51 protein-coding genes and 2 riboswitches (1 of these 53 cut by a window edge) are annotated in these 56,380 nt (G+C 71.8%); of the genes, 18 read left to right on the top strand and 33 right to left on the bottom strand.

The features are described from left to right. Positions 1–11: 11 nt before the first annotated feature. Complete coding sequence (locus HHX41_RS36160; protein ID WP_169988982.1) at positions 12–563, bottom strand: amino-acid N-acetyltransferase; 552 nt, start codon at positions 561–563, stop codon at positions 12–14. Positions 564–953: 390 nt separating this feature from the next. Next, positions 954–1,107, top strand: a riboswitch (cyclic di-AMP (ydaO/yuaA leader). A gap of 148 nt (positions 1,108–1,255) precedes the next feature. Between HHX41_RS36160 and HHX41_RS36155 the strand changes: the two genes are divergently transcribed. Further along, a complete protein-coding gene (locus tag HHX41_RS36155) occupies positions 1,256–2,215 on the top strand; it encodes a C40 family peptidase (RefSeq protein WP_259401574.1) in 960 nt (319 codons plus the stop codon). Between the two features lie 171 nt (positions 2,216–2,386). Here HHX41_RS36155 and HHX41_RS36150 read toward each other — a convergent pair whose 3' ends face one another. Then, the gene (locus tag HHX41_RS36150; protein ID WP_249350970.1) at positions 2,387–2,635 is read right to left on the bottom strand and encodes a LuxR C-terminal-related transcriptional regulator; all 249 of its coding nucleotides are present in this window, start codon (positions 2,633–2,635) and stop codon (positions 2,387–2,389) included. A 323-nt stretch (positions 2,636–2,958) separates the two neighbouring features. Here HHX41_RS36150 and HHX41_RS36145 point away from each other — a divergent pair, with 323 nt between their 5' ends. Further along, entirely contained in the window at positions 2,959–3,882 is a 924-nt protein-coding gene (locus tag HHX41_RS36145; protein ID WP_182909545.1) for an NADP-dependent oxidoreductase, read from the top strand. Positions 3,883–4,060: 178 nt separating this feature from the next. Here the strand turns inward: HHX41_RS36145 and lysS are convergent, their stop codons facing one another. The 4 genes from lysS to HHX41_RS36125 all read right to left on the bottom strand — a co-directional run bounded on the left by lysS (position 4,061) and on the right by HHX41_RS36125 (position 9,832). Next, entirely contained in the window at positions 4,061–5,746 is a 1,686-nt protein-coding gene (gene lysS, locus HHX41_RS36140; protein ID WP_182909544.1) for a lysine--tRNA ligase, read from the bottom strand. Positions 5,747–5,805: 59 nt separating this feature from the next. Beyond that, positions 5,806–6,588 (bottom strand): type III pantothenate kinase, encoded by a 783-nt coding sequence (locus tag HHX41_RS36135; RefSeq protein WP_169988986.1) that lies wholly within the window; start codon positions 6,586–6,588, stop codon positions 5,806–5,808. 7 nt (positions 6,589–6,595) lie between these two features. Then, complete coding sequence (locus HHX41_RS36130) at positions 6,596–9,097, bottom strand: L-aspartate oxidase (protein WP_182909543.1); 2,502 nt, start codon at positions 9,095–9,097, stop codon at positions 6,596–6,598. A 66-nt stretch (positions 9,098–9,163) separates the two neighbouring features. Next, the gene (locus HHX41_RS36125) at positions 9,164–9,832 is read right to left on the bottom strand and encodes a TetR/AcrR family transcriptional regulator (RefSeq protein WP_182909542.1); all 669 of its coding nucleotides are present in this window, start codon (positions 9,830–9,832) and stop codon (positions 9,164–9,166) included. Between the two features lie 60 nt (positions 9,833–9,892). Here HHX41_RS36125 and HHX41_RS36120 point away from each other — a divergent pair, with 60 nt between their 5' ends. Continuing rightward, the gene (locus HHX41_RS36120) at positions 9,893–10,531 is read left to right on the top strand and encodes a cyclopropane-fatty-acyl-phospholipid synthase family protein (protein ID WP_182909541.1); all 639 of its coding nucleotides are present in this window, start codon (positions 9,893–9,895) and stop codon (positions 10,529–10,531) included. Positions 10,532–10,541: 10 nt separating this feature from the next. Here HHX41_RS36120 and panC read toward each other — a convergent pair whose 3' ends face one another. Both panC and HHX41_RS36110 read right to left on the bottom strand, forming a co-directional pair. Beyond that, positions 10,542–11,396: a pantoate--beta-alanine ligase gene (panC, locus tag HHX41_RS36115; RefSeq protein WP_182909540.1), complete on the bottom strand. Its 855-nt coding sequence runs from the start codon at positions 11,394–11,396 to the stop codon at positions 10,542–10,544. Further along, the gene (locus HHX41_RS36110; RefSeq protein WP_182909539.1) at positions 11,387–12,277 is read right to left on the bottom strand and encodes a Rossmann-like and DUF2520 domain-containing protein; all 891 of its coding nucleotides are present in this window, start codon (positions 12,275–12,277) and stop codon (positions 11,387–11,389) included. Before HHX41_RS36110 ends, panC begins: the two co-directional genes overlap by 10 nt. 229 nt (positions 12,278–12,506) lie before the next feature. Here HHX41_RS36110 and HHX41_RS36105 point away from each other — a divergent pair, with 229 nt between their 5' ends. Both HHX41_RS36105 and HHX41_RS36100 read left to right on the top strand, forming a co-directional pair. Continuing rightward, positions 12,507–13,487 carry an SAM-dependent methyltransferase gene (locus tag HHX41_RS36105; RefSeq protein WP_182909538.1) on the top strand — a complete coding sequence of 327 codons (981 nt, stop codon included), beginning with the start codon at positions 12,507–12,509 and terminating at the stop codon, positions 13,485–13,487. Beyond that, complete coding sequence (locus HHX41_RS36100; protein WP_169988992.1) at positions 13,484–13,801, top strand: antibiotic biosynthesis monooxygenase; 318 nt, start codon at positions 13,484–13,486, stop codon at positions 13,799–13,801. The genes HHX41_RS36105 and HHX41_RS36100 overlap by 4 nt, the downstream gene beginning before the upstream one ends. On the opposite strand, the gene HHX41_RS36095 is transcribed toward HHX41_RS36100, so the two are convergent. Then, the gene (locus tag HHX41_RS36095) at positions 13,781–14,980 is read right to left on the bottom strand and encodes a cytochrome P450 (RefSeq protein WP_310742335.1); all 1,200 of its coding nucleotides are present in this window, start codon (positions 14,978–14,980) and stop codon (positions 13,781–13,783) included. The two genes, HHX41_RS36100 and HHX41_RS36095, sit on opposite strands and share 21 nt — an antisense overlap. 79 nt (positions 14,981–15,059) lie before the next feature. After that, positions 15,060–15,175: riboswitch (SAM riboswitch) on the top strand. Positions 15,176–15,224: 49 nt separating this feature from the next. Between HHX41_RS36095 and HHX41_RS36090 the strand changes: the two genes are divergently transcribed. Both HHX41_RS36090 and HHX41_RS36085 read left to right on the top strand, forming a co-directional pair. Further along, a complete protein-coding gene (locus HHX41_RS36090) occupies positions 15,225–16,505 on the top strand; it encodes an aminotransferase class V-fold PLP-dependent enzyme (RefSeq protein WP_220504736.1) in 1,281 nt (426 codons plus the stop codon). Positions 16,506–16,881: 376 nt separating this feature from the next. Continuing rightward, a complete protein-coding gene (locus tag HHX41_RS36085) occupies positions 16,882–18,075 on the top strand; it encodes an NADH-quinone oxidoreductase subunit D (RefSeq protein WP_396706876.1) in 1,194 nt (397 codons plus the stop codon). Between the two features lie 4 nt (positions 18,076–18,079). On the opposite strand, the gene HHX41_RS36080 is transcribed toward HHX41_RS36085, so the two are convergent. From HHX41_RS36080 to dacB, 11 genes are all read right to left on the bottom strand, one after another. After that, positions 18,080–18,529, bottom strand: a complete 450-nt coding sequence (locus HHX41_RS36080) for a DUF3180 domain-containing protein (RefSeq protein WP_182909535.1) — start codon at positions 18,527–18,529, stop codon at positions 18,080–18,082. A gap of 19 nt (positions 18,530–18,548) precedes the next feature. Beyond that, a complete protein-coding gene (gene folK, locus HHX41_RS36075; RefSeq protein ID WP_169988996.1) occupies positions 18,549–19,049 on the bottom strand; it encodes a 2-amino-4-hydroxy-6-hydroxymethyldihydropteridine diphosphokinase in 501 nt (166 codons plus the stop codon). After that, on the bottom strand, positions 19,046–19,429 hold the full coding sequence (folB, locus tag HHX41_RS36070) for a dihydroneopterin aldolase (RefSeq protein WP_182909534.1): 384 nt from the start codon (positions 19,427–19,429) through the stop codon (positions 19,046–19,048). The genes folK and folB overlap by 4 nt, the downstream gene beginning before the upstream one ends. Then, positions 19,426–19,854, bottom strand: a complete 429-nt coding sequence (locus HHX41_RS36065; RefSeq protein ID WP_169988998.1) for a nuclear transport factor 2 family protein — start codon at positions 19,852–19,854, stop codon at positions 19,426–19,428. The genes folB and HHX41_RS36065 overlap by 4 nt, the downstream gene beginning before the upstream one ends. A 22-nt stretch (positions 19,855–19,876) precedes the next feature. After that, positions 19,877–20,749 (bottom strand): dihydropteroate synthase, encoded by an 873-nt coding sequence (folP, locus tag HHX41_RS36060; RefSeq protein ID WP_259401573.1) that lies wholly within the window; start codon positions 20,747–20,749, stop codon positions 19,877–19,879. A 74-nt stretch (positions 20,750–20,823) separates the two neighbouring features. After that, a complete protein-coding gene (folE, locus tag HHX41_RS36055) occupies positions 20,824–21,420 on the bottom strand; it encodes a GTP cyclohydrolase I FolE (protein WP_259401572.1) in 597 nt (198 codons plus the stop codon). Positions 21,421–21,422: 2 nt separating this feature from the next. Further along, positions 21,423–23,429, bottom strand: coding sequence for an ATP-dependent zinc metalloprotease FtsH (gene ftsH, locus HHX41_RS36050; protein ID WP_169988999.1), 2,007 nt, complete (start codon positions 23,427–23,429; stop codon positions 21,423–21,425). A 268-nt stretch (positions 23,430–23,697) separates the two neighbouring features. Continuing rightward, complete coding sequence (gene hpt / locus HHX41_RS36045) at positions 23,698–24,255, bottom strand: hypoxanthine phosphoribosyltransferase (protein WP_310742334.1); 558 nt, start codon at positions 24,253–24,255, stop codon at positions 23,698–23,700. A gap of 12 nt (positions 24,256–24,267) precedes the next feature. Continuing rightward, complete coding sequence (tilS, locus tag HHX41_RS36040; protein WP_182909533.1) at positions 24,268–25,272, bottom strand: tRNA lysidine(34) synthetase TilS; 1,005 nt, start codon at positions 25,270–25,272, stop codon at positions 24,268–24,270. Positions 25,273–25,457: 185 nt separating this feature from the next. Then, entirely contained in the window at positions 25,458–26,507 is a 1,050-nt protein-coding gene (locus HHX41_RS36035; protein ID WP_169989001.1) for a zinc-dependent metalloprotease, read from the bottom strand. A 57-nt stretch (positions 26,508–26,564) separates the two neighbouring features. Then, positions 26,565–27,950 carry a D-alanyl-D-alanine carboxypeptidase/D-alanyl-D-alanine-endopeptidase gene (gene dacB, locus HHX41_RS36030; protein ID WP_310742333.1) on the bottom strand — a complete coding sequence of 462 codons (1,386 nt, stop codon included), beginning with the start codon at positions 27,948–27,950 and terminating at the stop codon, positions 26,565–26,567. Positions 27,951–28,036: 86 nt separating this feature from the next. On the opposite strand from dacB, the gene HHX41_RS36025 reads away from it, so the two are divergent. Next, positions 28,037–28,534: an inorganic diphosphatase gene (locus HHX41_RS36025; protein ID WP_169989002.1), complete on the top strand. Its 498-nt coding sequence runs from the start codon at positions 28,037–28,039 to the stop codon at positions 28,532–28,534. Here HHX41_RS36025 and HHX41_RS36020 read toward each other — a convergent pair whose 3' ends face one another. The 5 genes from HHX41_RS36020 to HHX41_RS36000 form a co-directional block, all read right to left on the bottom strand. Further along, the gene (locus tag HHX41_RS36020) at positions 28,535–29,701 is read right to left on the bottom strand and encodes a C40 family peptidase (RefSeq protein WP_169989003.1); all 1,167 of its coding nucleotides are present in this window, start codon (positions 29,699–29,701) and stop codon (positions 28,535–28,537) included. 143 nt (positions 29,702–29,844) lie between these two features. Continuing rightward, positions 29,845–31,824 (bottom strand): RNA polymerase sigma factor, encoded by a 1,980-nt coding sequence (locus HHX41_RS36015; RefSeq protein WP_182909532.1) that lies wholly within the window; start codon positions 31,822–31,824, stop codon positions 29,845–29,847. 164 nt (positions 31,825–31,988) lie between these two features. Beyond that, the gene (locus tag HHX41_RS36010) at positions 31,989–33,086 is read right to left on the bottom strand and encodes a saccharopine dehydrogenase NADP-binding domain-containing protein (RefSeq protein WP_182909531.1); all 1,098 of its coding nucleotides are present in this window, start codon (positions 33,084–33,086) and stop codon (positions 31,989–31,991) included. A gap of 47 nt (positions 33,087–33,133) precedes the next feature. After that, on the bottom strand, positions 33,134–33,907 hold the full coding sequence (locus HHX41_RS36005; protein ID WP_182909530.1) for an FxLYD domain-containing protein: 774 nt from the start codon (positions 33,905–33,907) through the stop codon (positions 33,134–33,136). 92 nt (positions 33,908–33,999) lie between these two features. Beyond that, positions 34,000–35,610, bottom strand: a complete 1,611-nt coding sequence (locus HHX41_RS36000) for an ABC-F family ATP-binding cassette domain-containing protein (protein ID WP_182909529.1) — start codon at positions 35,608–35,610, stop codon at positions 34,000–34,002. A 193-nt stretch (positions 35,611–35,803) separates the two neighbouring features. Here HHX41_RS36000 and HHX41_RS35995 point away from each other — a divergent pair, with 193 nt between their 5' ends. The 4 genes from HHX41_RS35995 to HHX41_RS35980 all read left to right on the top strand — a co-directional run bounded on the left by HHX41_RS35995 (position 35,804) and on the right by HHX41_RS35980 (position 40,902). Continuing rightward, positions 35,804–37,120 carry an NAD(P)/FAD-dependent oxidoreductase gene (locus HHX41_RS35995; RefSeq protein WP_182909528.1) on the top strand — a complete coding sequence of 439 codons (1,317 nt, stop codon included), beginning with the start codon at positions 35,804–35,806 and terminating at the stop codon, positions 37,118–37,120. Between the two features lie 162 nt (positions 37,121–37,282). Beyond that, positions 37,283–38,377 (top strand): phenazine antibiotic biosynthesis protein, encoded by a 1,095-nt coding sequence (locus tag HHX41_RS35990; protein WP_182909527.1) that lies wholly within the window; start codon positions 37,283–37,285, stop codon positions 38,375–38,377. Continuing rightward, the gene (locus HHX41_RS35985) at positions 38,378–39,748 is read left to right on the top strand and encodes an aldehyde dehydrogenase family protein (RefSeq protein ID WP_182909526.1); all 1,371 of its coding nucleotides are present in this window, start codon (positions 38,378–38,380) and stop codon (positions 39,746–39,748) included. 32 nt (positions 39,749–39,780) lie between these two features. Continuing rightward, entirely contained in the window at positions 39,781–40,902 is a 1,122-nt protein-coding gene (locus HHX41_RS35980; RefSeq protein WP_182909525.1) for a S9 family peptidase, read from the top strand. Here the strand turns inward: HHX41_RS35980 and HHX41_RS35975 are convergent. Further along, positions 40,889–41,611 (bottom strand): N-acetyltransferase, encoded by a 723-nt coding sequence (locus HHX41_RS35975; protein WP_182909524.1) that lies wholly within the window; start codon positions 41,609–41,611, stop codon positions 40,889–40,891. The genes HHX41_RS35980 and HHX41_RS35975 overlap by 14 nt on opposite strands. A gap of 134 nt (positions 41,612–41,745) precedes the next feature. On the opposite strand from HHX41_RS35975, the gene HHX41_RS35970 reads away from it, so the two are divergent. The 3 genes from HHX41_RS35970 (at position 41,746) to HHX41_RS35960 (ending at position 45,628) form a co-directional block, all read left to right on the top strand. Further along, positions 41,746–43,302 carry a hypothetical protein gene (locus HHX41_RS35970; protein ID WP_182909523.1) on the top strand — a complete coding sequence of 519 codons (1,557 nt, stop codon included), beginning with the start codon at positions 41,746–41,748 and terminating at the stop codon, positions 43,300–43,302. Positions 43,303–43,657: 355 nt separating this feature from the next. Then, complete coding sequence (locus tag HHX41_RS35965; RefSeq protein WP_310742332.1) at positions 43,658–44,314, top strand: class I SAM-dependent methyltransferase; 657 nt, start codon at positions 43,658–43,660, stop codon at positions 44,312–44,314. Between the two features lie 252 nt (positions 44,315–44,566). After that, on the top strand, positions 44,567–45,628 hold the full coding sequence (locus HHX41_RS35960) for a hypothetical protein (protein ID WP_182909522.1): 1,062 nt from the start codon (positions 44,567–44,569) through the stop codon (positions 45,626–45,628). Between the two features lie 133 nt (positions 45,629–45,761). Here HHX41_RS35960 and HHX41_RS35955 read toward each other — a convergent pair whose 3' ends face one another. From HHX41_RS35955 to HHX41_RS35930, 6 genes are all read right to left on the bottom strand, one after another. Further along, positions 45,762–46,148, bottom strand: a complete 387-nt coding sequence (locus tag HHX41_RS35955; protein ID WP_182909521.1) for a nuclear transport factor 2 family protein — start codon at positions 46,146–46,148, stop codon at positions 45,762–45,764. Positions 46,149–46,259: 111 nt separating this feature from the next. Beyond that, the gene (locus tag HHX41_RS35950) at positions 46,260–47,798 is read right to left on the bottom strand and encodes a CARDB domain-containing protein (protein WP_220504735.1); all 1,539 of its coding nucleotides are present in this window, start codon (positions 47,796–47,798) and stop codon (positions 46,260–46,262) included. Between the two features lie 304 nt (positions 47,799–48,102). After that, positions 48,103–49,167 (bottom strand): RDD family protein, encoded by a 1,065-nt coding sequence (locus tag HHX41_RS35945; protein WP_182909520.1) that lies wholly within the window; start codon positions 49,165–49,167, stop codon positions 48,103–48,105. An 81-nt stretch (positions 49,168–49,248) separates the two neighbouring features. Next, positions 49,249–49,689, bottom strand: coding sequence for a hypothetical protein (locus HHX41_RS35940; protein ID WP_182909519.1), 441 nt, complete (start codon positions 49,687–49,689; stop codon positions 49,249–49,251). Positions 49,690–49,757: 68 nt separating this feature from the next. After that, positions 49,758–50,456 carry a TOPRIM nucleotidyl transferase/hydrolase domain-containing protein gene (locus HHX41_RS35935; protein WP_259401571.1) on the bottom strand — a complete coding sequence of 233 codons (699 nt, stop codon included), beginning with the start codon at positions 50,454–50,456 and terminating at the stop codon, positions 49,758–49,760. A 101-nt stretch (positions 50,457–50,557) separates the two neighbouring features. Beyond that, positions 50,558–52,807: a tetratricopeptide repeat protein gene (locus HHX41_RS35930; protein ID WP_220504734.1), complete on the bottom strand. Its 2,250-nt coding sequence runs from the start codon at positions 52,805–52,807 to the stop codon at positions 50,558–50,560. 164 nt (positions 52,808–52,971) lie between these two features. Between HHX41_RS35930 and HHX41_RS35925 the strand changes: the two genes are divergently transcribed. Next, positions 52,972–53,427 (top strand): carboxymuconolactone decarboxylase family protein, encoded by a 456-nt coding sequence (locus HHX41_RS35925; RefSeq protein WP_182909517.1) that lies wholly within the window; start codon positions 52,972–52,974, stop codon positions 53,425–53,427. Between the two features lie 56 nt (positions 53,428–53,483). After that, positions 53,484–53,924: an iron chaperone gene (locus HHX41_RS35920; RefSeq protein ID WP_182909516.1), complete on the top strand. Its 441-nt coding sequence runs from the start codon at positions 53,484–53,486 to the stop codon at positions 53,922–53,924. 72 nt (positions 53,925–53,996) lie between these two features. Here HHX41_RS35920 and HHX41_RS35915 read toward each other — a convergent pair whose 3' ends face one another. Next, a complete protein-coding gene (locus tag HHX41_RS35915; RefSeq protein WP_220504733.1) occupies positions 53,997–55,049 on the bottom strand; it encodes a serine hydrolase domain-containing protein in 1,053 nt (350 codons plus the stop codon). A 351-nt stretch (positions 55,050–55,400) separates the two neighbouring features. On the opposite strand from HHX41_RS35915, the gene HHX41_RS35910 reads away from it, so the two are divergent. Next, positions 55,401–56,380 carry the 5' portion of an ABC transporter ATP-binding protein gene (locus tag HHX41_RS35910; RefSeq protein WP_182909514.1) on the top strand. Its footprint extends 817 nt past the window's final position, so 980 of the gene's 1,797 nt are visible here — the first part of the coding sequence; it begins with the start codon at positions 55,401–55,403; the stop codon falls past the right edge of the window.

Raw genomic sequence — 56,380 nt, 5'->3', positions numbered from 1 at the left:
GTGAACGGCGGTCAACGGCGGTCGAGGTGCAGCAACATCCGGGTGTTCCCCAGAGTGTTCGGCTTGACGTGCTCCAAATCGAGGAACTCGGCAACACCCTCGTCGTACGACGCGAGCAGTTCCGCGTACACCTCGGGAGAGACCGGCGTGCCCTGAATGGGCCGGAAGCCGTGCCGGGCGAAGAACTCGACCGCGAACGTGAGGCAGAAGACCCTCCGCACGCCGAGGTCCCGGGCGGTCTCGATGAGCGCGGCGACGATCCGGTGGCCGATGCCCCCACCGCGCACCGTGGGGTCCACGGCGACGGTCCTGATCTCGGCGAGGTCCTCCCACAGCACGTGCAGCGCGCCGCAGCCGACGATTTGCCCGTCCACCACCGCGACCCAGAACTCCTGCACGTCCTCGTACAGCGTCACCGTGCTCTTCTTGAGCAGGCGGGGCCCGACGCCCGAGTACGCGTCGACGAGACGCCGGATCGCCCGGACGTCCGGCGTCCTGGCCCGGCGCACCGTCACGGCCGTGGCACCCGAACCACTGGATGTCTGCGCGGCGACCTGCTCCATGAGCGGCCAGCCTAGCCGGACGGCGTCCGATCCCTCGCAGTCGGCACGAACGACCTCTGCGGATAACGGTCATTCCCAAACGCCGTACCCGACATGAGATCTGACCCTCTGTAGCCGCCAGGATACGGAAGAACGCCCGGCCGTCCGTTAGGACCACGATCCGGTTCGTCCCACTTTTTCCGGCAGCCCGCGCAGCACGTCCAACACCTCAGATCGCTCCAAACGCACGTGAACGCGGACGTACCACCATTGAGTCCGTGACCCAGCTGTGATCATTTGGTTGTCAAACGTAGACGGGTTTCGGAGTTCTGGTTGAGCAAGAACTCGCCGTGCACTATCGTCCAGCGACGATGCCGGTCATCGTGAGCGCTCACGGCGACCGGGCGCCGAATCTTCGAAGCACCGAGTGCGGAGGGGAGCCGGGGACCCAACTGCAGGATCAGGATCGGTTCGGTCTCAGATCGTCAAGGGGTGAATCCACCAAGGTAGGGCTACTCCGGCCCGAACCCGTCAGCTAACCCGGTAGGCGCTCAGTAGTGCCCCGCCACATGGCCGTGCTCCACCACGGCCTGCCGGGGGGCACATGTGGGAGAGGAGCTCGGTTGCGCACGCGTGGAGGACGGCCGGCGGGCAGGCACGCCCGCCGCCGACGGTCCGGATCCGGCACGGCCGGTCCGGGTGCCATCCGCCGATTGGCGTTCGTCGGCGTCGCGCTCACCGCGATCACGTTCGGCGCCCCGGTGGTCCGCGCCACCGCCGACCCCAAGCCGAGCCTCAAAGAGCTCACGGAACAGGTCGAGAGCCTCTACACCGAGATCGAGAGCCTCACCGAGCAGTACAACGGCGAGCGCGTGCGCCTGAAGGCGGCCGAGCGGTCCGCCGAGCTCGCCAAGAAGAACCTCGCCAAGAGCGAGGCCGAGCTGGAGGTCCGCCGGCAGAAGGCCAGCGCCCTCGCGCAGCACTCCTACATGACCAACGGGCTCGGCAACGCGCTCGTGCTCATCGACAGCAACGTCGACCCGCGGAAGTACCTGAGCCAGGCCTCCACGACGTACGCGCTGGAGCTGCAGGAGAGCCAGGAGGTCGCCGAGGTCACCAAGGCCATGGACGCCGCCGCGCGGGCCAGAGAGAGCGCGTCGGCCCGGCAGGCCGAGGTCAAGAAACTGCTCGCCGGCCTCGACTCCCGCCGCGACAAGATCACCAAGCTGATCAAGAAGACCGAGAGCAGCCTCTACCGGCAGGTCTCCCGCACGGTCGGCAGCGAGACGCGCAGCCGGATGGCGTTCCCCATCGTGGGCGACGGCAAGGCCGCCCAGGCGGCGCGCTGGGCCCTCAGGCAGCAGCTCAAGCCGTACGTGTGGGGCGCCGAGGGCCCGGGCTCCTTCGACTGCTCGGGCCTGGTCATGGCGGCCTACCAGTCCGTCGGCATCAGCCTGCCCCACTACACGGGCGACCAGTGGACGGCCGGCACGCACATCTCCCGCGACCAGCTCCGCCCGGGAGACCTGGTGTTCTTCTACTCCGACCTGCACCACGTGGGCCTTTACATCGGCGGTGGCTACATGATCCACGCGCCGCGCACGGGAGACGTCATCCACATCGCCAAGATCGCCGGACGGCCGTTCGCGGGAGCGGTGCGCGTCGCCGACTGAGCCGCGACGCCGGCACCCCGCGACCCGGAGCGCACCCCGGCCGAGCCGCGCCGCCGAGATCGCGCGACGCGGAGCGCATGCCGGTTGAGCCGCCCTCGCCGGCGGCGCCGCTCCTCGACATCGCCGCCTTCTCCGGCGTCTTTCCGCGACGTCGTGCGATCCGGAGCGCGGTCAGATGAGGCGGCGGCGCGCCGCCCAGGCGACGGCCTCGATCGCCGTCGCGACGCCGATGCGGTCGCAGATGCACCGCAGCCGGCGCCGCACCGTGCGCCCGCTGACGTCGAGACTGCGGCCCACACGGTCGGCGGTCACGCCCTTGGCCAGCTCCGCGAGAAGAAGCAAGTCCTCTTCGGTGAGACCGGCACGATCAAAATCCGAGGTGAGACTGTCACCTCGGTAGACGACCTCGGGAACACCCATCGTCCGCCCTCCCCCACGACGATGATTCGTCGGCCCACCCTCCAGGGACGGTAAACGCCTGCCGCGAAGGTCGTCAAGGTTGGGAGTCGACCCGCCGGTCGTACGTCTCCCGGGCCCGCCTCGGCATCCTCCGTGTGGACCCCGGCCCACCGCCCGATCGCTTCCAGCGGCGGCGTGAGGTTTTCATCCAGGCGCGTGAGCCGGCAGCCGGCCCGTACCGGCACCGCGGGGGTTCCCTCTGTCTCCCTTACACACTTCCAGGTGCCTACTTACCAAAAGAGAGCAGCTCTTCCTACGCTCACTTCCGCGTGGAAGGAGGACACATGAGAACACTGGTGGCACAGGGCGGTGCCCTACGGCTGGTCGAGACGCCCGATCCCGAGCCGGGGCCGGGACAGGTGCGGATCAGGGTGGAGGCGGCCGCCGTCAACCCGATCGATCTCTTCACCGCCTCGGGCGCACTGCCCGATTACGGGCTCGCGCCCCGGCTGGAGACGTACGCACTGGGCTGGGACGTGGCGGGCGTGGTCGACCTGGCCGGTCCGGGAGTGACGACCGTACGCCCCGGTGCGCGCGTCATCGGTCTGTCCGACCGGCTGACCGACCGGTTCAAGGCCCAGGGGGACCTGGTGGTGCTGGACGAGGCGGCCATCGCACCGGCACCCGCGGGGGTGGCCGCACCCGAGGCGTCGACACTGCCGCTGAACGCGCTCACCGCCATGCAGGCGCTCGACCTCGCCGGGCTCGCCGCGGGCGAGACCCTGCTCGTCACGGGCGCGGCCGGGGGCCTCGGCGGCTACCTCGTGGAACTGGCCGTGGCACGGGGGATCAGGGTCGCCGCGGTCGCCGCGCCCGGCGACGAGTCGCTGGTGCGAGGCTTCGGCGCGGAGTGGTTCATCCCGAGGGGCGCCGACCTGGCCGCGACCGTCAGGGCCGTCGTTCCCGGCGGCGTGGACGGCCTGGTGGACGCGGCGGTCGCCGGCCTGCCCGCGCTGGACGCCGTACGCAACGGGGGCGCGTTCGTCGCCGTCGGCGCCGGGCAGGCCCCGCTCCCGTTGCGCGGCATCCGGGTCTCGACGGTGTTCGTCCGCGCCGACACGGCCCAGCTCCGCGACGTGGCGAAGCTGGCCGAGGCCGGACGGCTGACCATGCGAGTCGCCGGCACCTATCCGCTGGAGCGGGCGGCCGAGGCACACGAACGCCTGCGCAGGGGCGGCCTGCGCGGCCGGCTGGTCCTGTTGCCCTGACATTCCGGTGGGCATTCCGGTGGGGCATTCCGGTGCCTTGGCGTGCCGGGTGCCCTGACGCCGCCGGACCGGCGTGCGAACGGGAGCGGCTCCGGTACGACCGCGGGCCGGACGGCGATGCCGTCCGGCCCGCGGCGCCGGCTAATCGGCGGTGCGGCCCGCCCCCGGGACATGAGACTCAGGCACGACCGAGCAGCTCACGCACCCGGTCGCGGCCCACGGCCAGCAGCAGCGTGGGCAGGCGCGGGCCGGTGTCGCGGCCGACGAGCAGGCGGTAGAGCAGGGCGAAGAAGGCCCGCTGGGCCGCCTTCAGCTCGGGCGTGGCCGCCTTGGCGTCCATGTCGAGCCCCGCCTGCACCTTCGGCACGCCGTACACGAGCGTGGTCAGCCCGTCGAGCGACCAGTGCGCGTCGAGGCCCTCCGCCAGCAGGCGCAGCGACTCGCGGTCCTGCTCGCCGAGCGTGTCGAGCAGTTCCTTGTCGGGCGTCTCGCGCACCTGCGTGCGCTCCTCCGCGGCCAGGTAGGTGTTCACCCAGTGCCGGGCGCGGTCGAACCGCGGCCGCAGCTCGTCCAGCCCGGTGATCTCCGGGTCGAACGCGCGCAGGATGCGCAGCGTCTGCTCCTCGTGCCCGGTGGCGATGTCCACGACCGAGGCGAGCGTCCGGTACGGCAGCCGCCGCGGCGTCTCCGGCAGCGTCCTGGACGCCGTGCTCGACGCGCGGCGGTAGGCCGCCTGGTCGGCCGGCAGCGCCGTGCCGTCCTGCACCTTCCTGGTCAGCGTGTCCCACTCGTCGTACATCCGCTGGATCTCCTGGTCGAAGGAGACCTTGAACGACTGGTTGGGACGGCGGCGGGCGTACAGCCAGCGCAGCAACGCGGGCTCCATGATCGACAAGGCGTCGGCCGGGGTCGGCACGCCGCCCTTGGAGCTGCTCATCTTGGCCATGCCGCTGATGCCGACGAAGGCGTACATCGGCCCGATCGGCTGCGGCGCGTCGAACACCTCGCGGACGATCTGGCCGCCGACGACGAACGACGAGCCCGGCGAGCTGTGGTCCACGCCCGACGGCTCGAAGACCACGCCCTCGTACGCCCAGCGCATCGGCCAGTCGACCTTCCACACCAGCTTGCCGCGGGTGTGCTCGGACAACAGGACCGTCTCGCCGTGGCCGCACACGCAGGTGTACGACATCGCGGTCGTCTCGTCGTCGTAGGAGGTGACCGTGGTCAGGTCGCGGTCGCAGGCCGAGCAGTAGGGCTTGTAGGGGTAGTAGCCCCCGGCGCCGGAGCCGTCGTCCTCGCTCGCGGCCCCCGAGCCCTCGATCGCGGCGGCCTCGTCGGCGTCCACGACCTCCTTGGCCTTCGCCTTCTTGGTGCGGTACTGGTCGAGGATCGCGTCGATCCGCCGCCGCTCGCGCATGGCGAGCAGCACCTGCTCCCGGTAGGCCCCGGAGGTGTACATCTGCGTCTGGCTGATGCCGTGGTACTCCACGCCGAGCTCGTCGAGCGCCGCGATCATCGGCGCCTTGAAGTGCTCGGCCCAGTTCGGGTACTCACTGCCGGGCGGGGCCGGGACGGTGGTCAGCGGCTTGCCGATGTGCTCGTTCCACGCGGGGTCGATGCCGACCGGCACCTTGCGGAAGCGGTCGAAGTCGTCCCACGAGATGATGTGCACGCACTCGTGGCCGCGCCGCCTGATCTCGTCGGCCACCAGGTGCGGGGTCATGACCTCGCGCAGGTTGCCCAGGTGGATCGGGCCCGAGGGGCTGAGGCCGGACGCGCAGACGATGGGTTTGCCCGGTGCGCGCCGTTCAGCCTCGGCGATGACCTCATCGGCGAAACGCGCCACCCAGTCGGCGTCCATCACGTCAGTCCTCTCTGAACGGGATCCTGCCTTCTATGGTCCCGTACGCGAGGGAGTCGTCAGGACGCGTTACGGGCGTAGACCAGCCGCAGGCCGATCAGCGTGAGCCAGGGCTCGTGCACGTCGATGGTACGGGCCTCGCCGATGATCAGCGGCGCACCGGTGCCCGTGGCGACCACGGTGACGTCGTCGGGGTCGGAGGCCAGCTCGGCCGTCATGCGGTCCACGATGCCGTCCACCAGGCCCGCGAAGCCGTAGATGATGCCCGACTGGAGCGCCTCCACGGTGTTCTTGGCGATCACCGACCTCGGCCGGACCAGCTCGACCTTGTGGAGCTGGGCCCCGGCGGTGGCCAGCGCGTCCACCGAGATCTCCAGGCCGGGAGCGGTCACCGCGCCGACGTACTCGCCCCGGGCCGAGACGGCGTCGAACGACGTGGCCGTGCCGAAGTCCACGATCACGCACGGCCCGCCGTACAGGGCGGTGGCGGCGAGCGCGTTCACGATGCGGTCGCTGCCGACCTCCTTGGGGTTGTCCATCCGGACCGGAACGCCGGTGCGGACGCCGGGCTCGACGACCACGGCCGTGACGTCGCCGTAGTAACGCCGGGACATCTCCCGCATCTCGTTGAGCACCGACGGGACCGTTGAACAGATCGCGATGCCGCTGATGTCGGCGTCCTTGAGCAGCGGCGACTGCCCGAGGAGGCCCTGGAGCACCACCGCGATCTCGTCCGCCGTGCGGCGCGGATCGGTGGCGATCCGCCAGTGCTCGATCACCTCTTCACCCTCGAACAGGCCCAGCACAGTGTGGGTGTTGCTGACGTCGATGGTGAGCAGCATTCCCCGATTATGCCTCACGAAGATCCAGGCCCAGGTCGAGTGCCGGGGCCGAGTGCGTGAGCGCGCCGACGGCCAGGTAGTCGACCCCCGTCTCGGCGACGGCGCGGGCCACGTCCAGGGTCAGCCCGCCGCTCGACTCCAGCCGCGCCCGCCCGGCCACCAGCCGTACGGCCTCGGCGAGCTGGTCCACGGTGAAGTTGTCGAGCAGGATCTCGTCGGCTCCCTCGGCGAGGACCGGCTCGATCTGGTCGATCCGGTCCACCTCGACCTCGATCGGCAGTCCGGGGAAGGCCTGCCGTACGGCGCGGAACGCCTCGGCGACGCCTCCGGCGGCGACGACGTGGTTGTCCTTGATCAGGGCGGCGTCGTGCAGGCCCATCCGGTGGTTGACCCCGCCGCCGGCCCGGACGGCGTACTTCTCCAGCGCGCGCAGCCCGGGGAGGGTCTTGCGGCTGTCGCGGATCCGGGCGCCGGTGCCCTCGACGGCGTCCACCCAGCGGCGGGTCTGGGTGGCGATGCCGGACAGGTGGGTGAGGAAGTTGAGCGCGGTGCGCTCCAGCGTGAGCAGGTCCCTGGTCGTGCCCCGCACGGTCATCACCACGTCGCCGGGGCACACCCGGTCGCCGTCGCCGGCGTGCCGCTCGATCTCGACCTGCCCGGCGGCCTGGCGGAAGACGGTCTCGGCCACGGCGAGGCCGGCGACCACGCCCTCCTTGCGGGCCACCACGTCGGCGACGGCCCGCTGTCCGGCCGGGATCGTGGCGACCGAGGTCACGTCCTGTCCCCCGGCCAGGTCCTCCTCCAGGGCGGCCCGGACGAGACCGAGCACGGCGTCCGGGTCGAGGCCGGCCTTGTCCAGCTCGGTCCGCGGTTCCTCGTGAGGTGTGTACGTCAAGGTCAGTCCCTCCGCCGTCAGGGCGATGTCGATGTGCGCCCGCCAGCGGGCGTCGTCGCGGTCGGGGTGGTCCTCCCGCCAGTGCGAGCCGCGGGTCTCCTCGCGCACGGCCGCCGCGGCGACCAGCGCGGAGGCCACCGTGAGGAGGTTGGTCGCCTCCCACGACTCGGTGCAGGGCTCGACCGCGACCGGCGTCCAGCGGGCGTCCGACAGCGCGCGGGCGACCTGCGCGAGGCTCCGGTCGCTGCGCAGCACCCCGGCGCCCCGGCTCATGTGGCTCTGGACCCTCGGCCGCGTACGCGGGTCGACGAGGCCCTCGGGCCGATCGTCTCGCGCGGGCTCGCGCGGGGTGAGCTTCTTCGCGGCCAGATCGGCGGCGATCCGCTCACCGTAGACGAGCCCTTCCAGAAGGGAGTTGGAGGCCAGCCGGTTGGCGCCGTGCACGCCCGTGCAGGCCACCTCCCCGCAGGCGTACAGACCGGGCACGCTGGTCTTGCCGTACAGGTCGGTGCCTACGCCGCCGCTCGCGTAGTGGGCGGCCGGGGCCACGGGGATGGGCTCGGTGACGGGGTCGATGCCGTGCTCGCGGCAGACGGCGAGGATCGTGGGGAACCTGGTCCGCCACTTGTCCTCGCCGAAGTGGGTGGCGTCGAGGTAGACGTGGTCGGCGCCGGTCCGCGCCATCTGGCGCATGATCGCCTTGGCGACCACGTCGCGGGGCGCGAGGTCGGCCAGCTCGTGCACGCCCCGCATGAAACGCTCGCCGTTCGAGTCGATCAGCACGGCGCCCTCGCCGCGCACGGCCTCGGAGACGAGGGGCTGCTGGCCGGTCGAGCCCTCCCCCAGCCACAGGACCGTGGGGTGGAACTGCACGAACTCGATGTCCCTGACCACCGCGCCGGCCCGCAGGGCCAGCGCCACACCGTCTCCGGTGGACACGACGGGGTTGGTGGTGGCCGCGTAGATCTGGCCCATGCCGCCGCTGGCCAGCACCACGGCCCCGGCCCGTACGGCGCCGACGCCGTCGCGGGCGCCCTCTCCCATCACGTGGAGCGTGACCCCGCAGGCGTGGCCCTCGGCGTCGAGGAGGAGGTCGAGGGCGAGGGCGTGCTCGATGACCTCGATGCGGGACTCGGCCAGCACGGCCTCGACCAGAGCGCGCTGCACCTCGGCGCCGGTCGCGTCGCCGCCCGCGTGCACGATCCGGTTGCGGCGGTGGCCGCCCTCGCGGGTGAGCTGGAGCTCGCCGTCGGTGCCGCGGTCGAACTCGGCGCCGTGGCTCATCAGCCGCTTCAGCGCGTCGGGGCCCTCGGTGACGAGGACGCGTACGGCCTCCTCGTCGCACAGGCCGACCCCGGCGACGAGCGTGTCCCTCAGGTGCTCGTCGGGGGTGTCCTCGGGGTCGAGGACGGCGGCGATGCCGCCCTGTGCCCAGCGGGTGGACCCGGCCGACAGCACGTCCTTGGTGACCACGAGCACCCGCGCCCGGGGGTCGAGTTCGACGTGGCGCAGCGCCACGGTGAGGCCGGCGATGCCGGACCCGATCACGACGGCGTCGGCCTCGACGGTCCAGCCGGGTGCGGGGGCGGTGAGTCTGCGTGCGAGCGCCACCATGAGGGGATCCCCTTTCGTCATAATGACGATAACGCCCCCCGTGCGATGGTGCCGCCCCGGCCCCTCCTACAGGGGACTCGCCGCGGGGCCCGTGCTTGTCGCAGGACCCGTGCAGATCTGGGCGGCCAGAGTGGCGTAGGCCCATTCCTCCCACCGGTCCGGCGACCAGCCGCGGTCCTGGACGAAGAGCAGGTACAGCTGCGGGCTCAGCAGGCAGAACAGCAGATCCGCCGCCATCGCGACGGAGACGTCGGGGCGGGCGCCGGGCTTGCCCGCCAGCGCCTGGGCCGCGGCGTGCTGCACCGTGTAGCGCGGATCGGGGCCGTCGGGCCATTGCGCGGCGATCTGCGGGTCGGCGGCCCCGGCGGACGCGATCATCGGCATGATCGGGGCGACCCGGGCGAGGATCTCACTCGTGCCGCGCACGTGGGCGCGCAACTGGCCGGCCGCGGTGGGCTCGGCGCACGCGGCGCGGAACCATTCACGGTCCATGACGGCCACCGGCTCGGTGTCACCGGCGATGGACGTGTCGACGACGTCCTTGAACAGCGTGCGCTTGTTGCCGAAGACGAAATAGACCGTCTGAACCGCCACGCCCGCCCGGTCGGCGACCTCCTGCAGGCTCGTCGCCCCGTAGCCCTGCGTGACGAACAGCTCCCGCGCCGCCTGGATGACCTTCTCCCGGGTGCGGCGTGAGCGCTCGGCTCGTTTGTCCGGCCGCTTGACGGTGTCCACGGCGCGAGTATATCTCTAGAGTCAGTCACTAGAGTTGAACTCTAAAAATCCGGAGGGGCCATGAGCAGGCCGAACGCGGGCGCGGACGTCGACCAGGAGGAGGCCGTGCGCCGAGCGCTGGAGGAGTACTACCGGGCCGGCAAGCCGCCGTGGGACACCGGCGTGACGCCGCCCGAGCTGGTCGCCCTGATAGAAGGGCGTGGGGAAGGGGAAGGGGACGGTGTGCTGCCGCCCGGCCGCGCCCTGGAGCTCGGCTGCGGCACCGGAACCAACGCCGTATATCTGGCCCGGCACGGCTGGGAGGTCGTGGCCGTCGACCTCGTCGAGCGGGCGGTCGAGCAGGCTCGGGAGAAGGCCGACGCGGCGGGAGTGGCCGTACGGCTGCTGCACGGAGACGCCACCCGGCTCGACGAGCTGGACGCGCCCGGCCCCTTCGATCTGTTCTTCGACCTGAGCTGCTACTGCGGCATCCCGCCGCACCGCCGCGACGCCTACGCCGCCGGGCTCACCCGCCGCGCCGCTCCCGGCGCGCGGCTGCTGATGTTCGGGTACGGCCCCGGGGCGTTCGACGACACGTTCTCCGGAGTCACCGCCGACGAGCTGCGTGCCAGGTTCGGCGGCTGGGAGCTGGTCGACATCACACCCGGGACGAACCCGGTGCCCACCTTCTGGTTCACACTGCGCGCCGGGGAGGCATGAGCCGCCGCCCCTACAGGGTCAGGACCATGTTGTCGATGAGACGGGTGGTGCCGACCTTGGCGGCGACGGCCAGGATGGCCTCACCCCGGTGGTCGTCGCCGACCGGCCCGAACGTCGCGGGGTCGGCCAGGATCAGGTAGTCGAGCAGCAGCGGCGGGTCGAAACGGGCGGCCTCCTCCAGCACGGCCCGCGCGGCGTCGAGGATCCCGGCCGGCCCCGCCGTTCCGGCCCGTGCCGCGCCGGCCCGCAGCGCCCGCGACAGCGCGAGCGCGGTGCGGCGGTCGGCCTCGGACAGATACCTGTTGCGGCTCGACAGCGCGAGGCCGTCGGGCTCCCGCACGGTCGGCGCGCCGACGACCGACACGGGGACGTCGAGGTCGGCCACCATCCGCCGGATCAGCGCAAGCTGCTGGGCGTCCTTCTGCCCGAAGACCGCGAGGTCCGGCCGCACCAGGTTGAACAGCTTGAGCACGACGGTCAGCACGCCGTCGAAGTGGCCGGGCCGGAAGGCGCCCTCGACCACTCCGCCCATGCCGCCCGCCGAGACCTCCACCTGGCGGTCCGGCAGGTACATGTCGTCGGCCGAGGGCGCGAAGACCACGCCCACGCCCTCCTCCTCGCACGTCCGGAGGTCGGCGTCGAACGTACGGGGGTAGCGGGAGAAGTCCTCGCCGGGGCCGAACTGCAGGGGGTTGACGAACACGCTCACCACCACGTGGTCGGCGTGCTCGCGCGCCAGCCGGATGAGCGACCGGTGGCCCTCGTGGAGCGCCCCCATCGTGGGGACCAGGGCGATCCTCCCGGGGCCGAGCGCGTCCCTCGCCTTGACGAGGCCGGCCCGGTCGGCGGCGACAATCAGGTCCATATGTTCCCCCCCAGGGCGTCCAGCAGGCGTTCGGCCGTCTCCGGCTTGAGCAGCCCCGCCGCGAGCGCCCGGTCGGCGGTGAGTCTGGCGAGGGCGACGTACGCGTCCGCGGCCTCGGGGGCGGCCAGGATGAGCGCGTCGACGTGCTTGCGCACGGTGCCCGCGTCGCCGCGCACCACGGGCCCGGTGAGCCCGCTGATGCCCAGGCGCAGCACGTTGTCGAGGGCGGCGCTCAGCAGCGGGGCGAGCATCCGGCCCGGATGCTCCACGCCGATCTTCGCGAGCAGCTCCTGCGACTCGGCCACGAGCGTCACCATGTGGTTCGCGGCGCCGGCCAGGGCGGCGTGGTAGAGCGGCCGGTCCTGGTCGGCGATCCACACCGGCTCGCCGCCCATCTCGATCACCAGTGCCTCGGCCACCGGCCGCAGCAGGTCGGGCGAGGTGACGCCGAACGAGCAGCCGTTGAGCCGGGTCAGGTCGTCGCTCCTGCCGGTGAACGTCATCACGGGATGCAGCGCGAGGGGCAGCGCGCCCATCTCGGCCGCGGGGTCCAGCACGCCCAGGCCGTACGCGCCGCTCGCGTGCACGAGGAGCTTGCCGCGCAGGTCGGCGCCGGTGGCGGCGAGGCCGGACACGAGGCCGGGCAGCACGTCGTCCGGCACGGTGAGCAGCACGAGCTCGGATTCGGCGATCACCTCTTCCGGCCTGCTGAGCTTCAGGCCGAGGCGGTCGGCGGCCCGTCGCGCCGACGCGTCGGACACACCGCTGGCCGCCACCACCCGATGACCCGCGAGCATGAGCGCGGCTCCGAGCACGGAACCGACCCGTCCCGCGCCGAGCACTCCCACGGCGAGCCGCGCCGGGCGGTCACTTGTGTCCATGACGCCTCCCCTCGGTTCAGCGTAGCGGCGGCGCTCCCGCCGACCCGGCTCCAGGTCATGTCTGGCAGATCAGGCCCTGCTGGGCGTTGCCCAGGCGGGCAGGCACTCCTCGGTCGCCCCAACCCGACGGTCCGATTTTGTCCCATTTCTCACAGGCCTATGTTGAGCCATAAGTACGAAAGTGACTACTTTTCGTCACGGCCCCGGCGTGTCGGTACCGTGAAGCGCTGTGGAAGTCACCTGGCGGGAGGCCATGCGGCGGGCGCTCTACGGCGAGCGGGGCTTCTACCTGCGAGAGCGCCCCGACCGGCATTTCCGGACATCGGTGCACGCCTCGCCGGTCTTCGCCGAGGCCGTGCTGCGCCTGCTCCGGCAGGTCGACACCGCCCTCGGCCGGCCCCGCCCGGTCGACCTCGTGGACATGGGCAGCGGCAACGGCCTCCTCGCCGCCCGGGTGCTCGCCGCCGCGCCGCCGGACCTCGCGGAGCGGCTGCGGGTCACCGCCGTCGACCTGTCCCCCCGGCCCGGCGATCTCGATCCCCGCGTCGCCTGGGAGCCGCAGGTCCCGTACGGCGTCAGCGGCCTGGTGGTGGCCAACGAGTGGCTGGACAACGTGCCGCTCGACATCGCCGAGATGACGCCCGGCGGCCCACGTCTGGTGCTCGTGGATCCGGCGACCGGCGAGGAGCGGCCGGGGCCCGCTCCCGGCCCCGAGGATCTGGCCTGGCTGGAGCGCTGGTGGCCGCTGCGCTCCGCCGGGGAGCGCGCCGAGATCGGCCGTCCCCGGGACGAGGCGTGGGCCTCGTTGATCGCGCGGCTGGCGCACGGCACCGCGGTCGCCGTGGACTACGCCCATCTGGCCGGACGGCGGCCCCCGCTCGGCACGCTCACCGGATATCGCGACGGCTCGCTGGTGCCCGCTGTGCCGGACGGGTCGTGCGACATCACCGCCCACGTCGCGCTGGACGCCTGCGCGGCGGCGGGCGAGCGCGCGGGGGCTGAGACCACCACGCTCACCACGCAGCGGGAGGCGCTGCGCGAGCTGGGGGTCACCGGCGCCCGGCCGCCGCTCGCGCTCGCGTCCACCGATCCCCCGGGTTACGTACGCGCGCTCGGCCGGGCCTCCCAGGAGGCCGAGCTGATCGACCCGGCCGGCCTCGGCGGCTTCGGCTGGCTCAGTCAGTCACGACATCGAGAGGAGCGACCATGATCGCGAGGATCTGGCGCGCGAGCGCCACCCGGGAGGGCGCGGACCGCTACGAGCGGCATTTCACCGCGTCGGTCCTGCCCTCCCTGCGCGACGTGGACGGGCACCGCGGCGCGTACCTGCTGCGGCGGGACGCCGACGGCCGGGTGGACATCCAGGTCATGACGCTGTGGGAGTCGATGGACGCGATCCGCCGCTTCGCCGGCGACGATCCCGCCACCGCCGTCGTCGAGCCCGCCGCCCGGGCCGTCCTGCTCGGCTACGACACGACGGTCACCCACCACACGGTCAGCGTGTCAGACGGCGACCTTCAGTGATTCCAGGCCGCGCATGATGTAGCTGGGCTTCCAGGCCGGCTCCTCGGCGAGCTCCAGGCCGGGGGCGAGGCGCAGCAGCGCGCCGAAGGACTCCGCCATCTCGACCCGCGCGAGCGGCGCGCCGAGGCAGAAGTGGATGCCGGCACCGAACGAGATGTGCGGGTTGTCCGCCCGGCCGATGTCCAGGCGGTCCGGGTCGGCGAAGACCTCGGGGTCCCGGTTCGCCGAGCCGAACAGCAGCGCGATCTCCACACCCCGGGGGATCGTCACCCCGCCGACCTCGATGTCCTCGAGCACCCACCGCTCGAACATCTGCGCCGGGGTGTCGTAGCGCAGCAGCTCCTCGACCGCCGTCGGCATCAGGCCGGGGTCGGCGCGCAGCCTCTCCAGCTCGCCGGGGTTGCGGAACAGCGCCCACCACCCGCTGCCGGTGGCGTTGACCGTGGCTTCGTGCCCGGCGTTGAGCAGCAGCACGCAGGTGCCGATCAGCTCGTCCTCGGTCAGCCGGTCGCCGTCGTCCACCACCTGCGCGAGCGCGGAGATCATGTCGTCGCCCGGCCGATCCCTGCGCGCCCTGGCCAGCCCGCGCAGGTACTCGGCGAACTCCGTCGCGGCGCGTACGGCCGTGTGCTGGACCTCCGGGGCCGGGTTCAGCTCGTACATCCCGCAGATGTCGGCCGACCAGGGGCGCAGGAGGTGGCGGTCGGCCTCGGGCACGCCCAGCATCTCGGCGATCACGGTGACCGGCAGCGGCTCGGCGACCTCGGCCAGCAGGTCGCCGCCGCCGCGCTCGACCAGTCCCTCGGTCAGCTCGGTCGCGATCCTGCGTACGCGCGGGCGCAGCGACTCGACCATCCGGGGCGTGAAGGCCTTGGACACCAGGCGGCGCAGCCGCGTGTGCACCGGGGGCTCCACGTCGAGCATGCCGGCCCGGATCACCCGCCAGAACGGCTCCTGGAAGTCCGGCTCGGGCTCCCGGCCGAACTCCTCGTGGGTGGCCACGTGCAGGTAGGACCGGCCCAGCCGGCGGTCGCGCAGCAGCGCGTTCACGTCGGCGTGCCGGGCGACCAGCCACTGCCCGGTCGGCTCGAAGAAGCTGACCGGCTCGTTGTCCCGCAGATCGCGGTAGGCGTCGTACGGGTGAGCCACGAACTCGGGATTCCAAGGATCAAACTTCACAATGCACACCATAACGGCAAATCCGCCTCTCACCAGCGGGCTTGCCTTCGAGCCCGGATGCCGGGTTATAGTGCGCTCAGGTCATGAGTGCCAGCGTCAAGCCCCGGCTTGCTGGCCGGCAACCCTCGCGCTCGCGGCGGGGTGCCCCGGGTGAGGACCGGGTCCGGCACGAGGTGTGCCGGGCAAGCGCGGGCTCCGCCGTACGACGCCATGGCCGGGGTCCCAGACCCGAGGAGGCTTGGCGTTGTCCGCACTCACCTTCGTCCAGCAGGCCGTCACCCGCATCTCCGAGCCCGTACGCCTACCGGCTGTCGTGGGCGCCGGCCTGGAGGTGCCCGTCAGGGGCGGCAGGCTCGTGCCGTACGCGAACCTCGACTACGCGGCGAGCGCGCCCTGTCTCGAGCCGGTGAACGCCACCGTCGCGGCGGCGTTGCCGGCCTACTCCAGCGTCCACCGGGGCGCGGGCTACGCCTCACAGCTCACCACCGCGCGGTACGAGCAGGCCAGGCACACCGTGCGGGCCTTCGTCGGGGCCCGTCCCGGCGACGCCCTGATCTTCGTGCGCAACACGACCGACGCGATGAACCTGCTGGCCCGCAGCCTCCCCGAGGGCACCACCGTCGTCGTGTTCGACACCGAGCACCACGCCTCGCTGCTGCCCTGGCCCGACGTCGTACGGCTCGCGCCGCCCGCCTTCCCCGGCGAGGCGATCCGGGCGGCCGACGAGGCGCTGGCCGCGATCGAGGGCCCGGCCCTGCTCGTCGTGACCGCCGCCTCCAACGTCACGGGCGAGCTGTGGCCGATCGCCGGGCTGGCCCACGTCGCCCACCGGCACGGCGCGCGGATCGCCGTGGACGCCGCCCAGTTCGTCCCCCATCGCGGGCTCAACCTCGCCGCGCTCGACCTCGACTACGTGGCGTTCTCCGGGCACAAGCTCTACGCCCCCTTCGGCGCCGGGGTGCTCGTGGGCCGCCCCGACTGGCTCGCCGACGCCGATCCGTACCTGCGCGGCGGCGGAGCCGTACGGTCCGTGGGCGAGACGGTGGACTGGAGCGACGACCCCGAGAGCCGGCACGAGGCCGGCACCCCCAACGTGCTCGGCGCCATCGCGCTCGCCGCCGCCTGCGACGCGCTGACCACGACCGGCTGGATCGCGCTGGTCCACGAGGAGGAGCGGCTGCTCGCCCGCCTGCGCGCCGGGCTCGCCACGATCCCCGGCGTACGCGAGCTGTCCCTGTGGGGTCCCGACCACCCGCGCGTCGCCATCGTGTCGTTCGCCGTGGAGGGCCGCACGGCCAGAGAGGTCGCCGAGACGCTGTCGGCCGACCACGGCATCGGCGTCAGGGACGGCAAGTTCTGCGCCCACCCGTTCGTCCGCCACCTCCTCGGCGGGGACGACGCCGGCTGCGCCGACGGCACGGTGAGCGCCGTACGCGCCTCGATCGGCATCGGCACGACCGAGGAGCACGTCGACCGCCTCGTCGACGCCCTGCGTCAAATCGCCGCCGCCGAAGACGGGAAATGAGCTCGGGGGTCTCGCCCAAGAGGCCCCCTGTCAAGCGGCATCCGTCGACCTCTCGCTGACGGGCAGGCGCAGCGTCCGATCACCGAAGTCGACGACCAGGTCCAAGCGGGCCCCGAGCGCCTCTACATAGCGAGCGATGACCTCGATGGACGTGACCTCTCCATGCTCGATCTGTGAGACCCGGGCAACGCTCAGACAAGGCGAAAATGATCCTGATTTCCGATCGCCCGCGTGATCCTGGACGCAGTTCCTTGAGATCGCAGGGAGCTGCCCTTGAGCCGGTCGACGAGGGGTCTGCCCAACGTTGGCATGCGACGGTGGTCGAGTTCGGCTGATGCCTTCGCCGTCTTCGCTCCCGCGTGATGAGCGTGAAAGCATGGACGGCATGACGACCGAGCAGGAGGGCGGGCGCACCGAACGCATCGTGGGGCTCGGCGCGGGAGCCGACGCCGTGCAGGCGAGGGAGCTGGCCACCGAGGACATGATCCTCAACATCGGCCCGCAGCACCCGTCCACCCACGGCGTGCTGCGGCTGCGGCTCGTCCTCGACGGCGAGCGCATCACGGCCGCCGAGCCGATCGTCGGCTACATGCACCGCGGCGCGGAGAAGCTGTTCGAGGTGCGCGACTACCGGCAGATCATCGTGCTGGCCAACCGGCACGACTGGCTGTCGGCGTTCGCCAACGAACTGGGCGTGGTGCTCGCGGTCGAGCGTATGCTGGGCATGCAGCCGCCGCCCAGGGCGGTGTGGGCCAGGACGCTGCTGGCCGAGCTCAACCGCGTGCTCAGCCACCTGATGTTCCTCGGCAGCTATCCCCTGGAGCTCGGCGCGATCACCCCGGTCTTCTACGCCTTCCGCGAGCGGGAGACCCTGCAGCACGTCATGGAGGAGATCTCCGGCGGCCGCATGCACTACATGTTCAACCGGGTGGGCGGCCTGAAGGAGGAGCTGCCCCTGGGCTGGCTCGACCGCGTCACCGCCGCCGTCGCGGCCGTGCGCCGGAGGCTGCCCGACATCGAGGAACTGATCGCCGGCAACGAGATCTTCCTGGCCCGCACCCGCGGCGTCGGCGTGCTCGACCGCGAGACGATCATGCAGTACGGCGTGAGCGGCCCGATCGCGCGAGCCTCGGGCGTCGACTTCGACCTGCGGCGCGACGAGCCCTACCTCGCGTACGGCGAGCTGCCCGTGAAGGTCGTGACCCGGTCGGCCGGGGACTGCCAGGCCCGGTTCCAGGTGCTGCTCGAACAGGTCAAGGTCTCCCTCGACCTGGCCGACGCCTGTGCCGAGCGCCTGCGGCACCTGCCGCCCGGGCCGATCAACCAGCGGCTGCCGAAGGTGCTGAAGGCGCCCGAAGGTCACACGTACGCCTGGACGGAGAACCCGCTCGGCCTGAACGGCTACTACCTCGTGTCACGCGGCGAGAAGACGCCGTGGCGGCTCAAGCTGCGCAGCGCCTCCTACAACAACATCCAGGTGCTGCGGGAGATCCTGCCGGGCAACCTGGTCGCCGACATGATCGCGATCCTCGGCTCGATGTTCTTCGTGGTGGGAGACATCGACAAGTAGCCGATCAGGCCTCCCCGGAGGGCTTGCCGGGCACCCGGCAGCAGTGTTCGAGGAACAGCGCCGCACAGACCAGGATCACGCAGGCCACGAACGACCCGCCTCCGACGAACGCGTCCTGCCGGGGCTTGTCCAGGTCGAGCAGGTCCAGCACACGCAGCACGAACCCGGCGAAGACGCCGCCGAACGCCGCCCCCGCGTACGCCGTGGCCTTGGCCAGCGCCGCCAGACGGGCGACGGCGAGCGGCTCGACGGGCTTGGTGCCGGGGTGGCGCAGGATCCTCGCCCGGGTCAGCCAGCCCGTGTACACCTCGCCGACGGCCAGCAGCAGCGTGGTGGGGATCGCGGTCCACGGCAGGGTCGGCAACATGGAGTAGAACTGCCGCAGCAGCCCCCAGGTGAGCAGGGCGAACACGACCACCAGACCGACGAGCACGCCGGGATTGCTGGGCTTCACGCGGGAGACTCCTCGTCGATCAGACCGGGGGTTCGAGCACGAGGTCGGTGCGCAGCCGTACCCCGCTCTGGTCCGTGTCGGCCAGCAGGGCCGCGACCGAGCCGCGCCCGGGCAGCACCGCCCCCGGATCGGCCTGCGCCCACGGGACCAGGACGAACGCCCGCTCGTGCGCCCGGGGGTGCGGGAGCGTGAGCTCGGGGTCGTCGGACATCAGGTTGCCGACCGCGATGAGGTCCACGTCGAGCGTCCTCGGGCCCCACCGCTCCTTGCGCTCGCGGCCGAAGGCGGTCTCGACGCTCTGCGCGCGGTCGAGCAGCGTGCGGGGGTCGAGCATGCTCTCGGCGACCACCACCGCGTTCAGGTACGGGCCCTGCTCGGGGCCGCCGACCGGATCGGTCTCGTAAACCGGCGACACCGCCACGAACGTGAGCCCAGGGGCGTCGAACAGCGAGTCGAGGGCCCCCTGGAGGTTGTCGATACGGCGGCCGAGATTGCTGCCGAGCGCGATCACGACCCTCATGCGCGCCCCCTTCTGATCGTCACCACCACGTCGTCGAACGGCAGCGGGATGGGCGCCGCCGGTTTGTGCACGCTGACCTCCACCTCCTCGACCAGCTGGTGGGCCAGGCAGGCCGCCGCCAGCCGCTCGGCGAGCGTCTCGATGAGGTTGACCGGCTCGCCCTCCACGATGCGGACGAGCTCCCCCGCCAGCGCCCCGTAGTCGACCGTGAGGGTCAGGTCGTCGGCCGCCGCCGCCGGGGCGGTGTCGAAGCGCAGGGCCACGTCGACCACGAACTCCTGGCCCAGCTCTCGTTCAGCGGGCAGGCAGCCGTGCCTGCCGCGGGCCCGCAGGCCCGTCAACCGAACCGTGTCACGACTGGTCGTCGGCCGTGCCGTCAAGGCTCCTGCTCCTCCTCGTCCTCGTCGTCGCTCTGCAGGACCGGTGAGCCGTGGTAGAGCCACAGCCGCCACCCGGTCCCGGTGCGCACGTAGGTGCTGGACGCGACGACCCGGCCGGCCGCGAAGCCCGGCTCGTCGGTGTCGGCGGCCGTCAGGATGTTCTCCGCGCAGGTGACCACGGCGACGTCGCCGAGCACGGTCGTCTGCACGTCGGTCAGCACGAACTGGATGTACGGCGTGTTGGCCATGATGAGCGCCCACGAGCGGAGCACCTCCGACCGCCCGGTCAGCATCGGCCAGCCGGGATGGACGCACATGGCCGGACGTCCCGGGACGTCCTCGATCCAGATCTCCGACATCGTGTCGAGGTCGCCGCTCTCGATGGCGTTGTAGAACGCCTGGTTGAGCTCCTCGATGTCCTTCATCGGCGTCCCTGTCGGCATCTCGTCACCGGCCCTCGTCAGCGTGTCGTACGCCTGCTGCCCGCCAGACCGCGGCCACACGCACCGCATCCGCGTTCGCCCGCACCCGGTGCACCCGCACGCACCAGGCACCGGCCCGCGCCGCGAGCGCGGTGACGGCGAGCGTGGCGTCGTCGCTGCCGTCGAAGGGCCTGGGCTCGCCGTCCGGCCCCGCCAGGAGGCGGCCGAGGAAGCGTTTGCGCGACGCTCCGATCAGCAACGGACGGCCGAGGCGGTTCAGCTCGCCGATGCCGGCCAGCAGGGCCCAGTTGTGCTCGGCGTTCTTGGAGAACCCGAGGCCGGGGTCGAGCACGATCTGCTCCTCCCGCACACCCTCGGCCAGCACGGAGTCGACCCGCTTGCGCAGTTCCTCCGCCACCTCGGTCACGACGTCGCCGTAGATGGCCCGGCTCTCCATGTCGCGGCTGTGCCCGCGCCAGTGCATCACGACGTACGGCACACCGGTCGCGGCCACCACCCGCGGCATGGCGGGGTCGGCCAGCCCGCCGCTCACGTCGTTGACGAGCTTCGCCCCGGCCTCGACGGCCGCCTCGGCCACCTCCGCGCGCATGGTGTCGACGCTGACGGTCACGCCTTCCTGGCTGAGCGCGCGGATCACCGGCTCGACGCGGCGGAGCTCCTCCTCCAGGGAGACGCGGGCCGCGCCCGGACGGGTGGACTCACCGCCCACGTCCACGATGTCGGCGCCCTCGGCCACCAGCTCGAGGCCGTGCCGGATCGCGACGTCGGCGTCGAACCACTGCCCGCCGTCGGAGAACGAGTCGGGGGTCACGTTGACCACGCCCATGACCAGACAGCGCCCAGACTCGGGCATACCGGGCACACTCGCTGCGGTCATGGGGTCAAGACTAGTGCCATGAGGCATGGTGCCCGTCGGGCAGGAGCGCCGTCCCAACCGGCCCTCGCCCGCGCTCAGCCGCGCAGGATCAGCGACATGGCCTCGGCCCGGGTCGCCTCGCAGGTGCGGAAGTCGCCGCGAACGGCCGAGGTGAGCGTCTTGGCGCCGGGTTTGCGCACACCGCGCATGGTCATGCACATGTGCTCGGCCTCGATCACCACGATCACTCCCCGAGGTTCGAGGACCTTCATCAGGCCGTCGGCGATCTGGGAGGTCATCCGCTCCTGGACCTGCGGCCGGCGGGCGTAGACGTCCACCAGCCTGGCCAGCTTGGACAGGCCGGTGATGCGCCCCTTCTCGTTCGGGGTGTAGCCGATGTGGGCCACGCCGTGGAACGGGAGCAGATGGTGCTCGCAGGTGGACATCACCTCGATGTCCTTGACGAGCACCATCTCGTCGTGGTCCGCGTCGAACATCGTGGTCAGCGCGTCCTCGGGGCGCTGACCGAGCCCGGCGAACTGCTCGGCGAACGCCCTGGCCACCCGGGCGGGGGTGTCCCGGAGCCCGTCGCGATCGGGGTCCTCCCCGATCGCGAACAGGATCTCCCGGACCGCCTTCTCGATCCGGTCGTGGTCGAAGCCGGGGGGCGGCCCCACCATGGGTTCGGCCATGCTCAGGCCTCGTCCCGCTGCGCCGACTGGTCGTTGGCCCACGGCGTCGAGCCGGAGCCGCCGGCGGGCAGCGCCTGGCCGTTGCCGTTGGCGCGCTCCTTCGGGGTGATGACCGGAGGACGGTCGGACGGCAGGCGCTTGCCGTATCCGGCGTAGGAGGGCCGCTTCTCCCTCGTCACGATGGGCGAGAAGATCTCGAGGACCTGCTCCCGGGAGAGCGTCTCTTTCTCCATGAGTTCGAGCACGAGGTTGTCGAGCACGTCGCGGTACTGGACGAGGATCTCCCACGCCTGGTCGTGCGCGCTCTCGATGAGGCGGCGGACCTCCTCGTCGATCGCCGAGGCGATCTGCTCGGAGTAGTCGCGCTCGTGGCCCATCTCACGGCCGAGGAAGACCTCGCCGTTGCCGCTGCCGAACTTGCGGGCGCCGAGCCGCTCGCTCATGCCGTACTCGGTGACCATGCGGCGGGCGATGGAGGTCGCCTTCTCGATGTCGTTGGACGCGCCGGTGGTGGGCTCGTGGAAGACGAGCTCCTCCGCGGTGCGGCCGCCGAGCAGCATGGCGAGCTGGTCCATCATCTCGGACCGGGTCGCCAGGAACTTGTCCTCCATCGGCAGCGTCATCGTGTAACCGAGCGCGCGGCCGCGGGACAGAATCGTGATCTTGTGGACCGGGTCGGAGTTGGGCAGCGCGTGGGCCACCAGGGCGTGCCCGCCCTCGTGGTAAGCGATGATCTTCTTCTCCTGGTCCGACATGACCCGGGACTTGCGCTCGGGACCGGCCATCACGCGGTCGATCGACTCCTCCAGAGTCGACATCGTGATGAGCTTCTGATCCATGCGGGCGGTCAGCAGGGCCGCCTCGTTGATCACGTTGGCGAGGTCGGCGCCGGTGAAACCGGGGGTCCGGCGGGCGATCACGTCGAGGTCGACGTCCGAGGCGAACGGCTTGCCGCGCCCGTGGACGCGCAGGATGCCCTTGCGGCCCTCCAGGTCGGGCCGGTCGATGACGACCTGACGGTCGAAGCGGCCGGGACGCAGCAGGGCGGGGTCGAGGATGTCGGGCCGGTTGGTCGCGGCGATGAGGATAACGCCGCCCTTGACGTCGAAGCCGTCCATCTCGACGAGGAGTTGGTTCAGCGTCTGCTCACGCTCGTCGTGGCCGCCGCCGAGGCCCGCGCCGCGGTGCCGGCCGACGGCGTCGATCTCGTCGATGAAGATGATCGCCGGGGCGTTCGCCTTGGCCTGCTCGAACAGGTCGCGGACGCGGGAGGCGCCGACGCCGACGAACATCTCGACGAAGTCGGAACCGGAGATCGAGTAGAACGGCACGCCCGCCTCACCCGCGACCGCGCGCGCGAGCAGGGTCTTGCCGGTGCCGGGCGGGCCGTACAGCAGCACGCCCTTGGGGATCTTCGCACCGATGGCCTGGAACTTGGCCGGCGCCTGGAGGAACTCCTTGATCTCCTGGAGCTCCTCGATGGCCTCGTCGGCCCCCGCCACGTCGGCGAAGGTGGTCTTCGGGGTGTCCTTGGTGATCAGCTTGGCCCGCGACTTGCCGAAGTTCATGACCCGGGAGCCGCCGCCCTGCATCTGGTTCATGATGAACAGGAAGAGCAGGACGACGATGATGATCGGCAGGAAGCTGACCAGCAGGCTCACGAGGAAGTTCTGCTTCGGCACCTCGACCGTCCAGCCCTGGCTGGGCTTGGCCTGGTCGAGCGCCTGCGCGAGCTGGACGCCCTGACCCTCGACCCAGGGCGCCTGGATGCGGTCGGTCGTCTTGCCCGCGACCTCGATGGGCTTGTTCAGCGTCAGCTCGACGCGCTGGTCTTTGTCGACCACGGTCGCGCTCTTGACATTGCCCTGCTGGATCTGCTGGACGACCGTCGAGGTGTCAGCGGTGGCGTAGTTGCCGTCTCCGCCGAACATCGTGGTGACGAGCAGGAGAAGCAATACGATGCCCAGGATCCACAGCAGTGGGCCACGTGTAAATCGCTTGAGATCCATCCGTTGCGGAACCCCGGCGGGCCCGTCCCTTCCTGACCAAGGCCTGCCCCGGGAGAACCCGGGGTCGCGGCATCCCTTACCGCTCCTTCTGGCTACCGCGGGCCGGCCTCAGCGGCCTCCCACGGATATCCGAAGGTACACCCGGCAGCCGCGTCGAGTAACTGCCCGAGCGGCTCCGGCTTTGCCTTTCCAACGTACGTCAGCCAACCCCGTGTTCCCCGACCTGGCGCCCAATAACGCACGATCCGAGGGTCACTTCGCTAAGGGCTTACTCCCCTCCGTACACATGAGGCGCAAGAGTCCCGATGAACGGCAGGTTGCGATAGCGCTCCGCGTAATCGAGGCCGAACCCGATGACGAACTCGTTGGGGATGTCAAAACCTACGTAACGGACGTCCAACTCCACCTTCACCGCGTCCGGCTTGCGCAGCAGGGTGCAGATCTCCACCGACGCCGGGTTGCGCGACTTCAGGTTGTTCATGAGCCACGAGAGCGTCAGCCCGGAGTCGATGATGTCCTCGACCACGAGCACGTGCCGGGCGGCGATGTCGGTGTCGAGGTCCTTCAGCACCCGCACGACACCGGACGACTTGGTCCCGGCGCCGTACGAGGAGACGGCCATCCAGTCCATCTGCACGGGCACGTGCAGCGCGCGGGCGAGGTCGGCCATGACCATGACCGCCCCCTTGAGCACGCCGACGATCAACAGTTCCCTGCCGGCGTAGTCGGCGTCGATCTGGCCCGCCAGTTCCTTGATCTTCTCCTGCAGCTCCTGCTCGGAGATGAGGACTCTGGAGAGATCCTTGCCCATGTCGGCTGCGTCCACCTGGGGTTTTCCTTACGCGAGCGAGAGGTTGTCCACGGCGAACACAAGGGTGCCACAGCGCCTGACCACCCCTACCCCCCCGGGTAGGTCCACCCCCTTCTGCCCGTGCCAGCCGGTCACCAGCCGCTCGACCGCCTCGATGTGCACCGCCGCGAGCGCGGCGGCGTGCGCCCCGGCCTCGACGGCCGCCCGCCGGATGACCCGCCGCCGCACCGCCCCCGGCACGCCGGCCAGGACGGACACGTCCAGTTCCCCGCCGGGGCCCCGCGACTTGGCGTGGACGCTGTCCGCCCACTCGTCCAGGGCGTCGGCGTCGTCCCGGCACAGCCGCGCCGTACGCGCCAGCGCCTCGGCGATCCCCGGCCCCAGCGCTGCCTCCAGCGCCGGAAGAGCGTCGCGCCGCACCCGGACCCTTGTGTACGCCGGATCGTCGTTGTGCGGGTCGTCCCAGGGCCGCAGGCCGAGGGCGTCGCACGCCTGCCTGGTCCGCTCGCGGCCGAGCCCCAGCAGGGGGCGCCGGTAGATCCCGGTGACCTCCGCCATGCCGGACAGCGACCGCGAGCCGCTGCCCCGGGCCAGGCGCAGCAGCACGGTCTCCGCCTGGTCGTCGCGGGTGTGGCCGAGCAGGACCGCGGCGGCGCCCAGCCGGCCGGCCGCGGCGGACAGCGCGGCATAGCGGGCCTCCCGCGCCGCGGCCTCGGGGCCCCCGGCCGTGCCGACCGTGACGGTCAGCGCCTCGGCCGGGTCGAGACCGAGCGAGTGCGCGAGCCGTACGACGTCGCGGGCCCGCCCGGCCGAGCCCTCCTGCAGGCCGTGGTCGACGGTCAGCAGCCCGGCGCGCAGGCCGAGGCGCGGGGCCGCGAAACCGGTGGCCGCCGCCAGCGCCAGCGAGTCGGCGCCGCCGCTGCAGGCCACGAGAACGAGCGGCGGCTCCACCACGTCTCGCGGGACGGCGAGGTCCGCGAGCGAGAGCCGTACGGCACGGCGGACGTCGGCGACGGCGGGATGCGGGCCCATGCGGCCATTCTGGCGGTGCCGCTCGCGGGCCGGGTAACGCCCCGGCCCGGCCGCTGCGTGATCACGAGAGAGGTCCGCCCAGGTCGGCCCAGAGGTGTCCGATTTATTACATGATCACGGATGGATGCGACGCAGGTCAGATGGGGTCTCTGCGACAAACTACAAGATCACGATGGTGGAGGTGGTCAGGTGGAGGTGAGGACGCGGGACATCCAGGCGTGTGGGTCGGCGATCTCCCGGCGGTCGGGCAGGGTCTCCGGCGAGGTCCACACCTTGTTGAACGACTCCATGCCGGCCTCGTCCACGACGGTGCGCACGAAATGGGAGCCCTCGGCGTACTGCTTCATCTTGAGCTCGATGCCGAGCAGCCGGCGGACGAGCTGGTCGAAGCGCGAGCCGCCCTCGCGGCGGCGCTGGAACTTGGCCCGGATCTCGGCCACCGACGGCACGACGGACGGGCCCACCGCGTCCATGACGTAGTCGCCGTGCCCCTCCACGAGCGTCATCACGGCCGTCACCCGGTCGAGCACGGCCTTCTGCTCGGGCGTCTGGATGGCCTCGATGAGGTTGCCCTCGCCGCCCCTGAAGGCGTCGGCCACCGCGTCGGAGGCGGCGCGCAGGCGCTCCAGCAGGGTCGCCAGGTCCATCTCGGACGCGAGGAGGAAATCGGTCATCTGGCCGCGGACGTACTCCCGCAGCCAGGGAACGCCGGTGAACTGCACCCGGTGGGTCTCCTCGTGCAGGCACACCCACAGGCGGAAGTCACGGGGATCGACCCCCAGCTCGCGCTCGGCGTGCACAATGTTGGGCGCCACCAGCGTCAGCCGCCCGGTCGGGGCGTTGCCCGAGGGGTCGGGCGGGAGGAACAGTTCGTACTGCCCGAGCACCCGCGAGGCGAGGAAGGCCAGCACCGCGCCGACCTCGAGCCCGGTGATGCGCGAGCCCACCGCGCCGACGACCGCCGGCACGTTCGACATCTTCTGCGTCAGCGGCTCCAGCACCACCCGGAAGCCGTCCACGTTCGCGCGGATCCACCCGGGGCGGTCGACCACGGTCGCCGCCTCCGGCGGCGCCGAGTCGATGCGGGTGAACTCCCGCACGTGCCCCTCGGCGTCCCGCGACAGCCGCCGCAGTTCGAGGACCGCCTGCCTGGCCTCCTCGCGGCTCACCTGAGGGCCGGGGCGCACGAGGCGCACCCCGGTCGAGACGGCCAGATCCCAGTCGATCACCTGCATACCCACCACCGTACGTTCTTCGCCTTCTCGCCGCGCATGCAGCCGCGAGGGGGACGGTCAGCTTTGGGAGACGATCGTGGCCATCTTGTCGAGCGCGGCGATCGCCTCCGGCGGGTTGGCCACCTGGTCGGCCATGAACGCGAAGGTCAGCAACCGGCCGTCGGAGGTGTACGCGATGCCTGCCAGGGTGTTCACCCCGTTCAAAGTGCCCGTCTTCGCGCGCACCAATCCGGCGCCCGCCCTCGAATCGGACTTCTCATAGCGGTTGTGCAGAGTCCCGGTGAATCCCGCGACCGGCAGGCCGCTGATCAGCGAGTGCAGCTCCGGATGGGCGGAGGACGCCGCCACGGCCAGGATGCGGGCGAGGGCGGTCGGCGTGATCCGGTTCTTCGTGGAGAGCCCGCTGCCGTCGTGGACCTCCACGCCGTCGGTCACGCCGAGGCGGGTGAGCACGCGCCGGACCGCCGCGGGCACGCCCTCGAAGGTGTGCGGGAGACCTTCCTTGACGGCCGCATGGCGGGCGAGCGCCTCGGCCAGATCGTTGTCACTGTGCGTGAGCATCCGCTCGACGAGCGCGTAGACCGGGCCGGACTCGACCCGGGCCAGTTCCTGCGCGGTGGGCGCCGCCCTGGCCGAGTCGACATTCTTGCCCACCTTGATGCCGTTCTTCCTGAGCAGCGAGGCGAACGCGTCGGCGGTGGCCCGTGCCGGGTCCGGATAGCGTGCGCCGTTGCGTGCCCGGCCCTCGTCCATCATGAGCGCGGCCACGGGGGCGACGCTGCCCTCCGGGATGTACGTCGGCTTCCAGCCCGGCGCCGTCCGCGGCCCGGCGAACAGCGAGGTGTCGTACGACAGGTCCACCGAGGCGAGTTTCGCCGCCTTGAGCGCCTTGGCCGTGGTCGAGGCGAGCCGGGCGAGCGACGCCGGCCTCGGGTAGATCCTCCTCTGTTCCGCGGCGCTGGTGGCCGGGCCGGCCAGGGTCGGGTCGCCGCCGCCGACCAGGACGATCGACGTGGCGGAGGTCCCCCGCACGACCCGCGTGGCCAGGCGGGCGTCCGGCCCCACCGTGGCCAGCACCGTCAGCGCGGTGACCACCTTGGTGGTCGAGGCCGGGGTGATGGCGGTGCCCGAGCGGCCGTCGTATATAGGTTCTCCCGTGACGGCGTCGAGCACGATCCCGGCCACGCTGCCGCCCAGTGCGGGGTCACCCATCGCAGCGGCGAGCCGGGTGGTCAAAGTACCCTTGGCGGGGAGAGCCCCGTCCCCCGCCGCGGCCAGAACCGGACCCGCGGTCACCAGGGGGATCGGGGTCGGCTTCGGAGACGCGACCGGAGCCGGGGTCCTGTCGGCGTCATGGGTGACCAAGTAAGTACCCGCGAGGACGACGAAGATCTGCAGCAGGGCGAGGGTGGCCACCACCATCCACCGCTCACGTCGCACCACTACGCCCTCATTTCGCGCCGACCCTGACCACGCCTACGAGACATTAACGCCCACCCGGGAGACCGGGGACTCATGCGGAGGAACGAGTGGAGTTCGACGTTGTCGTTGAGATTCCCAAGGGACAACGGAACAAGTACGAGGTTGACCACAAGACCGGCCGCATACGTCTGGATCGCCTGCTTTTCACCTCGACCCAGTACCCCGCCGACTACGGGTTCATCGAGAACACCCTCGGCGAGGACGGCGACCCGCTCGACGCGCTCGTGCTGCTCCAGGAGCCGACCTTCCCCGGCTGCCTGATCAGCTGCCGCGCTGTCGGGATGTTCCGGATGACCGACGAGAAGGGCGGCGACGACAAGGTCCTGTGCGTCCCGGCGACCGATCCGCGGATGGAGCACATCCGCGACATCCACCACGTCGCCGAGTTCGACCGGCTGGAGATCCAGCACTTCTTCGAGGTCTACAAGGACCTGGAGCCCGGCAAGTCCGTCGAGGGCGCCAACTGGGTCGGGCGCGTCGAGGCCGAGGCCGAGATCCTCGCCAGCATCGCGCGGTTCCAGGAGACCGAGCACCAGGAGCACTGATCAGCCGGGCCGGGTGGCGCCGACGAGATCGTGGCGCCAGATGGGCGAGATGCGCACCACGTCCCCCGTCTGGGGGGCGTGGACCATCATGCCGCGCCCGATGTAGATGCCCACATGATGGATGGAGCCGGGATTACGGCTCAACTGGCCGTAGAAGATGAGGTCGCCGGTGCGCAGTTCCTTGAGGGGGACGTGCCGTCCCGAGGTCCACTGCGTGCCGGTCCAGTGATCAAGTGACACCCCGGCCCGCTGCCAGGCCCGCATCGTCAGCCCCGAGCAGTCGAACCCCGACGGGCCCGCGGCGGCCCACACGTACGGCTTGCCGATCTGTTTGAGCGCCCACTGGGCGGCCTGCTCGCCGGGCCCCGACCCGAGTCGCCCCGTCCACGCCGGCACCGCCAGGCTTCTGCTCGCGGGGAGGGACACCCTCCTGGCGGCCTGCCGTGCCTTGGTCCTGGCCTGTTTCAGCTCGTCCACGCGCTCACGGGCGACCTCCAGCCGTTTGGAGATCTCCGTTTTCTCCTGCTCGATGCGTTGGGTCTGTTCGAGCTGTTCCTCGACGGCCCGCTGTGCCGCGTCCTTCGCCTGCCGCACCTCGTCGGCGCTGCGCGACTGCTCGGAGTAGGCGCGGGCCGCCTGTTCTCGGAGGATCTCGAAGACCTGTTGCGCGTCTTCCAGGCGTTGCAGCGTGGCGACCTGTTCGTCGCCCAGCTGCGTCAGCACGCTGGCTCTTCGCAGGAAGCCGCGCATGTCGTTCAGACCGCCGAGCATCGCCGCGGTGGACGGCGACAGCCGCAGCCCGCCGTACGCTTCGGCCACCCTCGCCGCCACCTCGCCGCGCAGCCGGTCGACCTGGCCGGCCGCCTGGCGGACCCGCCGCGCCGACTGCTCGTACGCGGAACGCGCCTGCTCGAGCTGGACGAGCTCCCCGTTGTAGGCCTCCACGAGCCGCTCGGCCTCGGCGTTCAGCGTCTCCTTGCCGGCCTGCGCGACCGCGAGATCGGCCTCGGCCCTGCCCAGTTCCCGTACGCGCTCCTGCACCTGCTGCCGCGCCTTGGCGACGTCCTTGGCCGAAGGCTTCGGATCGGCTCCGGCCGGCGCCCCCAAGGTCAGGACGAGACTTGACCCGAGCCCGGCGACCAGCCCCGACGCTCTGAGGAGTGGCATTACTTCCCCTTCCTTGCTCCACTCCCCTCACTTCCCGGCGACTACTCTCCGTACACATCTAAGTCACGCCCAGTAATCCACCTATGCGGTGGGTCGTCCCGATAAGGCAGGGAAAGAGGTGGGCCGGTGTCCGGAATAAGCCTCTATGTGGTCTTCGGGTCGGCCGGGGCCGAGCCGCCGCCGGGACCGTGCCCGCCGCCGGGACCGTGCCCGTCTCCGGATCCGCCGGAGCTCCCCGCCGCGGGGCCGCCGGCCGCGCCACGACGCTCGGTGTCTTTCGGGGTGCTTTCCCGGGTCGCGCGTACGCCCGGCGGATCGCCGTCCCGCCCGGGACCCGGGCCGTCACGGTGCGAGCCGTCCCTGCCGGACCCACCGCGGTCGGGCTCTGCGCGTCCCGGGCGCTCGTGGGCGGCGCCGCCGTACCGGGCGGGCCACGGCCCGGGGAGGGGCCGGGCGCCGCCTCCGGCGCCCCGGGCCTCGTACCTGCCGCCGTGTCCGCCGCCGTGTCCGCTGCCGTGTCCTCCGCGTACGGGCGGAACCGCCGGGGGTCCGCCGTGGTCGCCGGAGGGCCCGTGGGAGGGCTCGGGAGTCGGCGGGCACTCCCGGTGGGGACGGGGGTGGTGCTGGTGGTCGCGCCAGGGCGGACGGTGTCCCGGCCAATGCGCCGGCGGCGGCCCGCCCCTCGGCCGGCCCGAGCCGGGACCGCCGGAGCCCTGCCCGTCGGAACCCTGCCCATCGGAGCCCTGCCCATCGGAGCCTGAGCCACCGGGGCTGGGCTCCGTGCCGGGGGTGCCCGGCGTGATGGTGGGCACGGGTGTCGGGCCGGACGGCGAGGCCCCCGGACTCGGCACGGTGGCGGACGGCGCGCCGGTGGGGCGCACGGATGGTCTCACTGTCGGTCGCACTGGCGGTCGCACCGGCGGCGCGGGACGATGCGGCCGTACGGCCGAGGGCGGCGCGGGTGGGGGCAGGGGCGCCGGGCGCGGCAGGGCCACCGGCTCCACGGGCGCGACGGGCTCGGCCAGATCCCGGGAGATCGGGGGCGCGGGCGAGCGCCCCGCGGCCCCTTCGGCCGCGTCATCGGACCCCTCGCGTGACGCGGCGGGCGGGCTGACCGGGGCCTCCGCCGTGGGGAGCCGGTGCGGGGCGATCGTGTCGGCGGCCTGCTCGCGCAGGTCCCCGGCGAACTGGGCGAACACGAGCGCGATCGTCGCCGCCGCCGCCAGGGCGGCCACGGCGCCGGCCACGGCCTGTGCCAGCCTGCCCTCGCGGCGGCCGGCCCTCGGGTAGCCCGCGGCGTTCAGCTTGCCCACGCGCTTGGCGACGTACCGCCGGTAGGGAACGAGCTCGGGATCGATGAAGCTGCTGAGCACCCGCACCCGCAGCGTCTCGGGCAGGGCGACCTGGGGGAGCAGGCCGAACACCTTGGCCGCGGAGATCTGCCGGACACGCTGGCGTCCGCAGATCTCGCAGCGCGCGAGGTGCCGGATCAGCTGGGCCCGCGTCTGCGGGGTGAGTTCTCCCGTGAACCCCTCGAGGATGGCGGACGCCCGCTCGCAGTCGTGGGTGGCGCGCCTGGCCAGGATCTCGGCGGTCACCGTCTCACGCAGGCGTTCGGTGGCCGCGTCGAGGAGCCCTTCGGCGTACCGCTCGCCCGTGCCGAGCACGGCGGCCAGGTCCTGGCCGGTCATCCCGTGCCTGGCCGCGAGTTCGAGCACCTCCCGGTCCTCGGGGGACAGCGCCCCCACGGCGCTGGCGGCGACGACGCGCAGGTCGGTCCCTTCGGCTGTGGCGCCGTCGGCCGCGACACCGGGGAAGGGCAGGGTGGCGACGGGGACCGGCCCGGTGCCGGGCCCGTCCTCCGGCCCGGGCGTGCGACGGCGCATGCACTCGCCCCGGGCCAGGGCGTACAGCCAGGGACGGAACCTGTGCGGATCGGCCAGCGAGCCGACGAGGGCCTCCGCGGCGATCAGCGTGTCGCGCAGCGCGACCTGGGCGGCGTCGGGCCCGGCCAGCAACGTGCGGCAGTACCGGTAAAGGCTCTCCGCGTATGTGTCGTAAAGGGCGGCCAGCGCTCCCGGATCCCGGGCTCGCAACGCCTCGACCAGGACGCCATCATTCATATAACGGAGCGTAAATGCTCGGTAACTCCCCGCTCCACCCATTCAGGCGAAGTCGCGTAACTACACGGAGGACTTTTACGCTCCGCCAGCCAAACGAACTGCCGCGATTCGCCGTCTTATTGCGCAATCAATCACGATAAATCCGGTCAACCGACCGGACGCCATCACTCCCGTACGGTCATTCCCGCCTCGGCGCACCCGCGAATGAGGTTCTCCAGCCCGAAGGCGTCCACGGGCCCCAGAGCGCCGGTGCCGTGCACGCCCTCCGCGAGCGCCGTCGCCGCCCCCCAGGCCAGCACCCCGGCCGTGAACTCGTACGGATCGCCGCCGGCGACGTGGACGGCGGCCAGGCGGCGGCCTTCCGCGTCGTACGCCTCGGCCACGATGCGCGACGACACACCCGTCCCGGCCGGCCCGCCGCCCCCGCCCGTACGCAGCACCCGGTCGGCGAGCGCCTCGGTCGCCCGCCGGACCCCGGGCACCGCGCCGATGACGGGGGTCGCCCTGGCCAGCACGCCCGCGACCCTGGTCAACCCGCCCAGCCAGCCGAGGTAGACGTTCACCTCACGCAGACCGGCGTGCGCGGGCGGCAATGTGAAGTGCTCGGAGGCGCCGATGGACAGGCCGTGCCGGACACGGCCGTCCACGACGAACCTGCGGGTGCGGCCGTGCTCGGGGACGATGCGGCCCTCGCGGAAGCCGTACATCGGTTCGAGGATCATTCCCAGCGCCGAGGCGCGGGTCCCCGCGCTGGCGCGACGGGCCATGCCGCCCTCCACGAAGTAGCCGACGTCCACCCGGACGGCCCCCGGCCCGGCCTTGCCCAGGGCCAGGGCCGCGGCGAGGTTGCCGGGCACGTAGTCGTACCCGAAGGCGGTGATCAGGGCGGCGCCCCTGGCCGCCGCGGCGGGGCCGTACCGCTGGAAGATCCGCTTGATGAAGGTGGGCTCTCCGGTGGTGTCGAGGTAGACCGCGCCCGCCTCCGTCGCGGCGGCGACCGCGGCCTCTCCCCACCGGACGAACGGGCCGACCGTCGAGATCAGCACGTCGCCGCGCGCGACGATCCGGCGTACGGACTCGGGGCGGCCGACGTCGGCGACCGCGATGGGCAGATCGCCGCCCAGCGAGTCGGCGAGGGCGGTCAGCCGCGTCTGGTCCCGGCCTGCGAGCAGCGGCCGGGCCCCGCGCGCGACGAGCGCCTCGGCGGTGAGCCTGCCGGTGAAACCGGTGGCTCCGAACAGCACGATCCTGGGGGTGGCCATCCCGCTACGGTAACCCTCCCCTCCCGTCAAGATCGGCAGTGGGCCGCTCACTGGCGCCGGTCGTTGGGCGGCGGATACCCGCGGTCCTTGGCGAACGGCTCCGTCGTCGGCGCGACCGTGTGCAGCGGGACGGCCCCGGCCCCGGCCAGCTCCTCGTACGTCTTGGCGGTCGAGCCCCAGGTCGTGGCCTGCACGTCGGTCGCCCCGACGGAGCCGCGCACGCCCTCGACCGTGATGACGAACCGGCGCCTGGCGCCCGGCCGCACGTCGTCCACGTACGTCGTGGCCCCGCCGACGAGGGTGCCCGCGGCGTCGCGCAGCAGGGCCGTGACGGCGAGGCCGCCGGCGGGCTTGCGGAACGGGTCCAGCACGTAGCCGGTGACGAGGTAGGACCCGTTCTTCAGCTTGTCCGTGCGGACATCCGAGATCGGGAACTTGAGGAACGCCGACGGGGTGCGCGGGATCGGCCGCCACGAGGCGGGACGGTAGTCGATCTTCACGCGGACCGGCTGGGCGGTGGCCGTGACCTGGCCGCTGAAGGCCAGCGGACGGCCGGGCGGCACCGCGTCCAGCGGCTGTTCCAGGTGCACGACCTCCTTGCCGCCGGCGTCGACCGCCGTGACCACGGCGACGGCGTTCTCCCCGAAATGCCATCGGTTGGGGTTGCTCAGCACCCCCGCCCAGCTCACCGCGTACCCGGCTCCCGAGCGCACGATCGAGGACACCTGTTCCTTCAGGGCCAGCGGTCGCGGGCCCTCCTGATTGTCATTCCTCGCGCACGACGCCATCGCCAGCGCGGCGATGACGAGTGCGGCGGTCATGTGGCAACGTCGCGTCACTTAGCCGTCATAACCCCTGAATGGGACGCCGCCTCCGGGACACGCGCGATCCCGCAGGTATCTTTACCGCCCGTCTATCGGGGGCGGACCACCCGGGTCTCGTCCCAGACGGGCTCGGGCGACTCGTAGACCCTGCCGTCCGACCCGAAGACGAGGTAGCGGTCGAAGTCGGCCGCGAACCAGCGGTCGTGGGTCACCGCCAGCACGGTGCCGTCGAAGGCGTCCAGGCCCTGCTGCAGGGCCTCGGCACTGGCCAGGTCGAGGTTGTCGGTCGGCTCGTCGAGCAGCAGCAGCGTGGCGCCGGACAGTTCGAGCAGCAGGATCTGCAGCCGGGCCTGCTGGCCGCCCGACAGCGTCTCGAACCGCTGCTCGGCCACCCGGCCCGCGAGCTCGTAGCGGGCCAGCGCCTTCATCGCCTCGTTCTTCAGCCGGGCGTGCTCGGTCATGACGATCTCGCAGGGCGTACGGCCGGCCAGTTCGGGCCGGGCGTGGGTCTGGGCGAAGTGCCCGGAAACCACCCGCGCGCCGAGCCTGACGGTCCCCGTGTGCCGCACGCCCTCCCCCGCGAGGAGCCGCAGGAAGTGCGACTTGCCGGAGCCGTTCGAGCCGAGGACGGCCACCCGCTCGCCGTACCAGACCTCGAGGTCGAAGGGCTTCATGAGGCCGATCAGCTCCAGGGCCTCACACATCACCGCCCGCTTGCCCGTACGGCCGCCGCGCAGGCGCATGCTGATGACCTGGTCCTTCGGTGCGACCTCCGGCGGCCCGGCCTCCTCGAACCGGCGCAGCCGGGTCTGGGCGGCGTGGTAGGCGGGGGCCATGCCGTCGTTGTAGGTGGCCTTCTGCTTGAGCATGACCACCAGGCGCTTGAGCTTGGCATGCTCCTCGTCCCAGCGCCTGCGCAGCTCGTCGAGCCGCTCGTTGCGCTCCCGCCGCGCCTCGGCGTACGTCGTGAAGCCGCCGCCGTGGATCCAGACGTTGCCGGACTCGACCGTGACGATCCGGTCGGCGGCGTTGGCGAGCAGCTGGCGGTCGTGGGAGACCAGCAGCACGGTCTTGGGCGTCTCGCGCAGCGCCGTCTCCAGCCACACCTTGCCGGGCACGTCGAGGTAGTTGTCGGGCTCGTCGAGCAGCAGCACCTGGTCGGGGCCGCGCAGCAGCGCCTCCAGCACCAGCCGCTTCTGCTCGCCGCCGGACAGTGTGGCGACCTCGCGATACTTCACCCGGTCGTACGGCGCGCCGAGGGCGGCCATCGCGCAGGCGTCCCAGAGCACCTCGATGTCGTAGCCCCCGGCGTCGCCGTAGTCGGTGATCGCCTGGGCGTACCGCATCTGGGTCTTCTCGTCGTCGCGCTCCATCATCACGAGCTCGGCGGCGTGGAGCCGTTCCGCCGACGTTCTGACGCGCTCGGGCGCGACGCTGAGCAGCAGGTCCTGGACCGTACGGCCGTCCCGGATGTTGCCGACGAACTGCCGCATCACCCCGAGACCGCCCGAATGGGCCACGGTGCCCTCGACCGGCTGGAGATCGCCCGCGATCATCCGGAGCAGGGTCGTCTTGCCCGCGCCGTTCGGACCGACCAGGGCCGCCTTGACGCCCTCCCCCACGCGGAACGACACGTCGTTCAGCAGCATCCTGCCGTCCGGCAGCACATGCGTCAGATGCCCGACCTCGACGTGCCCCACCAGCTGTCCCCTTCCCGACTTCGCGGAGAGGCTACATGCCGCCTTCCAGGCCCGGCACTCCATTTTCGCGTGGCGTGCCGTCGCCGGATCGCCGTACCCGAAGGACGGACAAGACCGCACTCTCGCGGATTCACGCCTCGGGCGGCCGCCCACACAATGACGCTGGCATGTTCTCCAGCGGCAGGGGTGCGCGATGGGACGTACAACCGGTCACGCCGTGGTGCTCGGGGCGAGCATGGGCGGCCTGCTCGCCGCACGGGCGCTCACCGAGACGTACGCCCGGGTGACGCTGGTCGAACGGGACGAGCTCCCCGCGGAGCCGCTGAACCGGCGCGGCGTGCCGCAGGGCCGGCACGTCCACGTCCTGCTCCCGCGCGGCTCCCAGGTCCTCGGCTCGTTCTTCCCGGGTCTCGCCGGCGAGCTCGGCCTGGCGGGGGTGCCGCACACCCAGCTGGCCCGGCAGATCAGGTTCGTCGTCTCCGGCCACCGTCTGACCCGCGGCCGCCCCGGACCGGTCATGCTCCAGCCCACCCGCGCCACCCTGGAACACGCCGTACGCCGCCGGGTCGCCGCTCTGCCCGGTGTGGAGTTCGTCCAGGGCTGCGACGTCTCCGGCCTGGTCACCTCCGCCGGCCGGGTCACCGGCGCCCGCTTCGTCCGCCGCTCCGGCGCCGGCGGTCAGGAGGAGACCGTCGAGGCCGACCTGGTGGTCGACGCCCTCGGCCGGTCGGGCCGGTCCGTCGAATGGGTCTCGCGGCTGGGCTATCCCGCCCCGGCGGAGGAACGCATCAAGGTCGGCATCAAATACGTGAGCTGTTTCTTCCGCACACCCCCCGGCGCTCTCACGCCCGAGCAGGGCGTCCTGGTCGGGCCGGTCCCCGGCCGCACGCGCGGGATGGCCTTCATGGCCTGCGAGGGAGATCGCTGGCTGCTCACCGTCGCCGGCATGGCGGGCGACCATCCGCCCACCGACCCCGACGCGCTGGTCGACTTCGCCGGGACCATCGCGCCACGCGACGTCCACGACGTCATCGTGAGGTCGGACCGCCTCTCCGACCCGGTCACCCACGCCTTCCCCTCCAGCGTCCGCAGACGGTACGAGAAGCTGTCCGCGTACCCGGAGGGTCTGCTCGTCTTCGGGGACGGCCTGTGCAGCTTCAACCCCATCTACGGTCAGGGCATGACCGTGGCCTCTCTCCAGGCCGAAGCCCTGCGGGCCTGCCTCGCCGCCGGGCGCGGCGACCTGGCCCACCGCTTCTACCGCGCGGCGGCGAAGGTCATCGATCCGGCCTGGCAGCTGTCCGCCGCGGGCGACCTGGCCCTGCCCGAGATCACCGGACCCCGCCCGCTCCTCACCCGTCTGATCAACCGCTACGTAGCGAGACTGCACCGCGTGGGCGCGACCGACGTGGCCGTGGCCGACGCCTTCTGGCGCGTGGCGGGCTACCTCGACCCGACCCCGGCCCTGTTGCGTCCCCGCGTCGCCCTGCGTGTCCTCACCCGGGGGTAGGACGTGCGGCCGTGATTGGCCGCCGCCGGCGTGGGCACGATGGGGCGGAGGCTGCCCGTCTCGCGCAGTCTTTTGCCCAGTACCGGATTTTCTTGACCCGGTGGCGAATCACACGGAAATAGCCTGGCTTTTCAGGGCATTTCCAAGCCAAAGGGGCGGGATATGGCAACAGAACAAATCCTCGACTGCCCGCTCGATCAGGTCCCGGAGGGCCCGGAGTTCCTCGAGGCCGCCATGCGGTGGCATTTCAGCCCCGAGACCGGCTCGCCGTACTGGCTGGAGCGGGCGAAGACCCTTGGTTTCGACCCGCGCGAGGACGTGCGCACCTTCGACGACCTGCGCCGGTTTCCCAACGTGGCCAACGAGCTGCGCGACGTCCGGGTGGAGGACCTGATTCCCCGCGGCTACGGCCCGGACGCCGACGTCGTCGGCGTGTTCGAGAGCGGCGGGACGACCGGGCCGCCCAAACGCGTCGTGGTGCTGCGGGACTGGCTGGAACGGCTGATGCACCGGACCGAGCAGGACCTGCAGGCCAGGGGCTACCCCGAGAGCGGCCACTGGCTGTCGCTCGGGCCGACCGGGCCGCACGTCTTCGGCGAGCTGGTCCGCTGGCAGGCCGCACGGCGGGGCGGCATCCGGTTCACCGTCGACATGGACCCCCGGTGGGTCAAGCGATGCATCGCCGAGGGCCGCGCCGACGAGGCCGAGCGCTACGCCGAGCACCTGATCGACCAGAGCGCCTACATCCTGGAGACCCAGGACGTGCGGGTGCTGGTGACCACGCCGCCGCTGCTGACCCGGCTGGCCCGCAGGAACGCGCTCGTCGACCTGGTCAACGCGAAGATCGCCGCGATCAGCTGGGGTGGGGCGCACATGGACCCCGACACCCGCTATCTGCTCCGCACCGAGGTGTTTCCCGGCGTCAAGCTGTACGGCACGTACGGCAGCACGATGATCCTCGGCGGCCTGGCCGAGCGCGTCACGTCGCCGGACGAGGACATCGTCGTCTTCGACACGTTCTCGCCCTACATCACGTTCTCGGTGGTGGACCAGGAGACCGGCGGGGTCGTCCGGTACGGCGACCGCGGTCAGGTGGTGATGCACCACGTCAGCAAGAGCTTCCTGCTGCCCAACAACCTCGAACGCGACCTGGCCACCCGCGTGGCGCCGCCGCCGGGACAGATGGGCGACTCCGTCGCCGACGTCGGCCCGCTCCCCACCTTCGACAACGAACCGGTCATCGAGGGGGTGTACTAGATGGAAGAGCTGATCCTGCTCGACGCCCTGGGCGCGAGCGGGCCGTACCACAGCCGCAGCCGGCAGACGATCACGGAGCTGACCGGTACGCCGGTCGCCGAGCTGAGCCTGGTGCCGCGCCTGTTCGTCCAGCGGACGATGGCGGCCCTGCGCGAGGCGCGGGCCCTGCCGCCCGGCGATCGGTCGGCGGCCCTCGCCCGCGCGGGACGGCTGTTCGCGACCGGCACGGTGAACGGCATTCCGGCGGAGGAGTACCAGCACATCGTCAGCCGCGTCTCGGGCATGCCGATCACCGTGGTCCGTTCGGCGACCGCGGGCATCGGGCGACGCGCCGGCGAGGCGTACCGCACCACCCGGCACGCCCGGCCCCAGGGCGCGGTGGACGACTGGCGTGACCCGCTCACCTGCGACGGCCACGCGGTCTGGACCCGGCGCGGCGACGTCTTCGCCGTACACGCCGCGGGCAACCACCCCGGGGTGCACACGTTGTGGCTGGAGGCCCTGGCGCTCGGTTACCGGGTCGCGGTGCGCCCCTCGCGGCGCGAGCCGTTCACGCCGCACCGCCTGATCACGGCGCTGCGGGAGTCGGGGTTCGGCGAGGACCAGGTGGTGCTCCTGCCGACCGACTACGCGGTGGCCGACGACATCATCCGCGACGCGGATCTCGCCATGGTGTACGGCGGCGAGGAGGTCGTGAACAAGTACGGCAACGACGTCAGGGTGCTGCCGCAGGGCCCGGGACGGTCCAAGATCCTGCTCACCGGGGGCGACTGGGAGTCCCACCTCGGCACGATCGTGGACTCGGTCAGCGCCTTCGGAGGGACGGCCTGCGTGAACACGACCGCCGTCTTCGTGGAGGGCGATCCCGCGCCGGTGGCCGATGCCGTCGCGGAACGGCTCGCCGCGATCCCGAGCCTGCCGCCGGAGGACGACGGCGCGGTGCTGCCCGTCCAGCCGGTCGCCGACGCGCGCGCGATCGAGAAGTACCTGCTCGACCACGTGGACGGCGCGACGCCGGTGCTCGGCGGCGACGGCGTGGTGGACGAGCTCGGCGACGGCAGCGGGGTGCTGCGCCCGGCCGTCTTCCGGGTGGACCGGCCGGACGCGCCGCAGACGGGCATCGAGTTGTCGTTCCCCTGCGTGTGGTTCGCGCCGTGGAGCCGGGCCGACGGCATCGAGCCGCTGCGGAACACGCTCGTGCTGACCGCGATCACGAAGGACGACGGGCTGGTCGACCGCCTCGTGGAGGACCCGTCGATCAGGAACGTCTACCTGGGCGACACCCCGACCTACCTGATGCCGCCGGGGGTCCCGCACGACGCCTACCTGGGCGAGTTCCTCATGCGCACGAAAGGCGTCATACGCACTTAACCAACTGAAAAAGGCCCAGTAGATTCTGGACCATGCGTGGGACAAGACGTTGGCGGCGCCGCCTGCTGTGGACGCTCGCCGTCGTCGTGGTGCTCGCGGTGGCCGCCGTCGGCGGTGCGGGCTGGTACTACTCCGGGCTCGTGATCGACCCCGACCACACCTCCGGCTATCCCCTGGAGGTGACGGCCGTCAGCGGCGACCAGGTCACCATCAAGGGCGGCACCGACACGGGCGCGCCCGGCACGTACGGCCTGACCTGGGCCGACGGCAACGCCGTCCTGGGACCGGCGATCGTGGCCGGGCCGGGCACGGTGACCAGGAGGGTCACCGAGGTCGTCCGCGGTGAGCTGCGCCCCGGGGTGCGCGCCTACCTCGACCGCTGGATGTGGGGCCACGCGACCCCGGCCGCCGCCGGCGTGCCGTACCAGGACGTGAAGATCCCCTCACCGCTCGGCGACTTCCCCGGCTGGCGGACCGAGGGCACCTCTGCGACCTGGGTGATCGCCGTGCACGGCCGCAACGGCGGCCCGGCCGAGGCCCTGCGCGTGCTGCCGGTCTTCCACAGCCTGGGGATGCCGGTGCTGGGCATCACCTACCGCAACGACGAGGGCGCCCCGGCGAGCCCTGACGGCAAGTTCCACCTCGGCGCCACCGAATGGCAGGACGTGGCCGCGGCCATCACGTACGCCAGGAAGCAGGGCGCGACCGGCATCGTCCTGTACGGCTGGTCGATGGGCGGGGGCATCGTGCCGATGGCCGTACGCAACCTGCCCGGCGAGCCGATCAAGGCCATGATCCTCGACAGTCCGGTCATCGACTGGCGGGCGCCGATCGCCCTCGGGGCCGAGCAGATGGGCGTGCCCGGCTTCCTCGTGACGGTGGGCGAATGGGTCGTCGAGCGGCGTACCGGCACGTCGTTCGACGACGTCGACCACCTGCGGCACGCCCGCGAGTTCAGGATCCCCACGCTGGTCTTCGTGGACGACGGCGACGCGACCGTGCCGGTCGGCCCGGCGCTCCGGTTCGCCGAGGCCCGCCCCGACATCGTCAGGCTCGTACGGACGAGCGGCGGCGGGCACACCGGCTCCTGGAACGCCGACCCCGCACGTTACGAGCGTGAGCTCAAGGAGTTCGTGACGGTCAACTCGGGATGACCACGGTCATCGAGCTCGCGACCAGGGTGAAGCCGAGCCGTTCGTACACGCGTCTGGCCGGGTTGCCCTCGGTCACGACCAGGCCCAGCCGCTCGCATCCGCCGGCCGCCGCCCTCATCCGTACGGCGGCGAGCATGCGGGCGCCGAGGCCCGCGGGCGTGTGCGCGGGGTGGCGGAAGACCTCGACCACCCAGGGCCGGCCGTGGAAGAGGGTGACCACGACGCCGCCGGCCACCGCGTCGTCCCCGTCCACGGCGAGCAGGCCCCAGGGCAGGATCTCGCCGGTGATCTTCCCGCCCAGCAGCGGGGTGAGGATGTCGCGCAACGCGGCGGCGTCGTCCACGCCCCGGTGGTCGGGGTGGCCCGGCGGGTAGGCCGCCCGCCACGCCGCGAACACCTCCTCGGGCGACCGGTCGCAGGGCACGAACCGGAAACCGTCGGGCGCTGTGGCCACGGCGGGCGGCGCCGTACCCAGCTCACAGGTCATCTCGTGCGCGTGCCGCATCACGCGGGCGCCGCGCGCGACGAGCGCCTCGCCCAGGCCGACCGGCCCCGCCACCGCCCAGCCCGGCAGCTTCGTCATCACGGCGTCGGCCGCGCCCGGGCCCACGACCTCGATCAGGTCGGCGCACGGCAGCCCGTTCCGTCTGTCCTCGACATAACTGATGGCCGGGACGCCGTCCGCCCCGGCCAGAATCACTCGCTCCACAAGAGGGGAGGCTTTCGCAGCACCGGGGATGTGGCAAGGGATTTTCCCCGATTCGAATCGCGCTCAATCGCCACAATTCGATCTTCATGTGGATAAGGTGCCTCTGGTTTGTCGGGCGGACGGGGAGCGACGTCATGTGGCGGACACGGGGTTTCCGGCTCTGGGTGCTCGCGATCGTCATGACACTGCTGCCCCTGGCGCCATCGGCGTTTTCCGAGAGCATGGTGTCCTTCGGATTCACGACGTACGGCGTGCCGGACTGCCCGGCGTTCGATTTCCAGACGACGTTGTTCTCCGCCCCGATCATGACCTACCTGCTCGGGTGGCATCTTTTCGCCGTTCCTCTCGCCTTCGCGTTCTGGCTGGTGACGCGCGGCGGGCGGGCAAGCCGGGTGACGGGCCGCGTCGCCGCCTGCTACGTGCTGCTCATGGCGCTCGTGAACCCGGCGCTCGTCGCGTACGACGTGGTCACGGCCGGCTCCGGCTGCTGGCGGCTGTGGGAGCCGCTCGCCGTGTGGAACCTGGGCGTGAGCGCCTGCGACGTGACAGCCGCCACCCTGGTCCTGTGGGCCGTCCGGCCCGCCGGGTCCCGTCCGCACGCCCGGCTGCGCCGTACGGCCGGGGTCTTCGGGGTGTGCTGCCTCCTGCTGGCGGCGCCCGTGGCCGACCGGGGCGCCGACGACCGCTACACCGGCCTCGACGTGGCCATGCGCGTCTACGCCCAGGACCCCGGCACGGACGGCTCGTCCGAGACGGAGCGGCTGTTCGCGGCCATATCCGCCTACGAGAGGGCCGCCGAGGACGAGGGCGGGCTCTCGGAGGAGGACGACTGCGGCACGTGGACCGTGCTCCACCAGTCCTACGGCGACACCCCGCCTCGCGACCGTGAGCGCGCCTTCCTCTGCACGGCACGGGACGTCGCGGGATACGCGCCTCGGCTCGTGACGCTGCCGGACCGGGAACTGCTCGCCTTCGGCCGGGCGCTGTGCGGCGTCGCCGGACGGCCCTCCACCGAGCCACGCGTCCGCACCCTGCTCGATCAGGCCGGGGCGTACGACTGGAGCTGGTCGCTCATGAACGCGCTGGTGTTCCTGTGCCCGGACGCGGTCGCCCCGAAGTGGCCCGATCTGGTGCTGTCGGAGGCCGAGGGGCGGAAGGAGGAGGACGACTACCTGGCGAGGATGACCGCCCACTGCTCGGACCCCGCACGCCGCCTGCGGGCGGTGCGGCAGGCGACCACCGCCCTCTCCGTGGGCGAGGGCGGCGGCTACCTCGTCGAAGGCGATACGTACGGGAGCGGCGTGGGCGGACCACGTCGGCTTGACCGCGCGTTCGACCGCGTCATCGACTGGCTGACCACGACCGCCGTCTCGGTCGGCACGGCAGTGGAGAACTCCCCGATCTGCCTGACGGTCAAGGCGCTGAACCAGGCTCCTCGCTCACGGCTCAAGGGCTGGGACACGGTGACCGAGACCGGGATCTCCAGTGTGGACGGCAGGATCGAGCTCCTCTGGGAGGGAGACGGCTCCCTGCCGAACCTCGCCGTCGCGGGGTCCGGCCGCTACCGCGTCCGGGTCTACGTGCGCGGACAGGAGAAGGCATTGGCGTACGCGTCCGAGGGCCCGGTCGAGGAGCACTTGGTCCTCGTCTTCCCCGGCTCGTCCGGGAAGACCCTCTTCCTCCGTGGTTGAGCACCGGCTCCGAAGATCGGCCCGAAAAAGATGGCGTGGCCGGGGAACAACAGGGGCGGACACGTGGTTGGATGAAGCGTGGCCGGTGTGCAGGTGTCCCCGGGCCTCACCTAATTTGCCTTCGCGGACTACCGTTCGGCTGGAGCCGCGTTGTGCCTTTCGCCGAGAGGCGACCCGGCACCGGCACCACACGTGCGGGACCCCGGCAGGAGATCCTCCTGCCGGGGTCCTGGCGTATGCGGGGCCGTCCGGTCAGGTGAACGGTTCAGCTCCGCGGTCCCTCCGATCTCTGCGGATGCCGTCCGTCTTACTCTTCGCATCCGGTTTTGTCGGACGCTGGTGAAAAGATGCGTCCGTGCCCGATCTGGATCCCCAGTCGATCGCCTCCTACTGGGACGCGGAGGCCGACACCTTCGACCACGAGGCCGACCACGGACTGCGCGACCTGCGGGTCCGCGCGGCCTGGGCGGGACGGCTGCGGTCCTGGATGCCGCACCCTCCGGCCGACGTCCTCGACCTGGGCTGCGGCACCGGCTCTCTCACGCTGCTGCTGGCCGAGCAGGGACACCGGCCGGTGGGCGTGGACCTGTCCCCGAGGATGGCCGAGGCGGCGCGGCGCAAGCTCGCCGCCGCGGGCTTCACGCCCCCCGTCCTCACCGGTGACGCGAGCGACCCGCCGGACGCCGCCGGGACCTCCTTCGACGTCGTCCTGGCCCGGCACCTGCTGTGGACCCTGCCCGCGCCGGAACGCGCCCTCCGCACCTGGATGGGCCTGCTGCGCCCGCACGGCCGGCTGATCCTCATCGAGGGCAACTGGCGGGCCTCCGGGGACGGCCCGCCGTACGTGCCGGGCGCCGGCTCCCTGCCCTGGCTCGGCGGGGTGAGCGCCGAGCCCCTCGTGGAGGTGCTGCGGCCGTACGCCGCGAGCGTGCGGGCGGAGCCGCTGACCGATCCCGTGCTGTGGGGCAAACCCGTCCACGACGAGCGCTACGCCGTCATCGCCCACCGCTGAGCGGCTCTTTCCGGAACAACGCGCAATACCGAATTCGTAAACGTGTCGGCACGATTGAAAGCCCATCGTGCACGGAACAGAGGGGCAAAACGGAGCATGGTCATCGGCCGCGCCGCCGATAGCCACCCCCATTGGCGCTCATGGAGTGCGACAGCGAACGTCCCGGGACGGGTCAACTCGCCTGGACGGGCTCCGGCCGCGGTGCCAACGATTGAGATACGACCCGATCGCTGATCGGAGAGGAGTATCTCTATGCACGGCACTCGATTCTCATTACTGCTGGGTCCGGCAGTCCTGTCCGCCGTCACGCTCTGGCCGGCCATCGCATCGGCCTCCACCGCCGCCCAGCCCTCCGGCCTCGCCGCCGCGCTCAGCGCGCCGCGGGCCGAGGAGCCGGGCACCAGCCTCGGCGAACAGTCGGAGGAGGCGGCCGAGCAGAGCAGGCGCGCGTACGAGGAGGAGAGCGGGTACGGGCCGGAGAGCGCCCAGGAGGGTTCATCGAGCGAAGAGTCGAGCGAGGAGTCGAGCGGCCAGTCCGGGAGCAACCTCGCCTACCACTCACGGTCCTCACTGGGCCAGTCGTCCCTGCACAGCCGCAGCAGCAGCCTGGCGCTCGGCGAGCAGGCCTCGTACAGCCGTCCGATCAGCTACACGCGGACGATCACCTACCAGCGGCCGGTCACGCAGACGCGCATGGTGACCGAGAGCCGTCCGGTCACGTTCACCCGGCAGGTCACCTTCCAGCGCCCGATCACCGAAACGCGGATGGTCACCCGGATGCGTCCGGTCACCGAAACGCGCCAGGTGTCCTACCAGCGCCCCGTGACCTACACGCGCATGATCACGGAAAGCCGGCCGGTCACCCGCCAGGTGACCTACCAGCGCCCGATCACCCAGACGCGGTTCGTCACCGAGTCGCGGCCGGTCACGCGGTACGTGACCTACCAGCGCCCGGTGGTGCGCTACGTCACCGAGCGCCGCCCGGTGACCGAACAGGTCACCTACCAGCGGCCCATCACGGAAACCCGGTACGTCACCGAAAGCCGCCCCGTGACCCGTCAGGTCACCTACCGGCGGCCCGTCACCGAGACGCGGTTCGTCACCGAAAGCCGCCCGGTCAGCTACACCCGGATGGTGCCGGAGAGCCACGCGGTGAAGTCCACGCGGTTCGTCACCGAGAGCCGTCCGGTCAGCTACACGCGCATGATGACCTACCAGCGTCCGATAACCGAGACGCGGTACGTCACCGAGTCACGGCAGGTCAGCAGCTACAGCCGGCCCATGATGCACTCCAGTAAGGACTGCGACCCGTGAGCCGGGAAGCGAGGTCCTGACAGCCGGTGAGGGCCACGAGGGGCACGGGCGTTCCCGCCCGTGCCCCTTCCACGCGTCCCCACGCGCTCAGCGTCCCCTCGGTCCGAGGGGCCTCTCGCTTCCGATCCTCGGCTCAGGCCTCGCCTGCGTGGGCCGCCAGCACGCGCCAGCCGTACTCGTCGGTGTGCACCCACGTGCGGGTGTAGCGCAGCCGGCCGGCGAACGGCTCCCCCGCGTAGGAGCCTTCGAGGGTGCCGAGGAAACATGTGACCCCGGTCGTCCCCGAGACGACAACGGTGAGGTCCTCCTCCGCCACCTTCGTCATCACCTGTGTACGTGAGCGGTGGTTGTGGAGATCGAGCTGCTTGGCCTCCGTGTACAGCCGGCCGTCCGGCGGTCCCGTGAACACGAGCCGCTCGTCGAGCAGCCGGTCGAGCTCCTCCACGTCACCGGTGAGCTGCGCGTTCTGCAGTCGCCGTTCGGCCTCGTACAGCTCGTCCAGGAGGGTGCGGCCTGCCATGGGGGTCCTCTCCGTCGTGGCGCGTCTTCGGCACGACGGTAGCCCCGGCGGCCGCCGTCCTGCCATGGGGCGCGGGCCACGGCAGGACGGCTCCCGGTGAGTCTCAGCGGGTCACTTCTTGCCGGCGCCCTGCCTGCTCTCCGGCGTGCAGTACGGGCAGAACGGCTCGCGCTGGACGCAGACCTTGACCGCGTCGCTGTCGTTGTCCGGGTCGAGGTCGAGCTCCTTGCCGCCGACGGTGGCGGTGTTGACCGTCTCCCCGATCGCGGTGGCCTTCGCGTGGACGACCAGCGTGGCCGTCGCGCCACTGGCCAGCGTGCCCACGGTCCACGTTCCCCCGGCGTACGTGCCGGTCGAGGGCGTGGCCGACAGGAGAGCGAGGGTGGCCGGCAGCGCGTCCTTGACGGCGACGCCGGTGGCGTCGTTGGGCCCGGCGTTGGCGACCGTGACGCGGTAGGTGACGGTCTCCCCCACGGTGACCTCGGTCTTGTCCGCGGACTTGACCACGCTCAGGTCGACGGCCGGGTTCACCTTGGTGACGGTGTCACCGCTGGTGGAGGCCAGCGGCTCGGGGTCCGGGCCGAGCTGGTTCTCGTAGTCGACCGCGCTCTGGTTGACGAGCTGCTTCCCGGCGGCCGCCCTGCCGACCTTGACCCGGAACTCGGCGGTGGTGCCGTCCGGCAGGGCGGTGTCGTTGGGCAGCCGGCCCGCCGCCGCGCCGGTCGCGCCGTCTCCCAGCCTGAAGGAGACGACACCGGTGGCGGCGTCGAACTCGGCCTGGTCGTCGCCGGCCTGGTCGGTCATGGCGCCGCTGTTCGGGCCGTCCACGATGCGGAGCGAGCCGGGCACGTAGGTCGTCCCGGCCGGGATCCTGTCGGTGAGCCTGACGTTCTGCGCCACGTCGCCGCCCTTGTTGACGGCGGTCACCCGGTAGGTGATCTCGGCGCCGACGTCGACCGGTCCCTGCGGGCTCGCGGACTTGCCGACGACGACGCACGGCGGGGTGCCGAAGAAGACGTCGTCGAGGAAGTTGCCGACCGCCGCGTTGCCTCCGGCAGCGGAGATGGAACGGAAGGCGAACCTGGTGGTCGTCTGCCCGGCGGGCACGGTGTAGGTGCCGTGGTAGGTGCCCCACTTCGCGGTGCCGTCGGACATCGTCCCCTGCTGGGCAGGGCCCGAGGGAACGCCGATGTCCAGAGCCATCTGGTCTGTGCCGAGACGCCCGCGGTGGGACAGCCGCCAGTACAGCTTCTGCCCGGGGGTGGTCGGGCGGTCCTGGTAGAGGGTCGAGACCTGGTTGGCGTTCAGCTCCGCGAACTGCGCGCCCTCGACCGCCGGAACGCCCATGCGGGGGCTCCAGATCTCGATCATGTGGTCGGTGGCGCTCGTCCGCCAGCCCGGCACCGCGTTCGGGTTGTTCTGCGAGGCGTCGGGGAACGAAGCCCAGGTTCCGGCGACGACGGGCTTCTCGAAACCGCCGTTGACCAAGGCCACCTGCTCGGGGCACGACGCGGGGTTCGGCGCCGCGGCCACCGTCTGCGCGGGGAGGGGCGCGGCGCCGGCGGGGACCGGCCCGGACAGCGTCAGCGGGACAGCCGCCGCCACCAGGGCGGCGACGGGGTAACACATCCTGGGGATGTGCCTCATCATGAAGGTCCTCTCGTCGTGACGATCGACCAGGCCGTACGAGCGGCGCTGGCACCGCAGGGAAGATTCGTCCGGCGGAGATGCCTGGCGCGGGACGACACGTGTGGCCGTGCCGACAGTTGGCCGGATCTTGTTATCTCCCGACCCCGCACAGGGAAGATCTAAATCTAGGTCGAGCCCCCTCGCGGCCAGAACTGGACCAGGAACTGCTCTCGCGGATGCGCTTCGTCGTCCGCCCGCGTGTACACGCGTACGTTCCAGGACCGCTCTGGCTCACCCAGGAGCAGAAATCCGTCCTGGACATCCGTCACGCGAGATCAGTGACATGCCGGTCGCCTTCCGTGTCGAACCTGCGAGGCCGGTGGCGTACGACCGCCGCGCCCAGCAGCCGGTCGTGCAGGACCTGCCCGTCGGCGTCGAAGAGCGCCGCCAGTCCGCCGGCGAACAGGAGCACCAGCCCGACGTCGGGAACGACGGCGAGGAAGGGGAAGGCCAGCGTACGGAGGGCGGCCCTGCCCGCTCCCAGCCGTCCGCCCGTCCGCACGTTCACGAGGCGCAGGCGCAGCAGCCACTTGCCGGGCGTCCGGCCCCACACGGTGTGCTGCAGCCAGAAATAGAGAAGCCATGAGGTCAGCGCGAGCACCTCCCCGGGCTTCACGGTGCTCTCGAACACCTCGTCGAGCCGTCCCAGGAGCCCTTGGTGAAACCAGGGAAACCAGAGGTAGTGCGACCCGATCAGGGCCCAGGCCGGTTCCACGACGACGCGGAGAGCCACGACGACGATCACGTAGTCGATGAATGCCGCCACCGGACGACGCCAGGCCGCCCCGGTCGCGGCCACGCCCGGCTCCGCGGCGCGCCGCCGCGTCCGCGACGCGGCGTATACCAGCGCCGCCGCCGGCAGGAGGCACAGCTGGTTCGCTCCCCAGTTGCCGAGCACCCGCCCGAACCAGTCGGCGCTGAGCAGCGGAACCGTCCCGCCGCAACCGCCCGGCTCGCTGTACAGCGGAATGAGAGGCTCGGCGACGGCGGTCAGGACGAGGAGTCCCGCCACCCGACGGCCGACGACCTGGGGGTCTTTTCCTCGCACGTACGCGAGGAGCCCCAGGAACACGGCCAGAGCGGGGACCGCCCAGCTCTCGGCGGTCTCCACCACCCTCGACAGGTCATCACGGATCGCGGCGAGCGGCCATTCGTCGGCGCCCAGCATTCCTATGCACCCGTAGATCTCGAAGGACCCCTCACCGCCCTCGAGGATTCTCTCGAGCTCCCATTTCTCCCGCCACAGCTCCCAGGTCGGCACGGCGGCCAGAGCTACCGCGGCCAGCAAGGCCGGGATGGCGAGTGACGACAACCGGCTCGGCGGCGGCACCGTGATCCTTTCGTCGGTCCGACGGCACCGATGACGCCCGAGCCCGCCGTTTCGCGGCCGAGTTCGGCGAGGACGGCCGCGCTACGGAAGATCAGAGATTCGGGGATCACCGTAGGGGCCGGTGCGAACGTCGCGCCACCAGATCGGCCAGGTATCCACGAGATAGACGACGAAGGGGATCCACCAGATCAGGTCGTTGGTGACGACGAGGATTCCGGAGGAGATCGGCCACTGGCCGGTGGAGACGAGCCACAACCAGCCGAGAGGGCCGAAGACCTTGCCCGCGAGCCCCACGGCCGCGATCAGGAAGCCCCGCTCTGGCCGCAGCGCCACGTCCAGGTACAGCACGCCGTACAGTGCCAGGACCATGCCGAGGGTCGTGAAGATCTGCGGATGGTTCTGGAGCGGCATGTCGGCGAACCGGAAAAGCCACTGCGCGTCCAGGGCCGCGTACGCGCCCCAGGCGATGTTGTAGACCCCGGCGGCGGCGAAGACGGCCCGATGCAGACGCCGGCGTCTCACCGCGATCTCACCCCGTGTCGCCTCGTCATCCGGCACACCCCTCACCTGTCATCCCGCTTCCCGATGTCTCATACGGCGGCGAGCAGCGCGTCGAGCGGCCGAGGCAGGCGGTCCCGGCCGAGCGCCGCCTCGACGAGCAGCCGTGCGTACCGGAACTTGCGGCGCGCGCCGCTGCCCAGGAACCGCCGGATCTGCGCTTCGGGCTCCCGGCCGCGCCAGGCGGGCTGGCTCTGCAACGAGCGGAACGACCTGAGATCGCCGTGGGAGTCGAAGAGCGCCTCGGTCTCCGCGCTGCCCACGGCGCGGATCAGCTCGTCCTCCAGGTCGTTCACGCAGACGAAGAACCCGAGGTGCTCCATGTCGGCGCGCGTGCGGGGCGAGCCGACCCGGTTCGCGACCATCGCGCGCCGGAATATCTCCTCCTCGTCCAGGTCGCACAGACCCCCGAGACGCACCCGGGTGCCCGGCGGGCCCAACCCCGCCAGGAATCGGCCGATCGCGTGCGCCCCGCCGATCGGCACGATCACGACCCGCTCCGCCTCGAGATCCCGGCCGCGGCCCACCGCGGCCGTTTCCAGTGCGATCTGGTCGCTTGGGCCCTCGACGAGCACCATGGTCACGGCGTCACCGGCCTTCGCCAGGGCCCGCTCCATCGCCCGGAGCGGAGCGTCAGGGCCACTCGCACAGCCGTCGAGCACCCGGCCACGAAGAGCTTCGACCGGCGTGCCGCGCTCGTCACCCATGCCGGTTCGCCGTGTCGTAGCCATGGCCGCATCATCGGCGACGCACAAGGCGGCCGACAAACGATTAACGAGGGGCACAGCCAGACGAAAGCGTACGGACGGGAGCGCGGCGACTCAGCGGCGACTCAGCGGTCTGCGCGCACGGCCTCCCGCGCCGCACGGGCGAGCTCCTCGTCGTACGGCCGGCCCAGCTCACGCGCGAGCCCGATGGCCCGGTCGAGCAGCGCCAGCGCCTCGTCATGGCGGCCCGCCACGCGGCACGTCTCGGCGTAGGTGTGCAGGCAGTCCATCTCCAGCTGCACCTCGGCCAGCGGTTCCAGCAGCTCGAAGGCCCTGCGGTGGTGTTCGAGCGCTTTGGCGGGCGAACCCGCGATCCGCAGCGCCACCCCGAGATAGTTGTGGCACCACGCCTGGTTGTGCTGGAGATTGTGCTGCTCGGACAGCTCCAACGCGTCGTGCAGCCTTCGCAGCGACTCCGCCGGGTCGTCGGGTGTCAGCGCGAGACCGAGGGTGACGAGCCCGGTGACCTGCGCGGGCCCGTCCGCCAGGGCGACGGACGCCCGGGCGAGTTCGACGGCTTCCGCGCGCCGCCCGAGGTGAAGTGTCACCCATCCGTCGAAGGCCAGCGCCTGGGACTGGCCCGTGCGGCGCCCGATCTTCTCGAACAGCTCGTGTGCCCGCCGGAAGTGCGCCTGTGCCGCTTCGAAGTCGCCGAGATCCCTGCGTACCAAGCCGATGCGCAGTGCCAGGCCGGCCGCGATGTCGTCGTCCGGCGGCCCCGACCGCTCGGCCAGTTCGTACGCGGACAGCGCCGCGGTGAGGCGTCCGGCGGCGGCGCGGGCGTAGCCGAGGTCCGCGAGCAGCGAAGCCCGCTCCTGGTCGCGGCCGAGACGTGCCGCGGCGGCCGCGGCGGCTTCGAGCAGGCGCGCCTGGTCGTCGGTCCCCCGGTGCCGGAAGAACCAGACCCGCATGGCCTGCGGCAGCTCGGCCACCACCTCGTCCTCGCCGAGCCGTACGGCGGCGTCGAAGCAGGCCACCAGGTTGACGTACTCGAGGTCGAACCAGGCCATGGCCTTCGCCGGATCCCCCGGCGCGGGTTGCCCGCGCTGCGGCGAGGGCAGCGTCCGCTCGTGGGCGACGGCCCGCGCCAGATAGTGCCGCAGAACCCCGCGCAGGGCGTCTTCGGCCCGCGGCTCCTCGTCGGCGGCGATGTCCGCCGCGTACTGCCGGATCAGATCGTGCATCCGGTAGCGCCCGGGCGAGGGCTCCTGGACCAGATGGGCGTCGACCAGCTCCTCCAGCGCGGCGCCGGCCCGGTCCGGCGGCATGTCGGTGAGCGCGCCCGCCACCGCCGCGTCGAAGTCGGCCCCCGGCAGCACGCCCAGCAACCGGAACATTCGACGCTCGACCGCGTCGAGCTGATGCAGCGACATGCCGAAGACGGAGTCGAAGCGGCTGGGGGTGGCGCGCAGCCGCTCGGCCAGCACCCCCACCGTCCAGCCCGGGCGGTGGCGAAGCCGCGCGCCCGCCATCCGCAGCGCCAGCGGGAGCCCGCCGCACTGCCGCAGCACCTGGCCGAGCGCCTCTTCTTCGGTGAGCGCGAGCCCGGCCGCCCGGGCGAACAGGTGCACCGCGTCGCCGTCGGCCAGCGGCTCCAGGGACACCGGCGGCACTCCGTCCAGGCTGACCAGCCGGTGGCGGCTCGTGATCAGGACCGCGGACTTCCCCGCTCCGGGGAGCAGCGGGCGCACCTGCTCCGCGTCGACCGCGTTGTCGAGGACGACGAGAACCCGCCGGCGGGACAGCTCCGACCGCCAGAGCGCCGCGCGTTCCGCGGTGCCGGCCGGGGGGTGCGTGACGTCCAGCGCGTCCAGCAGCCGGCCCAGCGCGGCGTGCGGCTCCAGTGGCTCCTGACCCGGGGTGAAGCCCTGGAGGTCGAGGTAGAGCCCGCCGTCCGGATACGAAGGAGCGAGCCGGTGGGCCACGTGCACGGCCAGGCTCGTCTTGCCCACGCCCGCCATGCCGTCGACCGCGGCCGCGCCGGTGGTGCGCAGCAGCTCTTCGACCAGCGCGGACTCCGCTTGCCTGCCGGTGAAGTCGAACAGGTCGGCCGGCAGGTCGTTGCGGCGCCGGGCGGGCGCCGCGCCGGCTTCGGTCGCCTCGGCCCACAGCGCGCGCAATGGCCGGGGATCGCGTCCCACAGCCCGGCACAGCGCCACGACGGCCTCCCACGGCGGCACGAGCTGTCCGGTCAGGTACCTGGACAAGGACGAGCTGCTCAGACCCGTCTGGCGGGCGAGGGCGCGCAGGCTGAGCCCGCTCAGCTCCTTGATCCGGGCGAGCTGGGCCACCAGTCGCTCCTGGGGGCTGGACACGTGCAACACCGTACCCGTCCCGGCCCACGGAGACGGATCAGCGATACGTTTGCCCTGCTCAGCAGGGTTCTGCCTGTCCCACGGTGTCCCACGGACCAGGCGGGCCCCGGCACGCCGATGGTCAGATGACTCCTGTCGGAAACACCCGCGACGAAGGAGAAACGATGTCGACCGAGCGCATGCCGAACCCGGCGGCTTTGATCCCCGAGGCGATGCAGGCCCTGATGGCGGTCAGCAGCGCCGTCGCGGGCGCCGGAGTGGACGGCAGGCTGCTGGCGCTGAGCCACCTGCGGGCCAGCCAGATCAACGGCTGTGCTCCGTGTGTGGCCGGGGGCGTCCACCAGGCCCAGCGGCACGGCGTGACCGCCGACCAGGTGCACGCCGTCGCCGCGTGGCGGGAGACGCCGTGGTTCAGCGACGAGGAGCGCGCCGTGCTGGCCCTGACCGAGGCCGTGACCCGGCTCGCCGACCGGCCGGACCCGGTGCCGGACCAGGTGTGGGACGTGGCCGCCAAGCACTTCGACCAGAAGGAGCTGGCCGCGCTGCTGCTCAACATCGCGATCGCCAACGCCTTCAACCGGCTCAACGTGCCGACCCGCCAGCAGGCGGGCAAGTGGTGACACCGCTCCCGTCCAGCACCGCCCGAAACCGTACGCAGCAGAGAGAGGAAGTCGTCATGCCGACCACGCCGAAGACCACCACCAAGGGCGCTTTCACCGAGCAGGAGCGCGACGCGATGAAGGAGCGCGCCAATGAGCTGAAGAGCGCACGGCGAGGCGCCAAGGCCGACACGGAGAGCGAGGTGCTCGCGAAGATCGCCGAGATGCCGGAGCCCGACCGGGTGATCGCGGAGCGGTTGCACGCCGTGATCAAAGCCAACGTGCCCGCCCTCACGCCGAAGCTGTGGTACGGAATGCCGGCGTACGCCCACAACGGCAAGATGATCTGCTTCTTCCAGCCCGCGGCGAAGTTCAAGGCCCGGTACGCGACACTCGGCTTCAGCGACGCGGCGAACCTCGACGACGGCGCCATGTGGCCTGCCTCGTTCGCCCTGACCGAGCTGACCGCCGACGTCGAGGAGAGGATCGGGGCGCTCCTGCGACAGGCGGTGAGCTGAGGACCGGGCACTCCTCAGCGGACTACCGGCGGCCCTGCCTAGCCATCGCGACGCAGGGCCGCCGGTCCCGGTTCAGTCGGAAATCGGGCCGAGCCCGAGAACGGCGCGCAGAGCGTTCTCCAGGTCGGTGGCGCGATCGAAATCGCCGGCATGGCCGGTGAGGAAGGCGAAGGTGTAGCCGGCGGCCCCGGCGTAGTTGCCGCCCAGGCCGCCCATGCCGTATTCGTCGCCGTCGATGCCGAAGCCCAGCCCCCAGGTCGCCTGCGTCCCGAGAACCGCGTCCACCCCCGAGCATTGGGCGGTGGTGGCCTCGGCGAGCAGGCCGGCCGACAGCAGCCGCGGCAACGCGGCGTAGAACCCGGCGGCCGCACGGGCGGTGCCGTGGCCGTTGACAGCGGGGATCTCGGCGGCCCGCCAGGCGGCGGAGTTGACCACAGCCGGGTCCTGGGCACCGGGCGGGTTGCCGATGGCCCGCCGGTAGAGGTCGGGCCTGCCGTCCAGCGCGGCGGCCCGGTAGGCCGCGGTCAAGCCGGTCAGTTCGATCGCCCGTGCCTGTTCTGCGGGGCCGAGGCCGATGTGGAAGTCCAGCTCGTGCGGGCCGCAGATCTCCTCGGCGAGGAAGCGGCCGAGCGTCCGCCCGTCCGTGCGCCGGACCAGTTCGCCGAGCAGGTGCCCGTAGAACAGCGCCGACTCGCCGTGCGCGGTGCCCGGCTCCCACGACGGCTCCTGCGCGGCGAGAAGCGCGCACATCCGGTCCCAGTCGTAGAAGGTCTCGGTGGGCACCGGTCGGTCCAGCGCCACCACGCCCGCCTGGTGCGACAGGACATGCCGTACGGTCGCCGGCGCGGTGAACTCGGGCCAGTAGCGCCGCATCGGAGCGTCCAGCTCCAGCACGCCCCGGTCCACGAGGAGCAACACGCAGACCGCCGCGAACGGTTTGGTCACGGAGTACGGCATGACGATGCTGTCGCGGGACCAGCCGGGCCCGCCCCACAGGTCGACCACCCAGCGGCCGTCCAGCCGCGCGGCGACCGCCGCCCCCGCTCCTGGGGCCTGCCGCTTCAGCACATCCGCGAAAACGTCCCGTACCTGCTCGAAACCAGGTTCAACCGTTCCATCGATCACGGCCACCCACCCTAGGAAGGCAGCTCAGCCAGAGGCAACCGGCGTTCGGTACCGAGAGCGTTGTGACGCTGGGGCAGTCGGCGGCTCGATGCCCGTGGCCGTAGGGGCGGCTCGGCCGAACAGCGGCCACCCGCGATGGCGTTGTGCCGGGAATGTACGACTCCTATACGCGGCGCCCCTAATCTGCGAGAAGACCGGCAGGCCAGGATGCCCACGTCACGGGCGTGGTCCTCCCGGTCCCGCGACCCCGGGTCCCCGATCGAAAAGGGCTGGCGGCATGCCGTTCCCCGTCACCGCGCCACCGGCGTCCGCGTTCGCCGCCGCGACCCGCGATGCGGAAGGCCGCGCGCGATGAGGGACGCGCTCGGTCTCGCCTGGCAGGCCGGCCGGTCCCGCCTGGTCCTGTTCGCCGCGCTCACCGTCCTCGCCGCCGCGGTCCCACTCGCCGTCGCCTGGCTGACCAAGGTGACGCTGGACCTGATCGCGCACGGCGACGCCACGATCGCCCTGGTGGTCACGCTGGGGACCGCCCTGGCGGTGTGCGGAGCGGGCGCCGCGGCGGTTCCCGCGATCACGCACTACCTGCGCGAGGAGACCGGGCGGCGGGTGAGCCGGATCGCCCAGGACCGCCTGTTCCTGGCCACGGAACGCTTCGTCGGTCTGGCCCGGTTCGAGGATCCCGCCTTCCTCGACCGGCTGCAGCTGGCCCAGCGGCACGGCGGGGCCACTCCCGCCCTGCTCGTCGCCGCTCTCCTCGGGATCGCCAGGAGCGCCCTGGTCGGGGTGGGTTTCGTGGCCTCGCTCGCGGCGGTCAGCCCGTGGATGGCCGTCCTCGTGCTCGGCTCCGCCGCCCCCATGCTCCTGGCCGAGTTGTGGCTGTCCCGGCGGCGGGCGACCATGCTGTGGGACATAGGCCCGCATGAGCGGCGGGAGATCTTCTTCCGTGAGCTCCTCGTCAACGTGCGGGCCGCCAAGGAGATCCGGCTGTTCGGCATCGCCGGCCACCTGCGCCGGCTCATGATGGACCAGCGCCGGGCCGCGGACGCGGAACGCCGTCGTACCGACCGGCGCGAGCTGGCCGTGCAGACCTGCACCGGTCTCGCGGGCGCGCTGGCGGCCGGGGCCGGGCTGCTGTGGGCGCTGGTGGGCACCCTGGACGGCGGCCGGACGATCGGCGACGTCTCGATGTTCGTCGCCGCCGTCGCGGGGGTGCAGGGCTCGGTCACGGGCCTGGTGACCGAGGTGGCCCAGGCGCATCAGCACCTCCGGCTGTTCTCCCACCACCTCGCGGTGACGTCCGACCGTCCCGACCTCCCGGTCGCGGCGAGGCC

The sequence above is a fragment of the Microbispora sp. H13382 genome (genome assembly GCF_014161445.1).
GTDB lineage: Bacteria > Actinomycetota > Actinomycetes > Streptosporangiales > Streptosporangiaceae > Microbispora.
Note: the sequence above shows the minus strand (reverse complement) of the source record. Positions and strands in the feature narration are given on the sequence as shown.

What these genes read in the sequence shown, in the direction of transcription:
- HHX41_RS36160 (WP_169988982.1), bottom strand. Translation starts at nt 563, where the DNA reads ATGGAGCAGGTCGCCGCGCAGACATCCAGTGGTTCGGGTGCCACGGCC.
- HHX41_RS36150 (WP_249350970.1), bottom strand. Translation starts at nt 2,635, where the DNA reads ATGGGTGTTCCCGAGGTCGTCTACCGAGGTGACAGTCTCACCTCGGAT.
- HHX41_RS36145 (WP_182909545.1), top strand. Translation starts at nt 2,959, where the DNA reads ATGAGAACACTGGTGGCACAGGGCGGTGCCCTACGGCTGGTCGAGACG.
- lysS (WP_182909544.1), bottom strand. Translation starts at nt 5,746, where the DNA reads ATGGACGCCGACTGGGTGGCGCGTTTCGCCGATGAGGTCATCGCCGAG.
- HHX41_RS36135 (WP_169988986.1), bottom strand. Translation starts at nt 6,588, where the DNA reads ATGCTGCTCACCATCGACGTCAGCAACACCCACACTGTGCTGGGCCTG.
- HHX41_RS36130 (WP_182909543.1), bottom strand. Translation starts at nt 9,097, where the DNA reads ATGGTGGCGCTCGCACGCAGACTCACCGCCCCCGCACCCGGCTGGACC.
- HHX41_RS36120 (WP_182909541.1), top strand. Translation starts at nt 9,893, where the DNA reads ATGAGCAGGCCGAACGCGGGCGCGGACGTCGACCAGGAGGAGGCCGTG.
- panC (WP_182909540.1), bottom strand. Translation starts at nt 11,396, where the DNA reads ATGGACCTGATTGTCGCCGCCGACCGGGCCGGCCTCGTCAAGGCGAGG.
- HHX41_RS36110 (WP_182909539.1), bottom strand. Translation starts at nt 12,277, where the DNA reads ATGGACACAAGTGACCGCCCGGCGCGGCTCGCCGTGGGAGTGCTCGGC.
- HHX41_RS36100 (WP_169988992.1), top strand. Translation starts at nt 13,484, where the DNA reads ATGATCGCGAGGATCTGGCGCGCGAGCGCCACCCGGGAGGGCGCGGAC.
- HHX41_RS36085 (WP_396706876.1), top strand. Translation starts at nt 16,882, where the DNA reads ATGGACGGCATGACGACCGAGCAGGAGGGCGGGCGCACCGAACGCATC.
- folK (WP_169988996.1), bottom strand. Translation starts at nt 19,049, where the DNA reads ATGAGGGTCGTGATCGCGCTCGGCAGCAATCTCGGCCGCCGTATCGAC.
- HHX41_RS36065 (WP_169988998.1), bottom strand. Translation starts at nt 19,854, where the DNA reads ATGAAGGACATCGAGGAGCTCAACCAGGCGTTCTACAACGCCATCGAG.
- folP (WP_259401573.1), bottom strand. Translation starts at nt 20,749, where the DNA reads ATGACCGCAGCGAGTGTGCCCGGTATGCCCGAGTCTGGGCGCTGTCTG.
- folE (WP_259401572.1), bottom strand. Translation starts at nt 21,420, where the DNA reads ATGGCCGAACCCATGGTGGGGCCGCCCCCCGGCTTCGACCACGACCGG.
- ftsH (WP_169988999.1), bottom strand. Translation starts at nt 23,429, where the DNA reads ATGGATCTCAAGCGATTTACACGTGGCCCACTGCTGTGGATCCTGGGC.
- tilS (WP_182909533.1), bottom strand. Translation starts at nt 25,272, where the DNA reads ATGGGCCCGCATCCCGCCGTCGCCGACGTCCGCCGTGCCGTACGGCTC.
- HHX41_RS36035 (WP_169989001.1), bottom strand. Translation starts at nt 26,507, where the DNA reads ATGCAGGTGATCGACTGGGATCTGGCCGTCTCGACCGGGGTGCGCCTC.
- HHX41_RS36020 (WP_169989003.1), bottom strand. Translation starts at nt 29,701, where the DNA reads ATGCCACTCCTCAGAGCGTCGGGGCTGGTCGCCGGGCTCGGGTCAAGT.
- HHX41_RS36015 (WP_182909532.1), bottom strand. Translation starts at nt 31,824, where the DNA reads ATGAATGATGGCGTCCTGGTCGAGGCGTTGCGAGCCCGGGATCCGGGA.
- HHX41_RS36010 (WP_182909531.1), bottom strand. Translation starts at nt 33,086, where the DNA reads ATGGCCACCCCCAGGATCGTGCTGTTCGGAGCCACCGGTTTCACCGGC.
- HHX41_RS36005 (WP_182909530.1), bottom strand. Translation starts at nt 33,907, where the DNA reads ATGACCGCCGCACTCGTCATCGCCGCGCTGGCGATGGCGTCGTGCGCG.
- HHX41_RS35995 (WP_182909528.1), top strand. Translation starts at nt 35,804, where the DNA reads ATGGGACGTACAACCGGTCACGCCGTGGTGCTCGGGGCGAGCATGGGC.
- HHX41_RS35990 (WP_182909527.1), top strand. Translation starts at nt 37,283, where the DNA reads ATGGCAACAGAACAAATCCTCGACTGCCCGCTCGATCAGGTCCCGGAG.
- HHX41_RS35985 (WP_182909526.1), top strand. Translation starts at nt 38,378, where the DNA reads ATGGAAGAGCTGATCCTGCTCGACGCCCTGGGCGCGAGCGGGCCGTAC.
- HHX41_RS35980 (WP_182909525.1), top strand. Translation starts at nt 39,781, where the DNA reads ATGCGTGGGACAAGACGTTGGCGGCGCCGCCTGCTGTGGACGCTCGCC.
- HHX41_RS35970 (WP_182909523.1), top strand. Translation starts at nt 41,746, where the DNA reads ATGTGGCGGACACGGGGTTTCCGGCTCTGGGTGCTCGCGATCGTCATG.
- HHX41_RS35960 (WP_182909522.1), top strand. Translation starts at nt 44,567, where the DNA reads ATGCACGGCACTCGATTCTCATTACTGCTGGGTCCGGCAGTCCTGTCC.
- HHX41_RS35955 (WP_182909521.1), bottom strand. Translation starts at nt 46,148, where the DNA reads ATGGCAGGCCGCACCCTCCTGGACGAGCTGTACGAGGCCGAACGGCGA.
- HHX41_RS35950 (WP_220504735.1), bottom strand. Translation starts at nt 47,798, where the DNA reads ATGATGAGGCACATCCCCAGGATGTGTTACCCCGTCGCCGCCCTGGTG.
- HHX41_RS35935 (WP_259401571.1), bottom strand. Translation starts at nt 50,456, where the DNA reads ATGGCTACGACACGGCGAACCGGCATGGGTGACGAGCGCGGCACGCCG.
- HHX41_RS35925 (WP_182909517.1), top strand. Translation starts at nt 52,972, where the DNA reads ATGTCGACCGAGCGCATGCCGAACCCGGCGGCTTTGATCCCCGAGGCG.
- HHX41_RS35920 (WP_182909516.1), top strand. Translation starts at nt 53,484, where the DNA reads ATGCCGACCACGCCGAAGACCACCACCAAGGGCGCTTTCACCGAGCAG.